At 74.0% G+C, this 56,301-nt stretch carries 47 protein-coding genes and 1 pseudogene (1 of these 48 running past the window's edge); 23 read left to right on the top strand and 25 right to left on the bottom strand.

The window, feature by feature from the left end; translation table 11 throughout:
• Both ACZ4UX_RS04725 and ACZ4UX_RS04720 read right to left on the bottom strand, forming a co-directional pair.
• Positions 1-824, bottom strand: the 5' portion of a protein-coding gene (locus ACZ4UX_RS04725) for a hypothetical protein (RefSeq protein WP_329487120.1). Its footprint begins 31 nt before the window's first position; the window shows 824 of its 855 coding nt (coding positions 1-824); the start codon lies at positions 822-824; the stop codon falls past the left edge of the window.
• Positions 825-1,011: 187 nt separating this feature from the next.
• A complete protein-coding gene (locus ACZ4UX_RS04720; RefSeq protein ID WP_380390241.1) occupies positions 1,012-1,584 on the bottom strand; it encodes a nucleotidyltransferase family protein in 573 nt (190 codons plus the stop codon).
• Between the two features lie 257 nt (positions 1,585-1,841).
• On the opposite strand from ACZ4UX_RS04720, the gene moaA reads away from it, so the two are divergent.
• The 3 genes from moaA (at position 1,842) to ACZ4UX_RS04705 (ending at position 5,457) form a co-directional block, all read left to right on the top strand.
• On the top strand, positions 1,842-2,837 hold the full coding sequence (moaA, locus tag ACZ4UX_RS04715; protein WP_465705578.1) for a GTP 3',8-cyclase MoaA: 996 nt from the start codon (positions 1,842-1,844) through the stop codon (positions 2,835-2,837).
• A 151-nt stretch (positions 2,838-2,988) separates the two neighbouring features.
• Positions 2,989-3,741, top strand: a complete 753-nt coding sequence (locus ACZ4UX_RS04710; protein ID WP_465705576.1) for an HNH endonuclease family protein — start codon at positions 2,989-2,991, stop codon at positions 3,739-3,741.
• Between the two features lie 99 nt (positions 3,742-3,840).
• Positions 3,841-5,457, top strand: coding sequence for an alpha/beta hydrolase (locus ACZ4UX_RS04705; protein ID WP_465705961.1), 1,617 nt, complete (start codon positions 3,841-3,843; stop codon positions 5,455-5,457).
• 93 nt (positions 5,458-5,550) lie between these two features.
• Here the strand turns inward: ACZ4UX_RS04705 and ACZ4UX_RS04700 are convergent, their stop codons facing one another.
• Both ACZ4UX_RS04700 and ACZ4UX_RS04695 read right to left on the bottom strand, forming a co-directional pair.
• Positions 5,551-7,992 carry a glycosyltransferase family 39 protein gene (locus tag ACZ4UX_RS04700; RefSeq protein ID WP_465705575.1) on the bottom strand — a complete coding sequence of 814 codons (2,442 nt, stop codon included), beginning with the start codon at positions 7,990-7,992 and terminating at the stop codon, positions 5,551-5,553.
• A gap of 160 nt (positions 7,993-8,152) precedes the next feature.
• The gene (locus tag ACZ4UX_RS04695) at positions 8,153-9,271 is read right to left on the bottom strand and encodes an alpha/beta hydrolase (protein WP_329487115.1); all 1,119 of its coding nucleotides are present in this window, start codon (positions 9,269-9,271) and stop codon (positions 8,153-8,155) included.
• 168 nt (positions 9,272-9,439) lie between these two features.
• Here ACZ4UX_RS04695 and ACZ4UX_RS04690 point away from each other — a divergent pair, with 168 nt between their 5' ends.
• Both ACZ4UX_RS04690 and ACZ4UX_RS04685 read left to right on the top strand, forming a co-directional pair.
• On the top strand, positions 9,440-10,405 hold the full coding sequence (locus ACZ4UX_RS04690; RefSeq protein ID WP_329487114.1) for a hypothetical protein: 966 nt from the start codon (positions 9,440-9,442) through the stop codon (positions 10,403-10,405).
• Between the two features lie 507 nt (positions 10,406-10,912).
• Positions 10,913-12,457, top strand: coding sequence for a putative Ig domain-containing protein (locus ACZ4UX_RS04685; RefSeq protein WP_465705574.1), 1,545 nt, complete (start codon positions 10,913-10,915; stop codon positions 12,455-12,457).
• 57 nt (positions 12,458-12,514) lie between these two features.
• Here the strand turns inward: ACZ4UX_RS04685 and ACZ4UX_RS04680 are convergent, their stop codons facing one another.
• A complete protein-coding gene (locus ACZ4UX_RS04680; protein WP_465705572.1) occupies positions 12,515-13,018 on the bottom strand; it encodes a hypothetical protein in 504 nt (167 codons plus the stop codon).
• 301 nt (positions 13,019-13,319) lie between these two features.
• On the opposite strand from ACZ4UX_RS04680, the gene ACZ4UX_RS04675 reads away from it, so the two are divergent.
• Positions 13,320-13,904 (top strand): SigE family RNA polymerase sigma factor, encoded by a 585-nt coding sequence (locus tag ACZ4UX_RS04675; protein WP_465705570.1) that lies wholly within the window; start codon positions 13,320-13,322, stop codon positions 13,902-13,904.
• On the top strand, positions 13,894-15,147 hold the full coding sequence (locus tag ACZ4UX_RS04670) for a hypothetical protein (RefSeq protein WP_465705568.1): 1,254 nt from the start codon (positions 13,894-13,896) through the stop codon (positions 15,145-15,147). The genes ACZ4UX_RS04675 and ACZ4UX_RS04670 overlap by 11 nt, the downstream gene beginning before the upstream one ends.
• Before the next feature lie 73 nt (positions 15,148-15,220).
• Here the strand turns inward: ACZ4UX_RS04670 and ACZ4UX_RS04665 are convergent, their stop codons facing one another.
• The 4 genes from ACZ4UX_RS04665 to ACZ4UX_RS04650 form a co-directional block, all read right to left on the bottom strand.
• Positions 15,221-15,574, bottom strand: coding sequence for a hypothetical protein (locus ACZ4UX_RS04665; RefSeq protein ID WP_465705566.1), 354 nt, complete (start codon positions 15,572-15,574; stop codon positions 15,221-15,223).
• Complete coding sequence (locus tag ACZ4UX_RS04660; RefSeq protein ID WP_465705564.1) at positions 15,571-16,044, bottom strand: hypothetical protein; 474 nt, start codon at positions 16,042-16,044, stop codon at positions 15,571-15,573. Before ACZ4UX_RS04660 ends, ACZ4UX_RS04665 begins: the two co-directional genes overlap by 4 nt.
• Positions 16,045-16,083: 39 nt before the next feature.
• Complete coding sequence (locus ACZ4UX_RS04655) at positions 16,084-17,958, bottom strand: CocE/NonD family hydrolase (RefSeq protein WP_465705562.1); 1,875 nt, start codon at positions 17,956-17,958, stop codon at positions 16,084-16,086.
• 177 nt (positions 17,959-18,135) lie between these two features.
• Complete coding sequence (locus ACZ4UX_RS04650; RefSeq protein ID WP_465705560.1) at positions 18,136-19,110, bottom strand: hydrolase; 975 nt, start codon at positions 19,108-19,110, stop codon at positions 18,136-18,138.
• A gap of 280 nt (positions 19,111-19,390) precedes the next feature.
• Between ACZ4UX_RS04650 and nicT the strand changes: the two genes are divergently transcribed.
• Positions 19,391-20,512: a Nickel transporter NicT gene (gene nicT, locus ACZ4UX_RS04645; RefSeq protein ID WP_329492064.1), complete on the top strand. Its 1,122-nt coding sequence runs from the start codon at positions 19,391-19,393 to the stop codon at positions 20,510-20,512.
• A gap of 334 nt (positions 20,513-20,846) precedes the next feature.
• Here the strand turns inward: nicT and ACZ4UX_RS04640 are convergent, their stop codons facing one another.
• On the bottom strand, positions 20,847-21,116 hold the full coding sequence (locus ACZ4UX_RS04640) for a hypothetical protein (RefSeq protein WP_329487110.1): 270 nt from the start codon (positions 21,114-21,116) through the stop codon (positions 20,847-20,849).
• 7 nt (positions 21,117-21,123) lie between these two features.
• Positions 21,124-21,336, bottom strand: a complete 213-nt coding sequence (locus ACZ4UX_RS04635; protein ID WP_380393966.1) for a hypothetical protein — start codon at positions 21,334-21,336, stop codon at positions 21,124-21,126.
• A gap of 473 nt (positions 21,337-21,809) precedes the next feature.
• Here ACZ4UX_RS04635 and ACZ4UX_RS04630 point away from each other — a divergent pair, with 473 nt between their 5' ends.
• Both ACZ4UX_RS04630 and ACZ4UX_RS04625 read left to right on the top strand, forming a co-directional pair.
• Positions 21,810-22,796: a helix-turn-helix transcriptional regulator gene (locus ACZ4UX_RS04630; protein ID WP_329487108.1), complete on the top strand. Its 987-nt coding sequence runs from the start codon at positions 21,810-21,812 to the stop codon at positions 22,794-22,796.
• A 414-nt stretch (positions 22,797-23,210) separates the two neighbouring features.
• Complete coding sequence (locus ACZ4UX_RS04625; protein ID WP_465705557.1) at positions 23,211-25,640, top strand: endonuclease/exonuclease/phosphatase family protein; 2,430 nt, start codon at positions 23,211-23,213, stop codon at positions 25,638-25,640.
• A gap of 76 nt (positions 25,641-25,716) precedes the next feature.
• Here the strand turns inward: ACZ4UX_RS04625 and ACZ4UX_RS04620 are convergent, their stop codons facing one another.
• Positions 25,717-26,661, bottom strand: coding sequence for an SGNH/GDSL hydrolase family protein (locus ACZ4UX_RS04620; protein ID WP_465705555.1), 945 nt, complete (start codon positions 26,659-26,661; stop codon positions 25,717-25,719).
• A gap of 332 nt (positions 26,662-26,993) precedes the next feature.
• On the opposite strand from ACZ4UX_RS04620, the gene ACZ4UX_RS04615 reads away from it, so the two are divergent.
• Together ACZ4UX_RS04615 and ACZ4UX_RS04610 are read left to right on the top strand one after the other, a co-directional pair.
• Positions 26,994-28,649, top strand: a complete 1,656-nt coding sequence (locus ACZ4UX_RS04615) for an FAD-binding dehydrogenase (RefSeq protein ID WP_465705553.1) — start codon at positions 26,994-26,996, stop codon at positions 28,647-28,649.
• A 330-nt stretch (positions 28,650-28,979) separates the two neighbouring features.
• Complete coding sequence (locus ACZ4UX_RS04610; RefSeq protein ID WP_465705551.1) at positions 28,980-30,974, top strand: protein kinase domain-containing protein; 1,995 nt, start codon at positions 28,980-28,982, stop codon at positions 30,972-30,974.
• Positions 30,975-30,997: 23 nt separating this feature from the next.
• Here ACZ4UX_RS04610 and ACZ4UX_RS04605 read toward each other — a convergent pair whose 3' ends face one another.
• The gene (locus tag ACZ4UX_RS04605; RefSeq protein ID WP_329487104.1) at positions 30,998-31,348 is read right to left on the bottom strand and encodes an ArsR/SmtB family transcription factor; all 351 of its coding nucleotides are present in this window, start codon (positions 31,346-31,348) and stop codon (positions 30,998-31,000) included.
• Between the two features lie 89 nt (positions 31,349-31,437).
• Here ACZ4UX_RS04605 and ACZ4UX_RS04600 point away from each other — a divergent pair, with 89 nt between their 5' ends.
• The 4 genes from ACZ4UX_RS04600 to ACZ4UX_RS04585 all read left to right on the top strand — a co-directional run bounded on the left by ACZ4UX_RS04600 (position 31,438) and on the right by ACZ4UX_RS04585 (position 36,152).
• On the top strand, positions 31,438-33,411 hold the full coding sequence (locus ACZ4UX_RS04600; RefSeq protein ID WP_465705549.1) for a heavy metal translocating P-type ATPase: 1,974 nt from the start codon (positions 31,438-31,440) through the stop codon (positions 33,409-33,411).
• A gap of 4 nt (positions 33,412-33,415) precedes the next feature.
• Entirely contained in the window at positions 33,416-33,826 is a 411-nt protein-coding gene (locus tag ACZ4UX_RS04595) for a (2Fe-2S) ferredoxin domain-containing protein (protein WP_329487102.1), read from the top strand.
• Positions 33,827-33,952: 126 nt separating this feature from the next.
• Positions 33,953-34,216 carry a hypothetical protein gene (locus ACZ4UX_RS04590; protein ID WP_329487101.1) on the top strand — a complete coding sequence of 88 codons (264 nt, stop codon included), beginning with the start codon at positions 33,953-33,955 and terminating at the stop codon, positions 34,214-34,216.
• Between the two features lie 268 nt (positions 34,217-34,484).
• Positions 34,485-36,152 carry a purple acid phosphatase family protein gene (locus ACZ4UX_RS04585; RefSeq protein WP_465705547.1) on the top strand — a complete coding sequence of 556 codons (1,668 nt, stop codon included), beginning with the start codon at positions 34,485-34,487 and terminating at the stop codon, positions 36,150-36,152.
• A gap of 152 nt (positions 36,153-36,304) precedes the next feature.
• On the opposite strand, the gene ACZ4UX_RS04580 is transcribed toward ACZ4UX_RS04585, so the two are convergent.
• A complete protein-coding gene (locus tag ACZ4UX_RS04580; protein ID WP_329487099.1) occupies positions 36,305-36,790 on the bottom strand; it encodes a peroxiredoxin in 486 nt (161 codons plus the stop codon).
• A gap of 265 nt (positions 36,791-37,055) precedes the next feature.
• Here ACZ4UX_RS04580 and ACZ4UX_RS04575 point away from each other — a divergent pair, with 265 nt between their 5' ends.
• On the top strand, positions 37,056-38,147 hold the full coding sequence (locus ACZ4UX_RS04575) for a sugar ABC transporter substrate-binding protein (RefSeq protein ID WP_359802251.1): 1,092 nt from the start codon (positions 37,056-37,058) through the stop codon (positions 38,145-38,147).
• 51 nt (positions 38,148-38,198) lie between these two features.
• Here ACZ4UX_RS04575 and ACZ4UX_RS04570 read toward each other — a convergent pair whose 3' ends face one another.
• Together ACZ4UX_RS04570 and ACZ4UX_RS04565 are read right to left on the bottom strand one after the other, a co-directional pair.
• The gene (locus ACZ4UX_RS04570) at positions 38,199-38,531 is read right to left on the bottom strand and encodes a YnfA family protein (protein WP_465705545.1); all 333 of its coding nucleotides are present in this window, start codon (positions 38,529-38,531) and stop codon (positions 38,199-38,201) included.
• Between the two features lie 112 nt (positions 38,532-38,643).
• The gene (locus tag ACZ4UX_RS04565) at positions 38,644-39,858 is read right to left on the bottom strand and encodes a pyridoxal phosphate-dependent aminotransferase (RefSeq protein ID WP_329487096.1); all 1,215 of its coding nucleotides are present in this window, start codon (positions 39,856-39,858) and stop codon (positions 38,644-38,646) included.
• A 96-nt stretch (positions 39,859-39,954) separates the two neighbouring features.
• Between ACZ4UX_RS04565 and ACZ4UX_RS04560 the strand changes: the two are divergent.
• Both ACZ4UX_RS04560 and ACZ4UX_RS04555 read left to right on the top strand, forming a co-directional pair.
• Positions 39,955-40,305, top strand: a pseudogene (locus ACZ4UX_RS04560) (winged helix-turn-helix transcriptional regulator); the annotation flags it as partial.
• Positions 40,306-40,998: 693 nt separating this feature from the next.
• A complete protein-coding gene (locus tag ACZ4UX_RS04555; RefSeq protein ID WP_359834219.1) occupies positions 40,999-41,820 on the top strand; it encodes an SGNH/GDSL hydrolase family protein in 822 nt (273 codons plus the stop codon).
• 100 nt (positions 41,821-41,920) lie between these two features.
• Here ACZ4UX_RS04555 and ACZ4UX_RS04550 read toward each other — a convergent pair whose 3' ends face one another.
• Positions 41,921-42,346: a contact-dependent growth inhibition system immunity protein gene (locus tag ACZ4UX_RS04550; RefSeq protein ID WP_465705542.1), complete on the bottom strand. Its 426-nt coding sequence runs from the start codon at positions 42,344-42,346 to the stop codon at positions 41,921-41,923.
• Between the two features lie 28 nt (positions 42,347-42,374).
• Entirely contained in the window at positions 42,375-44,009 is a 1,635-nt protein-coding gene (locus ACZ4UX_RS04545) for a DUF2079 domain-containing protein (protein ID WP_465705540.1), read from the bottom strand.
• A 287-nt stretch (positions 44,010-44,296) separates the two neighbouring features.
• On the opposite strand from ACZ4UX_RS04545, the gene ACZ4UX_RS04540 reads away from it, so the two are divergent.
• Positions 44,297-45,199 (top strand): pentapeptide repeat-containing protein, encoded by a 903-nt coding sequence (locus ACZ4UX_RS04540; RefSeq protein WP_465705538.1) that lies wholly within the window; start codon positions 44,297-44,299, stop codon positions 45,197-45,199.
• Positions 45,200-45,705: 506 nt separating this feature from the next.
• Here the strand turns inward: ACZ4UX_RS04540 and ACZ4UX_RS04535 are convergent.
• The 6 genes from ACZ4UX_RS04535 to ACZ4UX_RS04510 all read right to left on the bottom strand — a co-directional run bounded on the left by ACZ4UX_RS04535 (position 45,706) and on the right by ACZ4UX_RS04510 (position 51,143).
• Positions 45,706-46,308 (bottom strand): hypothetical protein, encoded by a 603-nt coding sequence (locus ACZ4UX_RS04535; RefSeq protein ID WP_465705536.1) that lies wholly within the window; start codon positions 46,306-46,308, stop codon positions 45,706-45,708.
• Positions 46,305-47,582, bottom strand: coding sequence for a DUF7224 domain-containing protein (locus tag ACZ4UX_RS04530; protein ID WP_465705534.1), 1,278 nt, complete (start codon positions 47,580-47,582; stop codon positions 46,305-46,307). Before ACZ4UX_RS04530 ends, ACZ4UX_RS04535 begins: the two co-directional genes overlap by 4 nt.
• A 1-nt stretch (position 47,583) precedes the next feature.
• Positions 47,584-48,318 (bottom strand): ATP-binding cassette domain-containing protein, encoded by a 735-nt coding sequence (locus ACZ4UX_RS04525; protein WP_465705532.1) that lies wholly within the window; start codon positions 48,316-48,318, stop codon positions 47,584-47,586.
• Between the two features lie 186 nt (positions 48,319-48,504).
• Positions 48,505-48,906, bottom strand: a complete 402-nt coding sequence (locus ACZ4UX_RS04520) for a hypothetical protein (RefSeq protein WP_329487087.1) — start codon at positions 48,904-48,906, stop codon at positions 48,505-48,507.
• Between the two features lie 356 nt (positions 48,907-49,262).
• The gene (locus ACZ4UX_RS04515; protein ID WP_465705530.1) at positions 49,263-49,994 is read right to left on the bottom strand and encodes a tyrosine-protein phosphatase; all 732 of its coding nucleotides are present in this window, start codon (positions 49,992-49,994) and stop codon (positions 49,263-49,265) included.
• A gap of 96 nt (positions 49,995-50,090) precedes the next feature.
• Positions 50,091-51,143: a Scr1 family TA system antitoxin-like transcriptional regulator gene (locus ACZ4UX_RS04510; RefSeq protein WP_465705528.1), complete on the bottom strand. Its 1,053-nt coding sequence runs from the start codon at positions 51,141-51,143 to the stop codon at positions 50,091-50,093.
• A 169-nt stretch (positions 51,144-51,312) separates the two neighbouring features.
• Here ACZ4UX_RS04510 and ACZ4UX_RS04505 point away from each other — a divergent pair, with 169 nt between their 5' ends.
• Positions 51,313-51,744, top strand: coding sequence for an ATP-binding protein (locus tag ACZ4UX_RS04505; RefSeq protein ID WP_465705526.1), 432 nt, complete (start codon positions 51,313-51,315; stop codon positions 51,742-51,744).
• Between the two features lie 10 nt (positions 51,745-51,754).
• Entirely contained in the window at positions 51,755-52,390 is a 636-nt protein-coding gene (locus ACZ4UX_RS04500) for a tetratricopeptide repeat protein (RefSeq protein ID WP_465705524.1), read from the top strand.
• Between the two features lie 25 nt (positions 52,391-52,415).
• Here ACZ4UX_RS04500 and ACZ4UX_RS04495 read toward each other — a convergent pair whose 3' ends face one another.
• On the bottom strand, positions 52,416-53,312 hold the full coding sequence (locus tag ACZ4UX_RS04495) for an aminoglycoside phosphotransferase family protein (protein WP_465705522.1): 897 nt from the start codon (positions 53,310-53,312) through the stop codon (positions 52,416-52,418).
• A gap of 316 nt (positions 53,313-53,628) precedes the next feature.
• Between ACZ4UX_RS04495 and ACZ4UX_RS04490 the strand changes: the two genes are divergently transcribed.
• On the top strand, positions 53,629-56,097 hold the full coding sequence (locus ACZ4UX_RS04490) for a Tex family protein (RefSeq protein ID WP_465705520.1): 2,469 nt from the start codon (positions 53,629-53,631) through the stop codon (positions 56,095-56,097).
• The last annotated feature ends 204 nt before the right edge of the window (positions 56,098-56,301 follow it).

The raw sequence follows: 56,301 nt of genomic DNA, 5'->3' as shown, positions 1-56,301 counted from the left end.
TCGGCGGCGCCGTTGGCGGGCTGGGGCACTCCGGCGAGGTCCAGGCTGAACAGGGCGACCAGCAACTGCTCGCCGCGCACGGTGGCCTGGTGCGAGTAGCCGGCCAGGGTGAACATCGCGGCGGCCATCTCCTCGGCGTGCAGGGTCTGCAGCCAGAGGCACTCCACCGACTTCACGTCGGCCGGCTCGGTCCAGGTGTCCACCTGGGCGACCATCCGGCTGCCGAGCAGGGTGACGCCGTCGCGCTCCTGGGCCTCCGTCAGCTCCAGGTCGTCGAAGCCCAGCCACTCCAGGTAGCGGGCGGCGGTGAACACGGCGTCCTGCGAGGTGCGCACCGGGTGCGGGCGGAACGGCGCGCGCCGCCGCCAGGGGGTGGCCGAGGCACCGGAGCCGCCGGGCGGGGCCGGGACGGGCGCGTTGAGCGGGTGGGCGGGGTGCGGGCGGGAGTTCTGCGGGCCGGCGGTGCCGAGCTGGCCGGTGGTCGCGCTGCCGCCGAGGCGGGTGGTGCGGTCCACCGGCAGCCGCACGGTCGCGCCGCAGTTGCAGGTGAACTCGGGCTGCGGCCACTGGTCGGAGCGGCCGCAGTGCGGGCAGCGCATGTTCAGCCAGGAGTCCTCCCAGGACCGGAACCGCACCTGGACCGGTACGCCGCCGCGCAGCAGCGGCACCTTGAGCGAGGCGCCGCACGGGCAGGGCAGCGACGGCGGCTCGTACAGGTGCTCGCGCCGACAGGCGGGGCAGCGGATCGCCCGGGCGCCACCACCCGCCACCGGCCCGTGCTGTGCGGGGTCGCGTCCGGTGAAGTCGTCGGGCAGTCCGGACATCGCGGGCACCGTCCGTTCGAATCGAGGGGAAGGACGTGTCCCATGCTCCCCGAAACGCGGGGGCCGCGGCGCGGAATGGGGCAATCCTCAGGGACAGATCAGGGGTGTGCGGTCGATCCCTCGTCGGGGAGGAGGAGCCCGCCCCACCCCGTGGGGGGACCGGCCGCCGGTCCGGACCGGGAGAGGATCACCCCGTCGTCCAACGGGCGAGGTCGGCGGGGGTGTCCAGGTCGTCGGGGACGGCGATGTCGGCGCACTCGACGAGCGTGATCCCGTCGGCGTGCGCCGCCAGCAGAGCCCGCGCGCCGGAGTCGCCGGTGGCGCCCGCCGCGGCCTCGGCGAAGTGCCGGGCGCCGATCAGGACGGGGTGCCCGCGCCGCCCCGCGTAGGCCGCCGCCGCCAGCTCGGCGCCGGCCCGGTGGGCGGCGAGCAGCCGGGCCACCGCCGCCGGGGTGACACCGGGGGTGTCCACCAGCATCACCAGGACGGCCGAGGCCTCCGGCGCCAGGGCGGCCAGCCCGGTCCGCAGCGAGGAGCCCATCCCGCCGGCCCAGTCCGGATTGGCCACCAGCCGGCAGCCCGGCAGATGGGCGGTGGAGCGGACCCGGTCCCCGGCCGCGCCCAGCACCACCGTCACCGAGGCGCAACCGCCGGCCCGGACCACCCCCGCCGCGTGCTCGACCAGCGGCCGGCCCCGGTACCGGATCAGCGCCTTCGGCCGGCCGCCGAGCCGCCGCCCGCCCCCGGCGGCCAGCACCAGGGCGGCGACCGGCCGATCACCACCCGTCCGGTCACCGCTCCCCGTCCGGTCACCGCTCCCCGCCCGGTCACCGCTCCCTGTCCGGCCGCTGGTCCCCGTGCTGTCGCGCATGGACCCAGCCTGCCCGTCCGGGGTGCCCCGGCGCAGCCGTAGGAAGCCACAGTTGGACGAACACACAAGGAGAACCCGCAGGTCGGGGCAGCTCCCCGGTGGTTCGGCCGCTGGTTTCCCGGCCCGGCTGGCCCTGTACTGGGCCGATGAACACCGCACCGCGCCCGCTGGCGGACCGCTTCGGCAGGGTCCACACCGACCTGCGGGTCTCCCTCACCGACCGCTGCAACCTGCGCTGCACCTACTGCATGCCGGCCGAGGGCCTGAACTGGCTGCCGAAGGCCGAGGTGCTGAGCGACGACGAGGTGGTCCGGCTGGTGCGGATCGCCGCCGGGCGGCTGGGCATCGGCTCCGTCCGGCTGACCGGGGGCGAGCCGCTGCTGCGCCGCGGCCTGCCGGACCTGGTCCGGCGGATCACCGCCCTCGGCCCCGAGGTCTCGCTGACCACCAACGGCATCGGCCTGGCCCGCACCGCCGACGCGCTGCACCGGGCCGGCCTGCACCGGGTGAACATCAGCCTGGACACCCTGCGCCCCGAGCGGTACGCGGCGATCACCCGCCGGGACCGGCTCGCCGACGTCCTCGCCGGCCTGGCCGCCGCGCAGGCCGCCGGGCTCGCGCCGGTGAAGGTCAACGCGGTGCCGGTGCGCGGGGTCAACGACGACGAGATCCTCGACCTGGTGGAGTTCGCCGCCGAGCACGGCTACCGGATGCGGTTCATCGAGTCCATGCCGCTGGACGCGCAGGGCGCCTGGGACCGGGCGACGATGGTCACCGCCGACGAGATCCTCGCCGTCCTCGGCACCCGGTGGGACCTCGTTCCGGTCGGCCGGCACGGGAACGCGCCGGCCGAGGAGTGGCGGATCGCCGGCACCGACACCGTGGTCGGCGTGATCGCGTCCGTCACCCGCCCGTTCTGTGGCGGCTGCGACCGCGTCCGCCTCACCGCGGACGGCCAGTTGCGCAACTGCCTGTTCGCCACCGAGGAGTCCGACCTGCGGGCACTGCTGCGCGGCGGCGCGGACGACGACCGGATCGAGGCCGCCTGGCGGGCCACCATCGGGCGCAAGGGCCCCGGCCACGCGATCAATTCGGCCGACTTCGTCCAGCCGGACCGGCCGATGTCCGCGATCGGGGGCTGAGCCCGGCGGGAGGGGGCGGGGCGGGGCCCGGACGGGCGCCGGGGTGTGAGCTTCGACATGCTCGAACGCTCCGTGCCGCGCCGCCTTGACGGCCCGTGGGGCGACTGGTCTGCTGGGGCGCCGTCAGCCACCCCCCAGTCCGGGAGTCCCCGTGCCCGCCCGCCGCACCGCTCTGCTCGCCGCCGCCGCCTTCCTGATATCCACGCCGGCGCTGGCCGGTTGCACCGGGGGTGCCGGGAAGCCGGCCACCGAGGCGGCCGGGCCCGCCGGCGCGGGCACCAGCCCGCTGCAGAATCCCGACGGCACCAGGCCCGGCCTGGCGCCGCTGACCACGCCCGAGGAACGGAAGGCCGGCCGCGACATCATCGCCGGGGTCGCCACCGCCGCCGCCGGACCCAAGGACGGCTACAACCGTGACGAGTTCGGCCCGGCCTGGACGGACAACGTCGACGGCGTCCCGGGCGGCCACAACAACTGCGACACCCGCAACGACCTGTTGGCCCGGGACGGCCGCTCGGTCGAGCACAAGGACGGTTCGGCCTGCACCGTCACCGCGATGACCATCGACGACCCGTACACCGGGAAGACCGTCCGGTGGAGCAAGCAGCAGGCCTCGAAGATCCAGATCGACCATGTGATGCCGCTGTCCTACGACTGGCAGATGGGCGCGTCGACGTGGGACAAGGCCAAGCGCGTCCAGATCGCCAACGATCCGCTCAACCTCGTCCCGGCCGACGGCTCGCAGAACGCCTCCAAGGGCGACTCCGGTCCGGCCGCCTGGCTCCCGGCCAACACCGCCGTCCGCTGCTCGTACGCGGTGCGCTTCGCCCAGGTCTCGCTGAAGTACCGACTGCCCGTCACCGAGGCGGACAAGAAGGCCATGCTCCAGCAGTGCGGCGGTTGAGGAAACGTTCCGTCACGCTTTGCCCCCCTTCGCCGTCCGCCGGTCGATCACGATATGACCGGTGTGACGGTCAGGTGATATTCGTGTGCGGTGCATTCGATGATCACCCGGTTCTCCCGGCGCGCCCTGCCCGCGGCCGTCGCCGCCGCCCTCCTGGCCGGCTGCGCCGGCTCGGGCGGGTCCACTGCCACCGACGCGGCCTCCGGCACGCCGTCACCGGCCGCCGCCCCGGCCACGCCCAGCGCGTCGCCGACCACCCCGCTCACGCCGACGCCCAGGCCCACCGGCGCGGCCGACCCGGCACTCAAGCCCTTCTACGGCCAGCAGATCGCCTGGGCGCCCTGCGCCGACGACCCGAAGACCGCCAAGGTCGACGAGTCGGTGCTGCAGTGCGGCTCGCTCAACGTCCCACTGGACTACGCCCATCCGGCCGGCGACCCGCTGGCCGTGGCCGTCGTCCGGGTACCCGTCGCCAGGCAGGACCAGCGGCTCGGCTCCCTGCTGGTCAACCCCGGCGGGCCCGGCGGCTCCGGCGTCGGCATGGTCAAGGCCGCCCCCGCGCAGTTCGACGGCCCGATGCACGACCGCTTCGACGTGGTCGGCTTCGACCCGCGCGGCGTCGGTCTGACCACGCCGCTGAACTGCCTGGACGACAAGGCCCGCGACGAGTGGCTCGCCACCGACACCCCGGGCGACGACCACGGCAAGGTGCTCGCCGACGCCTGCCAGGCCAAGTTCGCCAAGCTGCTGCCGTTCATCGGCACCCGCGACACCGCCCGCGACATGGACGTCCTGCGGGCCGCGCTGGGCGACCAGAAGCTCAACTACTTCGGCATGTCGTACGGCACCTACCTCGGCAGCCTCTACGCCGAGGAGTTCCCCGACCGGGTCGGGCGGCTGGTGCTGGACGGTGCGGTCGACCCGTCCGTGCCGCTGGCCCAGCACAACGTCGTCCAGTACGCGGGGTTCGAGCGCTCGCTGCGGCTCTTCGCCGCGTACTGCGCGAAGCAGGACCAGTGCCCGCTCGGCAAGGACCCGGCCAAGGCGGCCGACAAGCTCGCGGAATTCCTCGACGGTCTCAAGGCGAAGCCGCTCACCACCACGAGCGGGCGCGTCCTCACCGCCAACGCCGCCTGGGCCGGCGTGCTCGACAGCCTCTACGGCGACGAGAAGACCTGGGACGCGCTGCGCAACGACCTCGGGTGGGCCATGGTGCGGAGCAAGGGCGACAACCTGCTCGCCCGCGCGGACGGCGCCTACGGCCGTGACGAGAAGGGCCACTACGGAGTCTCCGCCGACGCCTACACCGCCATCCACTGCGCCGACGGCGCGACCGCCGTCCCGACCGGCGAGGCCCTCCAGGCCGCGTACGCCGACCTGGCGGCGAAGGCCCCGCTGATCACCCGGCACGAGCCGAGCCTGGCGCTGTTCGACCCCGACTGCCGTGCCTGGCCGTTCCGTTCCGCCGAGCAGCCGCACCCGATCGTCTCGAAGAGCGAGGCCCCGATCGTGGTGGTCGGCTCGACCGGCGACGCGGCGACGCCCTACGCCTCGGCCGAGAAGCTCGCCGCCCAGCTCGGCAACGCCGTCCTGCTCACCCGCGAGGGCGAGGGCCACATCGGCTACGGGCGGAGCAAGTGCGTCCGGGCCGCGGTCGACGCCTTCCTGACGGACGGCACCGCGCCGGCCGCCGGAACGCGCTGCCCGACCGACTGATCCGCGCCGAACGACGACGGAGGGGACGCACCGCCCAGCGGCGGCGCGTCCCCTCCGTCGTTCTCCCGTGGCTCCCGGCTCAGGGGGTGCGGCTCAGGGGGCGGGCGTCTGCGTCAGGTCGTAGAAGGTGGTGCCGCCCACCGTCTTCGCGGTGAAGTGGCTCGCCACCCAGGTCTCGATCTGGGCGGTCTGCGACTCCTGGGCGCCGCCGTCGGCACCGGTGGTCGGACCGGCGGTCGCGGCGGGATCGGTGCCGGTGCCGGTGCCGGTCCCGGTGCCCGTGCCGGGGCCGGCCGTCCGGCGGGAGCCGCCGCTGATGAACCAGTGCACCTTGCCCTCCCGGACGTACTGCCGGAAGGCGTCCAGGCCGAGCGACGGGTCGGTGCCGTTGAAGCCGCCGAGGGCCATCACCGGTTCGCCCGAAGCGAGTTGGTAGCTGGCGGCGGTCTGCGAGCCGCCGGTCGCGGCGGCCCAGGTGTAGCGGTCGGCGTCCTGCCGGAGCAGGGCGGCGGCCTCGTCGCTCACGGTGGCGCCGTTCAGCAGCCCGCCGATGCCGCCGGGGGCGCCGCCGGCCATCCCGCCGCCGCCGAAGCCACCCGTGCCGCCGAAGCCGCCGGCTGCGCCGCGTCCGTTGCGGCCGCCGCCCGTCCCGTCGCCGCCCGTCCCGTCGGTGCCCGTGCCGCCCGCGCCGTTCGGGGTCCCGCCGGGCAGCTGCCCGGGCGCGCCGCCCTGACCGGGCGAGCCCTGCTGCCCGTTGAGGAAGAACCGGCCGTCGCCGCCGGGCGGCATCCCGCGCATCCCGCCCGGGCCCATCCCCCGCCCGCCCGCGACCGCCGGACCGGCCGTCACGATCGAGCCGGTGTGCGGCGTGTTCACGGTGTCCACCGCGTACGCCGCCGGACCGCCCAGCGCCGCCGCCAGACCCACCAGCCCGACCGTCGTGGCGAGCCGTGCCGCCAGCCGCCCGGCCAGCAGCAGCGCCGCCCCGGCGGCGAGCCCGCCGACCAGGACCGCCCAGCGCAGCCACGGCAGGAAGTCCGCGCTGCGCCCGAGCAGGACGTACGCCCAGACCGCCGTGACCGCCAGCGTGGCGCCCAGCACCGCGGCGTAGGGCAGCCGGTGCCGGACCCGCCAGAGGCCGTCGACGCCCATGCCGACCAGCGCCGCGACCGCCGGGGCCAGCGCCACCGTGTAGTACTGGTGGAAGATGCCGGACATGAAGCTGAAGGTCAACGCGGTGCAGACCAGCCAGCCGCCCCAGACCAGGAAGGCCGCCCGGGCGGTGTCGGTGCGGGCGTAGCGGCGGGTCGCCCAGAGCCCGAGCAGCAGCAGGATCAGCGCGGCCGGCATCAGCCAGGCGATCTGCCCGCCGATGTCGCCGTCGAACAGCCGGGTGATGCCGGTCTCGCCCCAGCCGCCGCCGCCCATCGCGCGGCCGCCGCCGGGCGGTGCCTCGGCCCCGCCCATCAGCCGGGCGCCACCGCCGCCGACGCTGCCGGTCTCGTCGCCGTTGAGCCGGCCGAAGCCGTTGTAGCCGAAGGTGAGCGAGAGGAAGCTGTTGTCCTGCGAGCCGCCGATGTACGGGCGGGCCGAGGCCGGCACCAGCTCGACCACCGCCACCCACCAGCCGCCCGCCACCACCATGGCCAGGCCGGCGGCCAGCAGTTGCCGCACCCGCCGCCAGAGCCCGGTCGGCGCGACCACCAGGTAGACCAGCGCGAACGCGGGCAGCACGAGGAAGGCCTGGAGCGTCTTGGTGAGGAAGGCCAGCCCGAACATCACCCCGGTGAACACCAGCCACCGGGTGCCGGCCGCCTCGGTGGCCCGCAGCAGGCCGTACGCGGCCAGCGTGAGCAGCAGCACCAGCAGCGCGTCCGGGTTGTTGAACCGGAACATCAGCGCCGCCACCGGGGTCAGCGCCAGCGCACCCCCGGCCAGCAGGCCGCCGAGCGGCGAGAACCGGCGGCGCACCGTCGCGTACAGGGTGGCCACCGTGGCGACCGCCATCAGCGCCTGCGGGGCCAGCACCGACCAGGAGGAGAGGCCGAAGAGGCGGGCGGAGAGCGCCATCGGCCAGAGCGCGAGCGGCGGCTTGTCGACGGTGATGAAGTTCCCGGCGTCCGAGGAGCCGTAGAAGAAGGCCTTCCAGCTCTGGCTGCCCGCCTGGGCGGCCGCCGAGTAGAAGGAGTTGGCCCAGCCGGAGGCGCTCAGGCCCCAGAGGTAGAGGACGGCGGTGGCGGCCAGCAGCGCCAGCAGCGCGGGGCGCACCCAGCGCGGGTCGTCGGCGCGGCCGCGCCAGGAACGGGCCGCCAGGGTGCGCAGCCGGCCGGCCCAGGACGCCGGGCCTTTGGGACCGGCGGCGGGTGGCGGGCACGGCGGGAAGAGCCCCTCGGCCGGCGCGGGGGCGGGAGCCGCTCCGGGGACGGGGGCGGGGCCGGGGAGCCCGGGGGCCGGCTGCGGCACCTCCGGCGGCGGATAGTTCGCGGCCTCCGGCCACGGTTCGCCGGCCGGAGGGGAGAAGCTGGTCGTGGTCATGGACGCTACGCTCGGCCGCCCGGCTGAGAGGACCGTGAGACCGGGCTGTGAGCCGTCTCTAATCCTGCCGGGGGGCCGTGCGGACGGCCGCGTGCGCACGCCCCCGGCGGCCGCAGCGGGTCGGTGCGCGGTGGCCGTGCGGAGGTGTGCGCGGCGGGTGCTACGCGGCCTGGGGCATCGTCAGGTGCTTGCCCAGCCACTCCATCGCCGGCGGGATCTCCCGCGTCCAGGTGTGGAAGTTGTGGCCGCCGGTGTCCAGAGTGATCGTGGAGAGCTTGGTCGGCGCCTTGAACGCCTTCACCATGTCCTGGGTGGCGGCGTAGTTGTTCTCGTCGTGGGCGGTGGCCAGCAGCAGGGAGACCGGCGCGGCCGGCTGGTTCTGCAGCCGCCACAGCAGGTCGTTCTCCTGCTTCAGCCGGCTGTCGCCGCCGAAGAGGTCACCGGTGGTCTCGTCGATCGGCGCGGTGTAGTAGCCGGAGAGGGAGACGGCGGCCCGGTAGGCGTCCGGCTTGCGCAGCGCGAACTTCAGCGCGCAGTAGCCGCCGGTGGAGTTGCCGATCACGGCCCGGTTGGCCGGGTCGGTGCCGATCCGGTAGGTGGTGCCGAGCGCCTTGGGCAGGTCGCTGGTGAAGAAGGTCTCCACCTGCGGGCCGTTCGGGACGTCCACGCACTCGGTGTCCCGGTTGTTGACGAGGGTCGGCCGCATCATCACCAGGATGGTCGGCGGGAGCTTCTTCTGGTCGATCGCCTCCAGCGCGGAGGCCGGGTACTGCATCAGCGAGATCAGCTTCTCGGGGGTGCCGGGGTAGCCGGCCAGGACCAGGGCCATCGGGAACTTCTGCTGCGCGAAGTCGGGCTGGAAGTACTGCGGAGGCAGGTAGACGAACCCGTCGGTGCTCAGGCCGCTGCCCGCTCCTTTGACGGAGACCTTGTGGATCAGGCCGACCCGCTCCGGGTTGGAGCCCTGCTGGGCGTAGAACTTCTGCTCACCGGTGATGGCGACGGAGGCGTTCGGCTGGTGGTCGACCACCGTGCCCGGCCCGCCGTTGGTGCCCAGGAGGTCGGTCCAGGAGCTGTAGAAGCCGAAGTAGCCGTTGGCGATCAGCCCCATCGCGACCAGCACCGAGATCTGGGTGGCGAGGAAGGCGCCGATCCGCCCGAGCCAGGCCTGCCAGCCGCGCCCGCCGAATCTCGGCCAGAGCCACATCGTGGCGGCGAAGACGCCGATCGCGAGGAGGGACGCGATGATCTGGAGGGGGAGTCCCGTAAGCCTGAGCACGTGACCGATCGTAGTTGACGGGCGGTGGCGTCCCGTGCGCCCCTCTCTGCGCCCCGCCTGCGCCTCAACACGCCTCTTGTGCGCCCTGTTGACCGCGTGACAAAGGCTCGGGATCATGTCCGCGGGGAATGCACGGAGCGTGCATGAGAGATCACCGGGGGAGCGGGCATGAAGTCCTTCGTCAAGGTCGGCCTGGCGGCCGGCACAACGCTGCTGCTGGCGGCGTGCTCCAGTGGAGGGTCCGGAGGGGCGGACTCCTTCGGCCTGGGCCCGGGCAAGAGCGCCCCGGCGTCGGCGAGCGCCAGTGCGAGCCCCAGCCCGACCCCCACCCCGACCCCGACGCCGACCAAGCCGCCGTACGGGCCGGTCCTGGTGAGCTACATCGACCCGGTCAGCGCCGCGCTCGGCAAGCTCAACGCCTCCGCCGGTCTGGACGCCTTCGCCACCACGCTCCAGGAGGCGGCCACCGCCGCGTCCTCGGCCGGCAGTGGCCTGGGCCTCGCGGGCGAGCCGGCGGCCGTCAGCACGGCGCGGCGCCAGCTGGTGACGGCGCTCGGCCAGCTCTCCACCGACCTGACCAAGGTCCGCAGCGACATCAAGGCGAAGAACCTCTGTGCCACCACCTCGGCCTTCGCCCAGGTCGGCCTCTCCGAGGGCCTCAAGGCGGTGCCCCCCGCCCTCGCCCAGATGGCCGCCGCCGGGTACCCCACCACCTTCAACGTCCCGCAGACCCCGCAGCTCCAGACCCGGTCGCTGGAGAGCGGCACCATGGTCCGCTCGGGCCGCCTCAAGGGCGAGGGCGTCCTCAACGTCGACAACGGCGGCAGCTCCGACGCGGTGGTCTCGCTCGCCCAGAACGGCAAGTCGATCCACTCGGTCTACGTCGGCAAGGGGAAGAAGGCGTCCATCGAGGGTGTCGAGGACGGCACCTACGACGTCTTCTTCGCCGGCGGCGTCGACTGGGACCCGACGCTGAAGGCGTTCACCCAGAGCTGCGACTTCAGCAAGTTCGACGACAGCATGGCCTTCGAGACCGGTCGCACCTACACCTCGTGGTCCATCACCCTCCAGCCGGCGGTCGGCGGCAACGCCAAGACCAGCGACGTGGACGAGGACACCTTCCCGCAGCCGTAGCGCAAGAAGTACCCGTGGCGGGCCGGGAGCCCGCGGCGCCGTCGGCCGATCCGGCCGGCGGCGTCGTCCTGTGTGGGGTGCCGTCCCGTGTCGCGGGCGACGCGCGCCAGGGCGGCGAGCGGTGCGCCGACGAGGACGGTCAGATCCAGGTGCAGGTGGCGCCGGCGGGGGCGGGCAGGTCCCGGGTGGGCCTCGGAATCTGCGACATCTGACGGTTCACCCGGTGGCGCCGGTCCTACCGCCGCACCGCCGGGCAGGCTCGCGGGCGGCGCCGCGGACATGTGGTGCACATCTCGAACCTGCCTCCCGAGTAGCAGGTTTGGGGCGGGGCGCGTGCTGCGACCTCGGGTGATGGGGCGTAGGGCGGCGAAGGCCGTGGCAGCGGCGCGGAATCGGTGGCGCGAGTTCTGTCGGCATGGTTGACCCGTTGAGGTGGTCATGGCACTTTCGTGCGGCGCGGGCGTCCGCGACCGGTCGTACGCCCCGCAATCCCCCACAAGGAGAAGCATGTTCAAGAGACTTGCCGCCCTCGTCGGCGCAAGCGCCGTCGTCGCGGGTGGGCTGACCCTCGCCGCCGCCCCCGCCCAGGCGGTCCAGGCCGGCGATCTGACGTCCACCATCGCGCTGAGCAACTGCTCGGCCTCGCTGGTCCGTTACCCCTCGTCGGTGGACACCGACCGGGCCCTGATGCTCACCAACGGCCACTGCCTGCCGACGATGCCGTCGGCCGGACAGGTCATCCAGAACCAGAGCGCCAGCCGCAGCGGCACGCTGCTCGGCTCCTCGGGCAACTCGCTCGGCACCGTCCAGGCGGACAAGGTCCTCTACGCGACCATGACCGGCACCGACGTCGCCCTGTACCAGCTGACCGACACCTTCGCGTCCATCACCTCGAAGTTCAGCGCCACGGCGCTGACGATCAGTGACACGCACCCGGCCGACGGCTCGGCGATGTACATACCCTCGTCGTACTGGAAGCAGGTGTGGAACTGCTCGGTCAACGGGTTCGTCGACACCCTGCGCGAGGACGAGTGGACCTGGCACGACTCGCTGCGCTACAGCGCGGGCTGCAACACCACGCACGGCACGTCCGGTTCGCCGATCGTCGACGCCGCCACGAAGAAGATCGTCGGCATCAACAACACCGGCAACGACGACGGCCAGATGTGCACCCTCAACAACCCGTGCGAGGTGGCGGCCGACGGCACCACCAAGGCCACCAAGGGCCAGAGCTACGGCCAGGAGACGTACTGGTTCACCACCTGCCTCGGCACCGGCCGGGTCATCGACCTCAACGTCGGCGGCTGCCTGCTCACCAAGCCGGCCGGCACCAGCGTCTCGGTGACCAACCCGGGCAGCCAGAGCACCGCGCTGAACGGCTCGGTCAACCTGCAGATCGCCGCCTCCGGCGGCACCGCCCCGCTGACCTTCACGGCCACCGGCCTGCCGACCGGCCTGTCGATCAGCTCCAGCGGCAAGATCACCGGCACCGCCACGGCCGCGGGCACCTACAACGTGACCGTGACCGCGAAGGACGCCGCCAACAAGACCGGCACCGCCGCCTTCACCTGGACGGTCTCCGGCGGCGGTGGCGGCACCTGCACCCCGGCGCAGCTGCTCGGCAACGCGGGCTTCGAGACCGGCAGCGCCGCGCCCTGGACGGCGTCCAGCGGTGTCGTGGACAACAGCGCCTCGCAGGCCGCGCACGGCGGTACCTGGAAGTCCTGGCTGAACGGCTACGGCTCCGCCCACTCGGACAGCCTCTCGCAGGCGGTGGCCGTCCCGGCCGGCTGCAAGGCGTCGCTGAGCTTCTACCTGCACATCGACACGGCGGAGACCGGCTCGACGGCGTACGACAAGCTGACCGTCTCGGTGAACGGCACCGCGCTGAAGACCTACTCCAACGTGGACGCGGCGGCCGGCTACCAGCTGCGGACCTTCGACCTCTCGTCCTACGCGGGCCAGACGGTCACCGTGAAGTTCGCGGGCACCGAGGACGCCTCGCTGCAGACCAGCTTCGTGATCGACGACACGGCGCTGCAGACCAGCTGACGCCTGCGCCGTAGTCCCCACGGCCGCCCGGTCCCCGACCGGGCGGCCGTTCGCGGGTCAGAACAGCCGGTGCCCCTTCACCCAGACGCTGCGCTTGCCGTTGGCGCCCACCAGCCGGAACTTGTTGATGCCGGGGTAGGACCAGCCGACCCGGAAGAAGCTCAGCCCGAAGACGAACGCGAGGAAGGCCCACAGGAGCAGGAGCCCGAAGCCGTCCGTCGCGTCCGGGTCGTTCTCGTCCACGGTCTGCCCGCCCAGCTGGACCAGCATCGGAACGACGACCGCCAGCGAGAGCAGCAGCACCGCCCCCACCACCAGGTAGATCCACCGCTTCCGGCGCGCCGTGGGGCGGCTCTCGACCCTGGCGCAGAACGCCCGCCGGCACCGATCGCAGGTGAACGACGCCACCGCGCTGCCCTGTTGAGGGCGCTTGCGGTCCTCGCCCGAGATGATGCCGATGTTCCAGTTGACCCTCGTGGCGGTGAGCCCGGCCTCGACGCTCACCCGGCACCCCAGCGCGATCGAGTACCGCTCCTCGATCGACGGATTCCTGACTCCCATACGTCCCCCCTGCCGCCCGCGCCCGCCGCGGGTGAGCCAGGGTACCGCCCGAAGCCGGTTCCGGGGGGTTGGAATGCAGCCCAAGTTCCTTCATTTCCATGTGTGTTGATGTCACTCGGCTCTGGGGTGGTGAGAGTGGCCTTCCGGAGGTGCCCCCTTCTCTGGTGTCGTCGGGTGCCGGGGTTCACCATGCGGGGATGCGGAGAGGGCTGGTGAGGCCGTGACCGCCGTGATGGGGGACACGAGGCTCGGCCCGCACACCGGTTGCCACATGACGGTGGGTCGGCGACGTTAGAAGGGCATGGACCAAAAACCGAGTGCGGACGCCCCGGTCGACGGGGCGCCGTCCGAGTTCCCGGACTTCGTCGCCTCACGCGGGCGGCAGCTGTTGCGCACCGCCTTCCTGCTGACCGGCGGTGACGCGCACCTGGCCGAGGACCTCGTCCAGGAGGCGCTCGGCCGGATCTTCGTGAAATGGCGCAGGATAGCCCGGCTCGACAACCCGAGCGGCTACGCGCAGACCGTGCTGGTCAACACCTTCCTCTCGCACCGGCGCCGGCGCAGCAGCTCCGAGCGGGTGGTGGACACCGTCCCCGAGATCGCCGTCGACGACCCGGATCCGGCGCTGCGGCTGACGCTGCTGCGGGCGCTCGGGGAGCTGTCCGCCCCGGACCGGGCCGTCCTGGTCCTGCGGTTCTGGGAGGACCGCAGCATCGAGGAGACGGCGGCGGCACTGCGCCTGAGCAGTACGGCCGTGCGCTCCCGGAGCAGTCGGGCGCTCGCCCGGCTGCGCGACAGACTCGGCGACGACTTCGCCGCCGTCCGCCCGGGGCCGGGCGAGCCGGGCTCCACCACCGAGAAGGCGAGGGTCCGCCATGCCAGTTGACGACGAGTTCGAGGACGGGCTCACGGACGCCCTCGGGGCCGACTTCGCCCGCTCGCTGCGCGGCGCGGCCGACCTGGCACCGACGCCGGCGCTGCACGCGCTCACCGCCGGGGCGGAGCGGCGCGGCCGGCGGTGGCGCAACCGGCGGCGGGCGCTGGTGGCCGGTGGCCTGGCGGTGCTGCTCCTGGCTACCGGGGGCTTCCTGGTGGGCGCCGAGGGACCGCACGCGGCCCTGCCCGCGGTGCCGGTGGCACCGATGACCTCGGAGGAGGTGACCCGGCTGGTTTCCGGGCTGCTGCCGCCGGGTTCGGTCCAGGTGATGTACGCGGGAACGCCCGGTGTGGCCGGCGGCAACGGTGACGTCTACCGGACCGACGGGACGTTCCTCTTCGACGACGGCAAGGGGGCCAGCATGATCTCCTACACCGTCGACCGCACCGAGCTGGCCCCCGGGGCGGGCGCCGTCTGCATGGATCCGTTCAGCACGCCGCAGGACTCCTGCGAGCGGACCGACGGTCCCGACGGGTCGGTGCTGGTGATCGACAAGTTCCGGGACCGGACCGACCCGGCCCAACGGGAGTGGCGCGCGACCTGGGCGGCGCCGGACGGCCGCCGGATCCGGATCATCGAGCACAACGGCCAGCCCGCCGCGGCGAATCGGGAGGAACCGCCGCTCGACGCCGAGCAGTTGCGCGCGCTGGTGACCTCGCCGGCCTGGCAGCGGGTCGTCGACGCGCTGCCGGCCCGGGCCAACCCGCCGGTGCCACCCGGCCCGTCGGCCACGCCGACCGGCGACCCGACCCCGTCGGCGGCCGACGTGCTCGCCCGGCTGGTGCCACTGCTGCCGCCGGGTACCACGCAGACCCCGGTGCCGGGCGGGGACAGTGCCAACCTCCTGGTGACCGCCGAGGAGCGGACCAGCCTGCTGACGGTGCACACGGGGCCGCCCGGCGCGCGGGGGCGGGAGGACCGCGCGTTGGCGCTGTCCGGTCCGCCGACCCCGCTGGAGGTCCGCGAGATCCTGGCCGACGGGACGCTGGTGGTGGTCAACCGGTTCGGGAACGGCAAGACCGCCGTCGATCCGGTCCTGCACTGGGCGGCCGCGGTGTACTACCCGGACGGCCGCCAGGTGTTGCTCTACGAGCAGAACGGCGAGAACGGCTACACCGCCCGGCCCGGCACCCCCGCACTGAGCCTCGACCAGCTGAAGGCGATCGTCACCGACCCCGTCTGGCGGTCCTGACCCCGCCCCCGCGCCGCCGCCGCACCGGGGCCGGCGGCGCGGGCCACAGTGGTGGCCGGCCCGGCGGTGGCCCTCAGTCGGTCGCCCTGGGGTGGCCGGAGCCGGCGTACGTGATCCAGGCCGTTCGAGCGGCCACGTCGACGAGGTACCAGATGCGTCCGCCGCCGGTGACTTCGTACTGCCAGCGTTCGAGTTGCTCGCCCTTGAAGTCGCCGCTTCCGAGCGCTCCCTTGAGGCGGTGCTGACGGTGGGGCTGATCGCTGGCCCGTGGGGCCGCGCGGATTCTCTCGAAGGCGCGCCGCAGATTTCCGGGAGCCTGTCGGGACAAGAGCTCCCAGCCCTCGGCCGCCTCGGAGTTGGCGAAGCGGAGATCGTACTCGCCGTCGACCGGGGGCGCTGCCGCCCGGTCGCCGCGCTTGGGGCTCACTCGGTTCCCGCCGGGGTGGGGACGGGGCCGAGGTCGCCCTCCGGCTCGCGGGTGAGGAGGGCGTGCAGGGCGGGATCCGCATAGACCTCCGCGGTGTGGCGCCACTGGGTGAGCAGGAGGGCGATCGGGGCGAGGTTGTCCAGGGCGACCGCGCCGCGCGCGATGTCGACCAGCTCGCCGAGGAGCGTGTCCACGTCCTCATCGGGAAGGAAGGTCACCCAGGGCAGGGCCTCGGGGAGGGCCGCGCGCAGGGCGGTGATGTTCTCCGTCCGCACCAGCCCGGTCAGCAGGCGTGCGGTGAAGTCGACGACGGTGGCGTCCTGCTCCAGCTGGTCGACGCGCATCAGGGCGAGGTCCCCGGCGTCCCGGCGGCGCAGTCTCAGCGCCCGGACCGCGTCGAGTCTGCTGGTGGTGGCGGCGGGCCGGTGGAGCAGCTCGCTGAAGGGCACCTCTTCGTAGGCCGCAGTCATGACATCCACAGTAGCTCGGATGTCCGCCCCGTGGGGTGGTCACGGTGCGGTGCGGGGGATCTGCTGCTGCCACTCGCGGGTGAAGACGATGTCGCCGGCTTCGAGGGCGGTGAGCTGGGTGCGGGTGAGGAAGTGGGTGGGGGTGCAGCGGAGTTCGGTGCGGGTCCGGAGGGTGATGTCCCAGCCGATGGCGGGGCGTTCGAGGCGGACGGCGCGGTCGCTGCGGGCCTGGGCGCTGGTGGGGGCGGCGGTGAGGATCCGGTAGGCGGTGACGGTGTGCTCGTCGCGGACCAGGCCGTCGGGGTGGGTGCGGGTGCCGTCGGTGGCGGGGGAGAGTTCGGTGCGCCACTCGTGGCGGGCGATGTCGTGGACGGTGAGGCGTTCGGGGCGGGCGGTGAGCGGTTCGGTGACGTGGACGGGCGGTGGCAGCGGGAGGGTGGGGGAGGCGAGGACGACGGGAGCGGCGCCGGCGTCGGCGGCGAGGTGGCGCACGGGGAGGGTCAGGGCGCTGTGGGAGGGGTCGAGTCCGAAGCCGGCGGGCTCGGGGTCGGGCCAGAGCCACGGCCAGTAGGTGGAGGAGAGGGCGAGCCGGAGCCGGTGGCCGGGTGGGACGGTGAGCCCGGCGGGGGCGAGCTCGACGGTGATGTCCGGCGCGGGCGGGGTGGCGAGGCGGGCGCCCCGGGTGAGCAGGGTGGAGGTGCCGTCGGGGGCGACGGCGCAGAGGCGGGCGATCACCGGTCCGGCCTCGGCCGGGGGGCGCAGGCGCAGCCGCAGGGACGGGGCGCCGAGCAGTTCGAGCGGTTCGGGCAGCGGCAGCGAGTCGAAGCAGACCGAGCGTCCGTCCTCCTCCCGCTGGTCCGGCGGCCGGTCGGCGGGGCGGCCGAGCGGGACGTACGCGCCGGCGTTGAGGCCGGTGTGCTGCGGGGAGCGGACGTGGACGTAGCGGTCGTCGGAGGCGGTGCCGGCGGTGCGCAGCGGGCCGTCGAGGCCGTAGCGGACGGTGCGGACGTCGGGCGAGGGCCAGGGGTCGTCGGCGGTCCAGCGGTCGCCGGTCCAGCTGCGCAGGGCGGGCGTCCGGAGCGCGCCGGTGTCGGCGCCCCTGAGCCAGTGGTCCCACCAGCGCAGCGTCTCGGACAGGGCGTCGTCCGGCAGGCCGTGCGGCCAGGGGCCGAGCAGGGCGCGGACGGGGACGGCGGCGGTACCGGCGGCGAGCAGGCGCAGGACCGCGGCGCAGGACGGGTCGCCCCAGCCGGCGACGGCGAGGGTGGGGACGGCGGCGGTGGCCGGCGGCTCGCCCCAGCCGGCGGCGAGCCGGGCGGGGAGGTCCGGCTCCAGGGCTTCGAGCCGCTCCCGCCACATCGCCCGCCAGTCGTCGCCGACGTACTGCGGGTCCGGCGGGCGGGCCGCGTCGGCGAGCCGGGCGCCGGCGCGGGTGTGCAGGTCGGCGGCGAGGGCGGCGCCGCCGAGGCGGTGGCCGCCGTCGGGGCAGGCGGTGACCACGGCGTGCACGGCGTCCGGGGCGCGGGCGGCCAGCCGCAGGGCGCCGGTGCCGGCCGCTCCGCTGCCGAGCAGTCCGATCCGGCCGGTGCACCAGGGTTCGGCGGCGAGCCGGCGCAGCAGGTCGGCGCCGTCGGTGAGGTCCTGGTCGCCGGCCCCGTCGTCGGGCCGGCCGCCGGAGTTGCCGTGGCCGCGGGCGTCGACCCGGACGGCGGCGTAGCCGTGGCCGGCGTACCAGGGGTGGCGGCGGGCGTCGTCGGCGGCCGTCCAGTCGGTGAGGCGCCCGCCGGAGTACTCCAGCACCACGGGGACGGGGCCGTCGGTCACCGGGCGCCAGAGCCGCGCGTACAGCTCGGTGCCGTCGGGCAGCGGGACGCGGACGTCCTCGCGGACGGTGCGGTAGGAGTACGAGGGCATGGCCGCTCCCATCGAGTCCCGGTTCGGCGGGGCCCCGGTGGCGGGGGGCCCGCTCGGCGGGCCACGGTGCGGGGCGGGCCGGAGCCCGCCCGCGCCGCAGGCGTCAGCAGTCCGACCCTAGGGGAGGATGCCGGCACTGTCCTGGTGAGCGGGCCCCGGCGGGGCGCGACGGGGGCGTCAGGCCTTGCTGAGCCAGGCGGTGGCGTTGAGGGCGAGGGCGGCGTTGGTGCCGGCCGGGTCGTTCCAGCCGTCGAAGAGGGTGTTGCCGGACTGCCCGGTGCCGTCGTCGGCCGGGGAGCTGTCGCCCCAGATCGCGACCCGGCCGCTGCCGTAGCCGCTGGTCACGAAGAAGGCGCCGGTGGTGCCGCTGTAGCCGGTCCGGTAGAGCAGGCCCTTGACGGAGGGGTTGTCGGCGGGCTTCAGGGTGAAGGTGGTGCCGGAGCGCAGGATCGAGCCGGTGACGGTGCCGAAGGCGCCGTGCAGGACGGGGTCGGCGGGGTCGTTGACGGCGCGCGGGTTGTCGGTGGAGATGTTCTTGACGTCGACGCTGAAGCCGAAGGGGTCGTTGTTGTCCACCCCGTTGTTGGTGAGCAGGTCGTTGATGACGGCGGGGGAGTCCCAGCCGTCGTTGTTGCGGTCGCTCTGGTTGTGGTCGGAGATCAGGAAGAGCCCGCCGCCGTTCTGCACGAAGCGGATCAGGGCGGCCTTCTCGGCGGCGCTGAAGCGGATGTTCGGCTCGGGCACCACGAAGGTGTCGAAGTTGGCGAGGTCGAGCGCGGCCCCGGTGCCGTAGCTGATGGTGGAGCCGGCCGGGAGGGTCTTGAGGCTGTACTGGCCGGTCTTCTGCAGGGCGACGCCCCAGGCGGAGAGCGCGCCCGTCCAGCTCTTCTCGGTGCTGGGGCTGGCGTTCTGGGCCAGCGGGTCGGGCTGGCTGGTGGAGATGATCCAGTCGGCGTTGCCGGCGGTCTCGGCCTTGGTGTTGTCGAACAGCACCCGGTGGGGGGCGGCGGCGGTGGCCGCGGTGGGGGCGGCTGCGGTGCCGGCCGCGGTGCGGGCGGTGGGGGAGGCCGAGGCGGTGGGGGCCAGGCCGGAGAGGCCGGCCGCGAGGAGGGCCGGGGCGACCAGGGCGGCAGCCGTTCTCATGCGGATCATGTGCCGTTCCTCCGTGGGGAGTTGAGGTTTCGGCGCCCGAGTATTCGCGCGTAGATCCGAGTATCCGCGCGCGGGCCGCCCGGTGAAAGCCTCCGGAGGTTACGGGTATTTGTACGGTACATGGCGATCTTTGGGAGGACCGGAGCGCTTCCGGAATGCGCCCTCCGCGCGCCGTCACGTCCCGACCGCCCCGGACCAGTACTTGCGTATGACTTGCAAGTACTTCCTCGCCGAGGGAAAGATGGCCCAGCTCCGCCCGCTCCCCCGAAAGGACGACACGATGTCCAGCCCCGCCGCAGGTGCCACCGCCGTCAGATGGCGCGACCGGCTCACCCGTGAGGAGTGGATCCGCCTGGCCGGCATGGGCGGCTTCATCCTCGCGCTGCACGTGATCGGCTGGTTCACCCTCCTCGCGGTCATCGCACCCGAGCACTACGACGTCGGCGGGCAGGTGTTCGGCGCCGGGATGGGCCTCACCGCCTACACCCTCGGCATGCGGCACGCCTTCGACGCGGACCACATCGCGGCCATCGACAACACCACCCGCAAGCTGATGGGCCAGGGCAAGCGGCCGCTCTCGGTCGGCTTCTGGTTCTCGCTGGGGCACTCCTCGATCGTCTTCGGCCTCTGCGCGCTGCTCGCCTTCGGCATCCAGTCGCTGGCCGGCCAGGTCGAGTCCGACGACTCCACCCTGCACGACACGACCGGCCTGATCGGCGTCTCCGTCTCCGGGACGTTCCTGCTGCTCATCGGCCTGATCAACCTCGGTGCCTTCAACGGCATCCTGAAGGTCTTCCGCAAGATGCGCGAGGGCGAGTTCGACGAGGCCGAGCTGGAGCAGCAGCTCGACAAGCGCGGCTTCATGAACCGCATCCTGGGCCGGGTGACCAGGGCCGTCACCAAGCCCTGGCACATGTACCCGGTCGGCCTGCTGTTCGGCCTCGGCTTCGACACCGCGACCGAGGTCTCGCTGCTGGTCCTGGCGGGCGGCGCGGCCGCGTTCCAGCTGCCCTGGTACGCGCTGCTGGTGCTGCCGGTGCTGTTCGCGGCGGGGATGAGCCTGCTGGACACCATCGACGGCTCGTTCATGAACTTCGCCTACGAGTGGGCGTTCTCGAAGCCGGTCCGCAAGATCTACTACAACCTGACCGTCACCGGCCTCTCCGTCCTGGTCGCGCTGGTCATCGGCTCGATCGAGCTGATCGGGCTGCTCGGCGAGAAGCTGGACATCACCAGCGGGCCGGTCGCCTGGATCGGTGAGCTGGACCTCAACTTCGTCGGCTACGCCATCGTCGGCCTCTTCGTGCTCACCTGGGCGGCGGCGATCGCCTACTGGAAGCTCGGCCGGGTCGAGGAGAAGTGGTCGGCCGGCCTGGCGAGCGCGGCGGAGAAGGCCGAGTAGCGGCGGGGCTCCGCGGGTGGGCGGTCGGCGCCGGCCGCCCGGAGCGCGCGAACGGCGGGCCGGTCCGGGGTTCTCCCCCGGACCGGCCCGCCGTCTCGTCGGTCCGTCTGTCTGTCCGTCTGTGTCCGTCCGCATCGTCCCGGCTCCGCTCGGAGCCTGCCCGGCGCTCGCCCGCGGCCCGCCCGGACCGGCCGGCCGGCGCGCCCCGGGGGACGGCGCGCGGGTGCCGGGCACCCGGTCGGAGCGGCGAGCGCTCGAAATCGGCCAAATTTCCGAGGGATGGGGATCGGTGGAAACCCCTACGGAAGGCCGGAAAGCGGCGCCGGCGGTGCCGTCAGGGCATCGCGGGCGCGAAGCGGCCGGTCGGGCCGGCCGCCAGGGTGCGGTCGAGCAGGGACAGCGCCCGCAGCTCGGCCACGCCCTGGTCCGGCGCGCGGACGTACAGCACCAGTCCCACACCCCCCGGGACGGCGCAGGCGCGCACGTGCTCCAGACCGTCGCCCGGCCCCGCGCACCCCCACACAGCTGCCTGGACGTCGGCGGCCCCCGCCTCGCCCGTCGGCGCGGCGGAGACGTCCAGGAGGGTCAGGTGGACGGGGAACACCGAAGGGTCAGTCCCAGCCGATGCCCGGGTTCCCGGTGGGGGTGGTGTCCCAGCCGATCGCCGCGGGCAACGGGTGGTCCCAGCCGATGCCGGTGTCGGCGGCCACGCCGGCGGTGACGGCGGTGGCGGCGGCCGGCTGGGCGGCGAAGGCGGGCGCGGAGACACCGGCGAGGGAGAGTGCGAGGGCGGCGGCGGCGAGCAGCCGGACGGTCTTGGGCACGGCGGTTCCTGTTCTGAGCACAGTGGTTCAGGGCGCGAAGGGGCAGAGCGCGGGGGAGGTGTGCGAGCGCGGGGCGTTGGAGCGCGGGGGAGGGTGCACGCACGGGGAATCCTCCCCGGTGGCGGCCCCCGGGCGGGAGGGGCGGCGGCGGGCAGCAACAGGCCAGGCAGCAAGCTGCAACCTCCTGGCGAAATTCCCGCGGATGCGCCCACCGGCCGGCCCGCCCCGTCGGCCGGTCCGCCGGCGGGGCCGTGGGCGCGGTGGCGGTACCGCTCGCCAGGGCCGCTGCCGGTGCCCCTCGGGCGACACCCCCGGTACCGTTCCGGCGGGGCTGTCGGCGTGGTTCCCCGCAAGGGACCGGCGTACACCCGAGTCGCTTGACCGGATCATGCCTTGTGACGCCGGTGCCACGGCGCAAGGATCGAGCCGCAGATCGCCCGATAATCCCATTGCGACGAGCAGGGGTCATTGAAGTGCTGGAACTGCTGGGCCTCGACACCACCGCGGAGGCCGTCTACCGCGAGATGCTGGCCGACCCCGAGGGTGGCGTGGTCGAGCTGTGCCAGCGGCTCCGGCTGCCCGAACGCGCCGTCCGGGAGGCACTCGACCGGCTCGCCGACCTCACCCTGCTGCGCGCCTCGCGGGACCGCCCCGGGGCGTTCTGGCCGGTCAGCCCGGAACGCGGACTGGAGCTCCTGCTGCGCCGTCAGGAGGAGGACCTCGCCCGGCGCCAGCAGGAGCTGGCCGTCTCCAAGGCGGCCGTGGCGCGGGCCGTGGCCGAGTACGCGACGCTGCGCGCCAGCACCCTGGTGGACGGCGGCGAGCGGCTGGTCGGCCTGGACGCCATCCAGGCCAAGCTGGAGGTGCTGACGGCCCGGCTGACCTCCGAGTGCCTCGCGGTGATGCCCGGCGGCGCGCAGTCCGCGGCCAGCCTGGCCGCCTCCCGGCCGCTGGACGAGGACGCCCTGGTGCGCGGGGTGAGCCTGCGCACCATCTACCAGGACAGCGTCCGCAACGACCCGGAGACCCTCGGGTACGCGCAGTGGATGACCGGCCTCGGCGGGCGGGTGCGCACCGCGCCGGTGCTGCCGCCCCGGATGCTGGTCTTCGACCGCTCCACCGCCGTGGTGCCGATCGACCCGGAGAACACCCGGCTCGGCGCCCTGTGCACCGAGGAGCCGGGCATCGTCGCCTCGCTGGTCGCGCTCTTCGAGCAGACCTGGGAGACGGCCGTCCCGCTCGGCACCCACCGGGCCGAGGACGCCGGAACGGGCCTGAGCGCCGGTGAGCGGGAGCTGCTGCGGCTGCTCTCCACGGGGCTCACCGACGACGCGGCGGCCAAACGGCTCGGGGTATCGGTACGGACGGTGCGCCGGCAGATGGCCGCGCTGATGGAGCGGCTGGACGCGGGCAGCCGGTTCGAGGCGGGCCTGAAGGCCGCTCAGCGCGGCTGGCTGTAGCGGGGGTCGCGGCCGCGGCGGTCGGGCGGCGGGCGGCCCCCGCCGTGACGGTCCGGCGGGGCGGTCCGGCGGTGCCGGGACAAGCATCCCCTTCCCCGGGAGTGACCGTCAGGGCGGCGGCGGGACCCCGCCGGGCGCCCAACCTGTCGCGCGCGTCACAGCTTCGGGTGTGATCTCGCCGACGGTCTCGATTGTTCACCGCCGAGGTCTTGTCGCGTCATTTTCTACGCGCGTATCTTAAGGCGCTGCGGGGGGCCGTCCAGGATCCCCGGGCCCGCGCCTCTACGCGGGTAGCGCACTCGCGCCCGTCTGACCCACCCTCACGTCCCGGCAGCCCCACGACTGCCGGGCCACTCGTGCCACCCCCGTTGCCGTGCCGCTGCGCGCCACGACGAACCAAGGAGTCCCGTCCAGGTGACCACCTCCCCCGCTTCCCGCCCGCGGTCGCGCCGCACCCTGCTCCGCGCGACCCTCCTTCCGGCCGGCCTGGCCGCCTCGCTGGTGCTCGTCCCGCTGCCGGCCGCGGTGGCCGCGCCCTCGGCCGACGCGGTGATCGCCGAGGTGTACGGCGGCGGTGGCAACTCGGGTGCCACGCTGAAGAACGACTTCATCGAGCTGGCCAACAAGGGCGGCGCCGCCTTCGGCCTGGACGGCTGGAGCGTGCAGTACATATCCGGCACGCCCGGCGCGAACTCCCAGTGGGGCGTCACCCCGCTGACCGGTGCGATCGCCCCCGGCACCCGCTACCTGGTCGCCGAGGCGGCCGGCGCGGCCGGCACGGTCGACCTGCCCACCCCGGACGCGGCCGGCTCGCTGGCCCTGTCGGGCACCAGCGGCACCGTCGCACTGGTCCGCGGCACCGACCCGCTGACCTGCAGGACCGCCGCCGACTGCGCCGCCGACCCGCGCGTGCGGGACCTGGTCGGCTTCGGCACCGCCGTCGTCCACGAGGGCTCGGCCGCCGCCGCCGGTGCCTCCAACACCGCCTCGGTGGCCCGCAAGGCGGGCCTCGCGGACACCGACGACAACGCGGCGGACCTCGCCGCCGGCGCCCCGAGCCCGACCAACAGCAAGGGCGAGGTCGCCGAGGGCTCCACCCCGACCGGCCCGACCGAGCCGGGCACCGTCCGGATCCACGACATCCAGGGCACCACCCGGCTGTCGAGCCGGACCGGCAAGACGGTCGCGGGCGTGCCCGGCATCGTCACCGGCGTGCGCGGCTACGGCTCCAAGGGCTTCTGGATCCAGGACCCGAACCCGGACGCCGACCCGGCCACCAGCGAGGGCGTCTTCGTCTACACCGGCAGCGCCAACCCGACCGTCAAGGTCGGCGACTCGGTGCTGGTCACCGGCAAGGTGACGGAGTACTACCCGAACTTCAACGGCGGCTCGCAGTCGCTCACCCAGCTCACCGGCCCGGCCGTCACCGTGCTCTCCTCGGGCAACCCGCTGCCGGCCGCGGTCGAGGTCGACACCCGCAACATCCCCGGCACCTACACCCCGCAGGCCCCGGCCGGCGGCACCGTCGAGTCCCTGCCGCTCCAGCCGGAGAAGTACACCCTCGACTTCTACGAGTCGCTGGAGGGCATGCGCGTCCAGGTCAAGGACGTCCGGGTGATCCAGGCGACCGACAAGTACAACGAGCTCTGGGTCGCGGCCGACAAGCAGGACCAGAAGAGCCGGCGCGGCGGCGTGCTGTACGAGTCGTACGAGGAGCCGAACGTCGGCCGCCTGATGGTGCAGCAGCAGGCGCCGGCCGCCCAGCAGCCGTTCCCGGTCGCCAACGTCGGCGACGTGCTGACCGGCACCACCGACGGCCCGCTGGACTACAACAGCTTCGGCGGTTACACCCTGGTCGCCGGCACCCTCGGCGCGCGCCAGGACAACCACCTGGCCCGCGAGGTGACCGCGCAGCCGGCCGACCGCGAGCTGACCATCGCCACCTACAACGTGGAGAACCTGGCGCCCGGCAACCCGGACGCCAAGTTCGCCGAGCTGGCCCAGGCCGTGGTCACCAACCTGCGCTCGCCCGACGTCCTCGCCCTGGAGGAGATCCAGGACAACAACGGCGCCAAGAGCGACGGCACGGTGGACGCGAGCCAGACCGTGGCCAAGTTCGTCGCCGCCATCAAGGCGGCCGGCGGTCCGGCGTACGACTGGCGCTCGATCGACCCGGAGGACGGCAAGGACGGCGGCGAGCCCGGCGGCAACATCCGCCAGGTCTTCCTCTTCAACCCGCAGCGGGTCTCCTTCACCGACATCGCCGGCGGCAGCGCCACCGCCGCGGTGGACGTGGCCGGCACCGGCGCGGCCGCCGCGCTGACCGCCTCGCCCGGCCGGATCGCCCCGGCCGACGAGGCCTGGGTGAACAGCCGCAAGCCGCTGGTGGGCCAGTTCTCCTTCCGCGGCAAGAAGGTCTTCGTCATCGCCAACCACTTCAACAGCAAGGGCGGCGACCAGGGCATCGACAGCCGCTTCCAGGCCCCGGCCCGCAGCTCCGAGGTGCAGCGCCTCAAGCAGGCCACGGTCGAGCAGGCCTTCGTCGCCAAGCTGCTGGCCGCCGACAAGGAGGCCAAGGTGGTCTCGCTCGGTGACTTCAACGACTACCAGTTCTCGCCCGCGCTGGCCGCGCTGACCAAGGACGGCGTGCTGCGCGACCTGGTGAACGAGCTGCCGGAGAAGGAGCAGTACTCCTACGTCTACCAGGGCAACTCGCAGGTGCTGGACCACGTCCTGGTCAGCCCCGAGGTCGGGTACGCCAAGTACGACGTGGTGCACATCAACAGCGAGTTCGCCGTCCAGGCGAGCGACCACGACCCGCAGGTGGTCCGCATCAAGCCGTAGGGCCCGCGGCACGACCGAGGGGGCGGCGACCGGAGTCCGGTCGCCGCCCCCTCGGGGTTCCCGCCCGCGCCCGCGGCTACTTCAGGGCGGCGAGCACGGCGTCCGCCATCACCTTCTCGCCGGTGGCGTTGGGGTGGAACGGGACGGCCGGGGAGCCCGGCAGCGCGCCCTCGATCCAGCGGTCGTCCGAGCAGACGTCGTGGCCGACGGTCGGGGTGGCGGTGTCCACGTAGGTGGCGCCGCCCGCGGCGGCGGTGGACCTGAGCATGGCGTTCAACTGACCGAGCACGCCGTACATGTACTCGACGTCCCCCGCCGTGACGGGCTGGCGCAGGAAGCACTCGGAGCCGTCGGCCGGCAGCACGGACGGGTAGCCCACCAGCAGGACCCTGGCGCCGGGGGCCTTGGCGTGGATGCGCTTCAGGGTGTCGGCGATCTGCGGCCGGGCGGCGGCGATCCGGTCGGCCAGGTCGTCGTTGCCGTACTGCCAGGACCAGCTGGACCAGTCCCAGTAGCCGTGGTGGAAGACGTCCTTGCAGGGCGTGCCCAGCGGATTGACCGCCGCGCCGGCGATGCAGACCCCGACCAGTTCGCCGAGCCCGAGGTCGGTGGCGCCGAGGTCGTTGCCGCCGATGCCGAGGGTCACCAGGTCGGTGTCGGCGGTGACGGCGTCCAACTGCGGGTCGTTGACCCGGATGAACGCGTCGTACTGGGGCTGCGTCATCGCCTTCACCTTGGCGGCGGCGCAGGTGACGTCGGTGTAGGCGGTGGCCTTGAGGGCGGCCGCCACCAGGTGGCCGTAGTTGCGGTCGGAGCGCAGGCACAGGCCGGCCGACTGGCCGGGCACCCCGGCGCCGGCCGCGTAGGAGTCGCCGAGGGCGACGTAGTGGCGGGGGGCGGGCGTGGCGGCCTGCGCGCTGGTGGAGGTCAGGGCGAGGGCCGCGCCCAGTGCGGCGGCGGCGAGCAGGGCGGGCTTCCGGGAAGTCCGGGTTGTGCGGCGTTTCCGGGCAGGGCTGAGCACGGGTTCCTCCTGGGGGAGAGAGAACGAGTGGGGGGTCGCGCCAGCCGGGCCACAGCTTTACTACTGACAGGTAAGTTACCGCCAGGTTTCGAATGCGTCCATGCCCGGTGCGGAAATTCCCGAAAACCCGTCAGAAGCATTTCGGAATAACGCTCCACCGTGTATCGGAGGTATTTCCGAAACGCCCCGGAGCGGAATTGCTGCCGCAGCTTGTTACTCACCGGTTGACGCGCCCCGCCGCAGGCCGCAGTATCGGGCGCACGCCGCACCGCCCGAACGCCGCACCGCAGGACCACCGGCCGCACCGCCGGACCACTGATGGAGGAGAGCGCATGGCCCTGGACGCCGATGTCATCGTCATCGGAGCCGGTCTCGCGGGCCTCGCCGCGACCGCCGAACTCGCCGACGCCGGACGCCGGGTGATCCTGCTCGACCAGGAGCCCGCGGCCTCCTTCGGCGGGCAGGCGCACTGGTCCTTCGGCGGTCTCTTCCTGGTCGACTCGCCCGAGCAGCGCCGGATGCGGATCCGCGACTCGCACGCGCTCGCCCTCCAGGACTGGCAGGGCACCGCCGGCTTCGACCGCGCCGAGGACGCCTGGCCGCGCCGCTGGGCCGAGGCCTACGTCGACTTCGCGGCGGGGGAGAAGCGGGCCTGGCTGCGCGCCCAGGGCGTGCGGTTCTTCCCGGTCGTCGGCTGGGCCGAGCGCGGCGGCCTGCTGGCCGACGGACCCGGCAACTCCGTCCCCCGCTTCCACATCACCTGGGGCACCGGGCCCGGCCTGCTCGAACCCTTCGTCCGCCGGGTCCGGGCCGCCGCCGAACGCGGCCTGGTCGACCTGCGGTTCCGCCACCGCGTCACCGGCCTCTCCGCGCACGCCGGGGTCACCGACACCGTCGCCGGCGAGGTGCTGGTGCCCAGCAACGCGGCGCGCGGCGAAGCCAGTTCGCGCGAGGTCGCCGGCCAGTTCGAACTCCGCGCGCAGGCCGTGATCGTCACCTCGGGCGGCATCGGCGGCAACCACGACCTGGTCCGCAAGGCCTGGCCCGCCCGGCTCGGCAGCCCGCCCGAGCGGATGCTCTCCGGCGTCCCCGCCCACGTCGACGGCCTGATGCTCGGCATCACCGGCGAGGCGGGCGGCAACCTGATCAACGGCGACCGGATGTGGCACTACACCGAGGGCATCGAGAACTGGGACCCGATCTGGGCCCGGCACGGCATCCGCATCCTGCCCGGCCCGTCCTCGCTCTGGCTGGACGCCCGCGGCCGTCGGCTGCCCGTCCCGCTCTTCCCCGGCTTCGACACCCTCGGCACCCTCGAACACCTCCGGACCACCGGGCACGACCACACCTGGTTCGTGCTCAGCCAGAAGATCATCGAGAAGGAGTTCACCCTCTCCGGCTCCGAGCAGAACCCCGACCTCACCGGCCGCTCGGTGCGCGGCGTGCTCGGCCGCGCGCTGCCCGGCGCCCCCGGCCCGGTCCGCGCCCATCTGCGGCACGGGCCCGACTTCGTGGTCGCCGGCAACCTGGCGGACCTCGCCCGCGGCATGAACGCCCGCACGCGCGAGGCGCTGATCGACCCGGACGAGCTGCGCCGCACCGTCGAGGCCCGGGACCGGCAGCTCGCCAACCCGTTCGCCAAGGACCTCCAGGTCACCGCCATCCACGGCGCCCGCCGCTACCTGGGCGACAAGCTGATCCGCACGGCCGCGCCGCACCGCATCCTCGACCCGGCGGCCGCCCCGCTGATCGCCGTCCGGCTGAGCATCCTGACCCGCAAGTCGCTCGGCGGGCTGGAGACCGACCTCTCCGCCCGGGTGCTGCGGCCCGGCGGCGAGGTGCTGGAGGGCGTGTACGCGGCGGGCGAGGCGGCCGGCTTCGGCGGCGGCGGGGTGCACGGCTACCGCTCGCTGGAGGGGACCTTCCTCGGGGGCTGCCTCTTCTCCGGCCGCACGGCGGGCCGGGCGGCGGCGGCCGCGACGGCGTAACGGGCGCCGCGGGGGCGGGTCCGTCGCACCTCAACGTGCCAGGACCGCCGTCGAGTTGGCCCGGGAGCGCGCTGCGGCCGGCGTGGAGCCGGGCCGGATCGGTCGGTCCCGGGTGGCCGCTCCGGCGCGCCCGTCACCGGCCGTTCGACGGCCACCACCCGGCCCCGGGCGGGGCCGTGCCGACCCTGCCCGGTAGCGTCTGATGCTTGCCGCGGCCCGAACGGCCGGGTCCGACCGGTACCGGTGGCGCGGCGGGCGGGGGAGAGTAGTGGCAGCACAGGACGTGTTGGTGACGACCCGTTGGGGCGGGGCACTGCGAAGGGGCGGGGCATGAATGGTCGGGGGACCGTACTCGGAGGTCGGTACGCGCTGACCGAGTGGATCGGTGGCGGCGGCATGGGCGCCGTCTGGCGCGCCGACGACCGGGTGCTGGAGCGGCAGGTCGCCGTCAAGGTCCTGCACGCGGGACTGCTGGAGGAGGGGACGTTCGCGTCGCGGTTCCGGCGCGAGGCCCAACTGCTCGCGGCGATCAGCCACCCGGGCATCGTGGAGGTCCACGACTACGGGGAGCAGGGCGGCGACGCCGGGCATGGCGCCGAGGGCGAGCGGATCGCCTACATCGTGATGGAGCTCGTCGAGGGGCGGCCGCTGGACAAGGCCCTCGCCGAGGACGGACCGATGCCGCCCGAGCGGGCGCTGAGCCTGCTCGCCAGGGCGCTCGACGCCTTGCACGCCGCCCACCAGCAGGAGATCGTGCACCGGGACGTCAAGCCGTCCAACCTGATGCTGGGGGACGACGGCCGGGTGACGGTGACGGACTTCGGCATCGCGCGGGCGCTGGTGAGCACCACGCTCACGGCGACCAACGTGGTGGTCGGCACCGCCCTGTACATGGCCCCGGAGCAGGCCGGCGGCGGCGGAGTCACGCCGGCCTCGGACCTCTACTCGCTCGGCGTGGTCTGCTACGAACTGCTGACCGGCACGCCGCCGTTCACCGGCGAGAGCGTGGTCGAGGTGGCGCTCAAGCACGTCCAGCAGCCGGCGCCGGAGCTGCCCGGTGAGTTCGCGCCGGCCGTGCGGGAGTTCGTCGCCCGGGCGCTGGCCAAGCAGCCGGGGGACCGGTTCGCCGACGCCGCCGCGATGGCGGCCGCGGCACGGGAGGCGGTCGGCGACAGGTCGGCGCCGGTAGCTGCGGTGGTGCGTCCCGTCCCGCCCGCCGTGCCCGGGACCCCGGCGGCCGGCGCCCCGGCGGCCGAGGTCGCCCGGGTGGCACGCCGGACCGGCGCCGAGCCCGGTGCGGGCCGGCGGTGGCGCCGCCTCCTGGTGCCCGTCATCATCCCGGTGGTCATCACCGGTGGCGCGGCCACGGTCGTGCTGGTGGAGCGGGGCCCGTTCCACACGCAGACGCAGACGCAACAGCCCGGTGCGCAGCCGGCGGTGTCGGTGTCCGCCGGCCCGCTCACCGACAGCCCGGCGGCGAGCGCGTCGCCGACCGGGGAGCTCCCGGCCACGCCGGCGCCGGGCGCGGAGCCCACGCCGGGCGCTCCGCCGGCCGCGGAGCCCGAGGCCGGCGGAGCGCCCGTGCCGCCCGCCGGCGGCGCGCCGGAGGTCCCGGCGCCGGGCGCGGCACCGAAGCCGGGCGGCGGCTCGGCGGCCGGCGGCACGGGGTCGGCCGGCGGGTCCTCCGGGGGGTCCTCCGGTGGGTCGGGCGGCACCTCGCCGAAGACGGGCGGCAGCGGCAGCGGTGGGGGCGGTGGGGCGGCTCCCGCGCCGAACCAGCCCGCGCCGCAGGCCCCCGCACCCCAACAGCCCGCCCCGTCGGCATCCGCGCCGAACCAGCCGGCGCCCAGCCCCGAGGCTCCCAAGCCGCCGGAGTCCAAGCCGTCGGCGCCGACCGTGCCCGCGGGGTGCGGCGGCAGCCGGTGGGGCGACATCGTCAACGTGGCCGACGGCCAGAAGCTCGGCCTGGCCGCCGCCGGCCCGTCGCCGGGCGGCGCCGTCGTGGCGGGCGGGACGACCGCCTACGGCTGGGTGCGCTCGGACCCGAACCCGGGCGGCTGGTACGAGATCCACGCGTGCGGCCTGAGCGGGCCGGCCCTCGTCCAGGACACCGACTTCTCGAACACGTCGAGTCAGAAGGTGCTGCTCTCACCGGGGTTCAGCTTCATGGCCAACTGGTCGGTGGTCGGCGCGGGCGCCCAGGGCGTCTACTACCTCAAGGACTACATGGGGTCGACCTGCCTGACCGACAACGGCGCGGGCAGGCAGGTCACCATGACCGCCTGCACGCCGGGCAACGCCTACCAGCAGTGGCGGATGCCCTGAGCCGCGGGGCTCCGGAGTGAGCCCTACCGGTCGTCGGTGACGCCGAGGCGCAGGTGGTCGACGTGGTAGACGGCGTGGTCGAGGAGTGCGGCGACGTGGTCGTCGTGGAGGGAGTAGACCACCGAGCGGCCGCGGCGCTCGCCGACGACCAGGCCGAGGTTGCGCAGCAGGCGGAGCTGGTGGGAGCAGGCGGACTGCTCCATGCCGACGGCGTCGGCGAGTTCGGTGGCGGCCCGCGGGCCCTCCCGCAGCTGGGCGAGTATCAGCAGGCGGGAGGGGGTGGCCAGGGCCTGGAGGGTGTTCGCCACCTTGGCCGCGTTCGACGCGTCCAGGCGCATCTGCGGCACGGCGTTCTCGGCGGCTGCGTGTCCCATGGGGGCATCCTACGGGGCGGGGCTCCGGCGGGGCCCGGCCCGCAGGGACGAATGAAAGTGTGTTCATATGTTCCTGTATCGTGGCGGACATGTCCGCCACCGTGCTCACCCGACCGCCGGTCCCCACCGCCCCCGCGACGGCGCCCCCGCGCCGCACCCGGGTGCTCGCGCTGCCCGAGGCACGCTGGGCGGCCGCCGCCACCGCGGCCTTCCTGGCCGCCCTCGCCGTGCGGTTGCTCGACGGCCCCGGATGGGCGTCCGGTGCGCTGTACGCGGCCGCGTACCTGGCCGGCGGCTGGGAGCCCGCCCTGGCCGGGCTGCGGGCGCTGCGCGAGCGGACCCTGGACGTCGACCTGCTGATGGTGGTCGCCGCCCTCGGCGCCGCGGCCATCGGCCAGCCGCTGGACGGCGCCCTGCTGATCGTGATCTTCGCGACCAGCGGCGCCCTGGAGGCGCTGGCCACCGCCCGCACCGCCGACTCCGTCCGGGGCCTGCTCGACCTCGCCCCCGCCACGGCCTGCCGGCTCACCGCCGACGGCCGGGAGGAGACCGTCCCCACCGCCGCACTCGCCGTCGGCGACACCGTGCTGGTCCGCCCCGGCGAGCGGATCGGCGCCGACGGCCGGGTCCTCGACGGCAGCAGCGAGGTCGACCAGGCCACCATCACCGGCGAACCGCTGCCCGCCGCCCGGTCCGTCGGCGACGAGGTGTACGCGGGCACCCTCAACGGCGGCGGCGCGCTGCGGATCCGGGTCGAACGGGACGCCGCCGACTCCGTGATCGCCCGGATCGTCGCCATGGTGCAGGAGGCCTCCGAGACCAAGGCGCCCACCCAGCTCTTCGTCGAGAAGGTCGAACAGCGCTACGCCGCCGCTCTGGTGGCCGCCACCCTGCTGCTCTTCGCCGTCCCGCTCGCCCTCGGCGCGGAGCTGACCGCCACCCTGCTGCGCGCCATGACGTTCATGATCGTCGCCTCGCCGTGCGCCGTGGTGCTGGCCACCATGCCGCCGCTGCTCTCCGCCATCGCCAACGCCGGCCGGCACGGCGTGCTGGTCAAGTCCGCCGTGGTGATGGAGCGGCTCGGCCAGGTGGACACCGTCGCCCTGGACAAGACCGGCACCCTCACCGAGGGCACGCCGAAGGTCGTCGAGCTGCGCCCGCTGGGCGTCACCGAGGCCGAGCTGCTCTCCCTCGCGGCCGCCGCCGAGCACCCCAGCGAGCACCCGCTGGCCCGGGCGGTGGTCGCCGCCGCCCGCGAGCGCGGCCTGGTGCCGCCCGCGGCCACCGACTTCACCGCCACCCCGGGGATCGGCGTGCGGGCCGTGGTCGGCGGCGCGGTGGTCGCGGTGGGCGCCCCCGGTCCGTACCGCGGGCACCCCGCGGTCGCCGAGCTGGAGGCGGCCGGCCGCACCGCTGTCCTGGTGCTGCGCGACGGGGAGCCGGTCGGCGTGCTCGGCCTCGCCGACCGCCCGCGCGAACAGGCCGCGGCCGCCGTCCGGGGCCTGGCCGCGCTCACCGGCCGCCCGCCGGTGCTGCTCACCGGCGACAACCGGCTCGCCGCCGAGCACCTCGCCCGGGAGGTCGGTCTGACCGACGTCCGGGGCGCGCTGCTGCCCCAGGACAAGGTGGCGGCGGTCCGCGAACTGGCCGACGGCGGGCACCGGGTGCTGATGGTCGGGGACGGCGTCAACGACGCCCCCGCGCTGGCCGCCGCGCACAGCGGGGTCGCGATGGGCCGGGCCGGGTCCGACCTCGCCCTGGAGACCGCGGACGCGGTGGTGGTGCGCGACGAACTGACTGCGGTGGCGGCCGTGGTGGCGCTCTCCCGGCGGGCCCGCCGGCTGGTCGTGCAGAACCTGGCGATCGCCGGGGCGTTCATCACCGTCCTGGTGGTCTGGGACCTGGCCGGTACGCTGCCACTGCCGCTCGGTGTCGCCGGGCACGAGGGCTCCACCGTGATCGTCGGCCTCAACGGCCTGCGGCTGCTGCGCGAACGGGCGTGGCTGCGGGCCCTCCACCAGGAAGCCCCGGGCGCCGGGGCCGGGAACCATGAGGAGCGCTGAGCCGATGAGCCGTCGAGACCGCGAGCGCGGTGGCGGGAAGGGGCCCGCGGCCCCGGTGACCGTCACCGTCTGCCGGGGCTGCTGCTGCGGCACCCAGGAGAAGCACCCGGGCGTCGACCACGCGGGCCAGTACGAGCGGCTGCGCGAGGCCGTCGGTGGAGCGGGCAAAGTCCGCGCGGTCAAGTGCCTGGACGCGTGCGCGCACTCCAACGTCGTGGTGGTCGGCCCCTCCAGCGAGGGCCGCGCGGCCGGCGGCCGCCCGGTCTGGCTGGGCTGGGTGCTGGCGGACGACATGGTCGAGGAGATAGCCGAGTGGGTGCACGCCGGCGGCCCGGGCCTGGCCGAGCCGCCCGGGCTGCTCGACCTCCAGCAGGTCACCGTCTCCCGCCGGATCCGCGACGGCCTCCCGGGCTGAGGCGCCGGGGGCCCGGTCCGGCGGCGCGCACCGGGCCCGGTGCGGGTGCCCGGCTCCGGGGCGGTCCGTCCGGCGGGCCGGGGCACTACCATTTACCGGGCGCCCCGGCTTGGAAGGAATCACGACGTGACCACGGTCTGCCGCATCTGCGCGGGCACCGGCCGCACCGCCGGTCTCAGCTGCCGCACCTGCCAGGGCACCGGCACCACCGAGGTCGGCGGCGGTGGCGGCAACTGCTTCCTCTGCGACGGCACCGGTGTCTACGTCCGCTACCGGGTCGACGCGGCCGGCGCCAAGCACGCCTACCGCGACGAGGTCTGCCGGACGTGCGACGGCACCGGCAACCGCGCCCCCTCCACCTGGGACGAGATCGCCCCGCCGCCGCGCTGAGGCCGTCGGCCGGCGGAGCCCTTCGTCTGCTGGGGCCCCGGCCGGTAGCCCAGGGCCCCGGCCGGTCCGCCTGCGCCCCGGCCGGTACGGCGGAGCCGGCGACGGGGGATCAGGACCCGGGCCGGGCCGGATGATCCGGCGGCCTCCGGCCGCCCGGGGCGACTTTGCCGAGACATGGTCGAACATTGGCGTTCGACTGACCGGCACGCCGGGGTGCGTTCACCGCCTGTAGGTGTGCGGTCAACGCTGCGCTGGAAGAGTCCCGCCCATGGATATCCCCCACATGGGCGTGCCCGCGAAGCTCGCCGACCGCATGAGCATGGCCGAGCAGCACGAGTACCTGCGGGCCCGTTTCTCCCGCCGCCGGATGCTGACCGCCGGTGCCGTCGGCGTCGGCGCCCTGGCCGTGGGAGGTTCGCTGGGCAGCGGCGTCGCGACGGCCGCGCCGGCCTCCCCGCAACTGCTGACCGGCGGCACGGCCGACGGCGTCGACGGCTCGCTCGTCGCCCCGATCGGCCGTCACCTCGCGTTCGGCCCCGAGCCGGACACCCAGTTCCGGGTCTCCTGGCAGGTCCCGGCCCCGGTGAAGAAGCCGTTCCTGCGCTACGGCAGGAACCCGTGGGACCTCGGCCACAAGGTCCAGGCCGAGGTGCGCGCCCTGCACACCCCCGCGCTGACCCCGACCGGCCAGCCGGTGGACCAGTACTACCTGCACGTCGCCCTGGAGGACCTCCAGCCCGACACCACGTACTACTACGGCGTCGGCCACCAGGGCTTCGACCCGGCCTCGCAGCAGGCGATCTCCACCCTGAGCACCTTCCGCACCGCGCCCTCGCGCGACCACCGCTGGGGCAAGGTGTACGAGCCGTTCACCTTCACCGCCTTCGGTGACCAGGGCGTCAGCGCGCACGCGGCCGGCAACGACCACGTGATCCTGGCCCAGAACCCGGCCTTCCACCTGCACGCCGGCGACATCTGCTACGCCGACCCGGCCGGCTCCGGCCAGGACGCCGACAAGTCGGTGTACAACGCCCGCACCTGGGACGACTTCCTGGTCCAGACCGAGACGGTCGCCTCGAAGGTCCCGTGGATGGTCTCCTACGGCAACCACGACATGGAGGCCTGGTACTCGCACCACGGGTACGGCGGCGAGGACAACCGCTTCTTCCTGCCGGACAACGGCCCGGACCCGCGGACCGTCCCCGGCGTCTACAGCTTCCGCTACAAGAACGTCGGCGTCATCTCGCTGGACGCCAACGACGTCTCCTACGAGATCCCGGCCAACCTGGGCATCTCGGCCGGCAAGCAGACCGCGTGGCTGCAGCGCACCCTGAAGGACCTCCGCAACGACGAGACCATCGACTTCGTCGTGGTCTTCTTCCACCACTGCGCCTTCTCCACCACCCACCAGCACGCCTCCGAGGGCGGGGTGCGCGAGGCGTGGGTGCCGCTGTTCGAGAAGTACCGGGTGGACCTGGTGATCAACGGTCACAACCACGTCTACGAGCGCACCGACGCGATCCTCGGCAACAAGGTCTCCAAGGCGGTGCCGAGCGGCGCCACCGTCGAGCCGGCCACCGACGGCGTGGTGTACGTGACGGCGGGCGCGGCCGGCCGCAGCCTGTACAGCTTCGACGCCCCGGACACCTACGAGGGCCACGAGAACCGGCTGGACTCGGTGGACACCTACCACTTCGCCAAGGGCGGGGTGAAGGTGACCGAGAAGGTCGAGTGGTCGCGGGTCCGCTACACCGGCTACTCGTTCATCAAGGTCGACGTCACCCCGGCGCACCTGGGGCAGAAGTCGTCGATGAAGGTCACCGCGCTCGCCGAGAACGGCACGCAGGTCGACCACTACACGATCCTGCGCAAGGTCGGCGAGGGCTGGGACGGCACCACCGACGACGACGGCGAGGGCGGCGGCTGGGGCTGGTAGTCCGCCCCGCGCGCCCGGGGGCGCGGAGACCGGCCCCACGGGGCCCGGTGGCCCGGTCGGGAACTCCCGGCCGGGCCACCGGCGTGTCCGGGGTCGGCCGGGGACCGCCGCGTGCGCCGGCTGGGCTTCCCGCCGCCTGCCGGCGGGCCGGTCTAGCCGAGTGCGGCCAGTTGCGCCGCGAGGGTGTCGCTGTGCTGGAAGGTCAGCCCGGCGAGCGCGACGTGCTTCCAGCGGACCGTGCCGTCGCCGTCCAGGACGAACACCGAGCGGCGCAGCCCGAGCCCGGGCACCGCGATGCCGTAGGCGCGGACGACGGTCCGGTCCGGGTCGGCGAGCAGCGGGAAGCCCAGGCGGTGCTTGCGGGCGAACTGCTCGTGGCTGTCCAGTCCCTGCGGGCTGATGCCCCACACGGTGGCGCCCAGGCCGCGGAAGCGGTCCAGGTCGGAGCTGTACGAGCAGAGCTGCTTGGTGCAGACCGCGGTGTCGTCGCCGGGGTAGAAGACCAGGACCAGCGGGCCGCCCTTGGCTTCGGCGAGGCGGTACTCGCGGCGTTCGGCGGTGCCGGCCTGCTCGTCGAACAGCAGGCCGGGCAGGGTGAACTCGGGGGCGAGGGAGCCGATTTCGGGGGGTTTGGCCATCGCTGTGCGGTCCTCACGGGTGGGCGGTGGGGTCGCCGCCCACCCTATGCCCGGGTGGTGGCCCGGCTCGGGATGTTGAAGAGTTGACGCCGGTCTGCGAAGGCTTCGCGACTGTCGTGCGGGAATATCCGACGGATCTTCACTTCATAACGAATCGAGCAGCAAGGTATCGAGTTTCCCTTCAGTTATTGACGGAATCGCCGAGCACGGCTTGACTCCGACCTCTGCCGCAAAGCCGCGGCGCAGTCAGGAGGCAGCACCCACCATGAACAGAACGACCCGTCGCGCGGGCGCGGGCACGGCCACGCTCGCGCTGGCCCTCGCCCTCGCAGCCTGCGGCCAGAGCGACGGAGCGGCACCGCACTCGGACGGCGTCGCCGGCAAGACCATCGGGCTGCTGCTGCCCGAGAAGACCTCCTCGACCCGGTACGAGGCCTTCGACAAGCCGCTGATCGAGGCCACGGTGGAGTCCCTCTGCACCGGCTGCGTCGTCGACTACGCCAACGCCGACGGCGACGAGACCGTCCAGAAGCGGCAGTTCGACGACCTGCTGGCCAAGGGCGTCAAGGTCGTCCTGCTCGACCCGGTGAACGCCAAGGTCACCGCCCCCTGGGTGGAGGCCGCCGCCGCCAAGGGCGTGAAGGTCGTCGCCTACGACCGGCTGGCGGAGGGCAAGGTCGCCGCCTACGTGTCCTTCGACAACCAGCGCACCGGCGAGATCCAGGGCCAGGCCCTGCTCGACGCGCTCGGCCCGAAGGCCGCCGCCGCCACGGTCGTGATGATCAACGGCGCCGAGTCCGACCCCAACGCGGCGATGTTCAAGGCCGGCGCGCACCGGTCGCTCGACGGCCGGGTCAAGAAGATCGGCTACGAGCAGTCCGGCGAGTGGAAGCCGGAGGTGGCCCTGGCGAAGACCAACGAGGCCATCCAGGCCCTCGGCAAGGACGGTTTCCAGGCCGTGTACGCGGCCAACGACGGCATGGCCGCGTCCGTCATCGAGGCGCTCAAGGCGGCCGGGATCAAGAACGTCCCGGTCGGCGGCCAGGACGCCTCCATCGACGCGGTGCGCCGGGTGCTGACCGGCGAGCAGTCCTTCACCGTCTACAAGCCGTACAAGCCCGAGGCGGACGCCGCCGGGAGCATCGCCGTCCAGCTGCTGAAGGGGATGGACATCAACGCGGCGGCCAACGCGGGGGTCGACAGCGGCGGGCAGCGGATCCCCTCGCTGCTGCTCACCCCGATCGTGGTGACCAAGGCGAAGGTGCAGGCCACGGTGGTCGGCGGCGGCCTGTACAAGGCGGCCGACATCTGCACCGCGCCGTTCGCGGACGCCTGCGCGGCGGCCGGCGTCAAGTAGGCGGGGGCGCCGGCGTCCGTCCGCCCCGGTGCCGGGCGGCGGCGCCGCCGCTCAGCGCCGGGGGCCGTACATGATCACGGCGACCCCGGCCAGGCAGACCATCGCCCCGGCCACGTCGTAGCGGGTGGGCCGGAAGCCGTCCACCGCCATGCCCCAGAGCAGCGAGCCGGCCACGAAGACGCCGCCGTACGCGGCCAGCACCCGGCCGAAGTCGCTGTCCGGCTGGAGCGCGGCGAAGAAGCCGTACCCGCCGAGCACCACCACCCCGAGGCCGGCCAGCCACCACGGCCGCTCCTCGCGCACGCTCTGCCAGATCAGCCAGCAGCCGCCGATCTCGGCGAGGGCGGCGAGGGCGAACAGGGCGGCGGAGCGCAGGACCGTCATGGTCGCCAAGCCTACGAGCCGCGGCGGGCGGGGCCCGTGCCCGCGTCGCCGGGGGTGCGGGGGCTCCCGGACCGCCGGCGACCGGGCGTGAGGTCTGCCGGCGACCGGGGCGTCAGGTCTGGCGGTAGGTGGCGAGGAAGCGGCCGATCCGGTTGATCGCCGTCTCCAGGTCGTCGGCCCGGGGGAGGGTGACGAAGCGGAAGTGGTCCGGGCGCGGCCAGTTGAAGCCGGTGCCCTGGACGACGTGGATCTTCTCGCGGAGCAGCAGGTCCAGGACGAACCGCTCGTCGTCGACGATCCGGTGCACCGCCGGGTCCAGCCGGGCGAACGCGTACAGCGCGCCCTTGGGCTTCACACAGCTGACGCCGGGGATCTCGTTCAGCGCCTTGTACGCGACGTCGCGCTGCTCGGTGAGCCGGCCGGCGGGCAGGACGAGGTCGTTGATGGACTGGTGGCCGCCGAGCGCGGCCTGGACGGCGTACTGGGCCGGGACGTTGGGGCAGAGCCGCATGCCGGAGAGCATGGTGAGGCCCTCCAGGTAGTCGGTGGCGTGCTGCTTGGGCCCGGAGACGACCAGCCAGCCACTGCGGAAGCCGGCCACCCGGTAGGACTTGGAGAGGCCGTTGAAGGTGAGCGTCAGCACGTCCTCGGCGAGTGCGGCCAGGCAGTGGTGCTCGGTGTCGTCGTAGAGGATCTTGTCGTAGATCTCGTCGGCCAGCACCATCAGCTGGTGCCGGCGGGCGAGGTCGAGGATGCCCTCCAGCAGCTCCTTCGGATAGACCGCGCCGGTGGGGTTGTTGGGGTTGATGACGACGATGGCCTTGGTGCGGTGGGTGATCTTGGCCGCGATGTCGTCGAGGTCCGGGTACCAGTCCGCCTGCTCGTCGCAGGCGTAGTGGACGGCCTTGCCGCCGGCCAGCCGGACCACGGCCGTCCAGAGCGGGTAGTCGGGCATCGGGACGAGTACCTCGTCGCCGTCGTCGACCAGGGCCGTGACGGCCATCTGGATCAGCTCGGAGACGCCGTTGCCGAGGTAGACGTCGTTGACGGTCACTCCGGCGACGCCGCGCTGCTGGTAGTACTGCACCACCGCGCGACGGGCCGGCAGGATGCCGCGCGAGTCGCTGTAGCCGTGGGCGTTGGGCAGGTTGCGGATGATGTCCTGGAGGATCTCCTCCGGCGCCTCGAAGCCGAACGGCGCCGGGTTGCCGGTGTTCAGCCGCAGCACACTGTGCCCGGCCGCCTCCAGCGCATTGGCCTGGTCGACCACCGGGCCGCGGATCTCGTAGCACACACCCGTCAGCTTGCTGGACTGCCGAAACTCCATCTGAGGCCTCCCGACCGGTCAACCCGCACGTTCTGCTCGCTTTGTTCTACCAAGTAAGCACTTGGAAAGTCCAACCTTTTGGCTATGCTGATCCACATGTCACGCCGAAGCTACGACCAGTACTGCGCCGTCGCCCGCGCCCTGGACGCGGTGGGGGAGCGCTGGAGTCTCCTGATCGTCCGTGAACTCCTCGCCGGCCCGCGCCGCTACACCGACCTGCACGCCGACCTGCCCGGCGTCTCCACCGACATCCTCGCCGCCCGGCTCAAGCAGTTGGAGGGCGAGGGCCTGGTGCTGCGCCGGCGGCTGGAACGGCCGGCCAACGCCACCGTGTACGAGCTCACCGAGCGGGGCGCGACGCTGCGCCGGGTGGTCGACGCCCTGGGCGTCTGGGGCCTCGACCTGCTCGGCGAGCAGCGGCCGACGGACGCGGTGCGGGAGCACTGGGTCACGGGTGCGGGCGGCGCGGGCGGGGCGCAGGCGGACGGCGGGGTGCCCGGGCCGGACGGCGGGCGCGAACTGTCGGCGGACGGCGCGGTGGTGGCGGGCTAGGGTGCGGCGGGAGGCGATCTGCGGGTGCCGTCCCGGCGCACCTCGCGCGGACGTCGCCTTCACCCCTGAAGCCCGTCGACGCCCGCGCTGACGGCTTCCGCCGGCCGCTGACGGAGGGGGCGGGTACGCGACCGGGTACCGGATCCCCGACGACGCGTGGCTGCCGGCCGACCTCCCGGTCCGGCGGAGCCCGGTCACGGACCGGGCTCGCGCAGCTCTCCGCGAGAGCTGCGCGAACCCCTCCGTACCGGCGGCGGATCCGTGACGGCTCCGGCGACCAGCTCCCCCGTTGCTGGTCGTCGCTCCGCGCCGGTGGTCGGGTGACCCGGACGAGTGCGGCCGCGGTGGTGCACGGGCTGCGGCCGGTCCTGCGCTCCGGGTGCCCTCCTCGGCGGGTGGTGCCTGCCGGGCGTCCCCTCCCGGCCCGACCCACTCTGGCGCAGGCCGATAAACGGCCGGTCGGCGTTCGGTTGCCGCCGCCGTTGATTCGGGCCGATCCGGCCCGTTGCCCCGGTCCGGCTGTCGGGCTTGCGCGGTGCCGGGGGTGTCCCCGGCAGCCGGTGGAGGTGCGCGTACGATCGTCGGGCCATGGAGAACACAATGGAGAAGAGCGCGCCCGGCGCGCCCACCGAGCCCACCGGGTACACCAGTTACGTCGCCGTCGGGGACTCCTTCACCGAGGGCATGTGCGACGACCTGCTCCCCGACGGCCACTACCGGGGCTGGGCCGACCGGGTCGCCGACCGGCTCGCCGCCGAGCAGCCGGCCGGCGCCTTCCGGTACGCCAACCTCGCCGTCCGGGGCAAGCTGATCGGCCAGATCCACGACGAGCAACTGGCCACCGCCGCCGCGATGCGCGCCGATCTCGTCACCCTGGCCGGCGGCCTCAACGACGTGCTGCGGCCGCGCTGCGACATCGCCCAGGTCGAGGACCTGCTCGGCCGCTCCGCCACCGCGCTGCGCGCCACCGGCGCCACCGTGGTGCTGTTCACCAGTACCGACCCCACCCGCCGGATGGCGGGCAGCACCCGGTTGCTCCCGGCGATCCTGCGGATGAAGGCCTTCGTGCACGAGCTCGGCCAGGACCGGGGGATCGCGGTGGTCGACCTCTTCTCCGCCCCGTGCTTCGACGACCGCCGCCTCTGGGCCGAGGACCGCCTGCACCTCGGTCCCGAGGGCCACCGCCGGGTCGCCGAGGCCGTCCTGGAGGCGCTCGGCCGTCCCGCCGCCTTCGACTGGCGCGCTCCGCTGCCGGCCGCCGCCCTGCCAGGCCGGGCGGAGAAGCTGGCCGCCGACGCCCGCTGGGCCCGGACCCACCTCGGCCCCTGGATCGGCCGCCGTCTCACCGGCCGCTCCTCGGGCGACGGCCGCCCGCCGAAGCGCGCGGAGCTGCTGCCGTACGAGGGCTGAGCGTTTCCCGGGTGCCCGGGCACCGGGTCGGCCGTCGCCTCACCGGTCGTGGCCCGGCCGCGGGTCGCGGTCGGGCGCCGGAGCGTGCGGGGCGGTCGCGCTACGAGGGCTGAGCGGTGCCCGGCTCGCCGGGCACCGACCGGGCCAGGAAGCGCTCGGCCTCCCGACGGAGCGGTGGGGGCAGCCCGACCGATTCCGCGAGGATCTGCCGGTGCCCGAGTGCGGGCTGACGGCTCCCGACGTCCGGGCTCCTGGTGAGCACGGCGTGGAGCAGGTCGCCCTCGTAGAGGTCGCCCGCCACCATCGGGTCGTCCCGCAGGACGTCCAGCGCCCGTGGCAGGAGCTGCGGCAGGCCCACGTCCTGCCGGATCAGCAGGCGCAGGTCCTCGACGGTCAGCTCGCCGACCGGCTTGCGCCGCAGGGCGTGCGCGGTCGCCACCAGCCGGGTCGCGCCGACCGGGAGGTCCGGCCCACGGCCGCTCTCGCGGTCGGGTTCGCGGTCCGTCGGGGAGAGCTCTCGGTTCACCGGACGACTGTGAGCGGGGTCGGCCCGGTCAGCCCCGGAAGAGGTTGTGGCCGACGTCCGAGGGCACCTCGTCCTGGTACCCCGTGCTGCCCGGGCCGGGCACGTGCTCGCCGGGGACCGGCTCGGAGCTCTCCCGGTGCAGCAGCACCACGCCGTCCTCGGACCAGACCTGCCGGTAGCCGTGTGCCAGCAGCAGCTCGATGCGGGCCGCCTGCTCGCGGTCGGTCTTGAACGGGAACGCGCGCTTGTCGGCGCGGATCAGCACGTACTCGCGCCCGCGCGGGGTGCCGTCCACCAGCACCACGTCGGTGCGGGCGGTCAGCCGGGGGGCGGCCTGGTTGTCGGCCTCGACCGTGACGCCGTCCGGGATCCGCTCGGCGCCCCGGATCAGCGCCGCCTCGCTCGGCTTCGCCTGCCAGTAGGCGGGGACGAACAGGCCGGCCGCCCCGAGCGGCAGCGCGGCCGCGATCGTCACGGCGGCCGCCGCCACCCCGAGGCGGCGGGTGCGCACGCGGTCGTGCCGGCGGCCCAGCACCTCCAGCGCCGCGACCAGCAGGACCGGCCAGAGGAACGCGTCGTAGTGCCGGGCGATCGACCAGTGGTTCGGGTTGCTGGAGAGCACCCGCTCCGCCAGCAGCGGCAGGGCGCAGAGCACCGTCGCGGAGCGCAGCGGCAGAAGGAACAGGGTGCCGAAGATCCAGAGCAGCAGCAGCGGCTTCAGCGGGGCGTCGAAGGCGGCCGACACCAGCAGCGTCGGGTCCGCGAGCACGCTGGAGGCGGCGTCGCCGGCGTCCGTCCCCAGCGAGCCGTAGTTCCAGTAGTAGCCGGGCACCCCGCCCATCGCCGGCACCAGCCAGGCGATCGCCACCACCGAGGCGAGCGGTCCGCCGAGCAGGAAGCCGGTGCCCCAGCGGAGGGTCCGCCGGCGCCGGTCGCGGTCCTCGTCCCGGCGGGCCCGCAGCAGCAGCACCAGCCCGTACGCGCCGACCGCCAGCCCTAGGTCCTCCTTGGTGCAGCAGAGCAGCAGACCGGCCAGCGCCGCCGTGCCGTAGCGGCGGGCCAGCCCGCGCTCCAGCATCAGCAGGGTGAGCGGGACGGCGAAGGCGACCTCGTGGAAGCCGCCGCGCGAGGCCACCAGCAGCGGCCAGCCCAGCCCGTAGGCGAGGCCCGCCAGGTCGGCGGCGCGGCGGGCGGTGCGCGGGTCGGCGTCCGCGAAGCAGCGGTCGGCGACCCGGCGGACCAGCGGGACCCCGGCGGCGAACAGCAGTGCCTGGCCGACGAGCAGCGAGCGCGGGTCGTCCCAGAGCCAGTACAGCGGCGACAGCAGCGCGATCACGGGGGAGAAGTGGTCGCCGAGGAGCGAGAAGTCGGGCGGGAACTCGTGGTGGAAGCTCTTCAGCGACGACACCGGCAGACCGAAGTGCGCGTAGCCGCGCACGCCCTGGTCGAAGATGCCGAGGTCGAAGCCGCCCAGCTGGGCGGTGGTCCACTGCTGGGCACCGATCGCCAGGCAGACGGCGAAGCAGAGCAGGGTGAGGGCGGCGGTACGGGCGCGGGGCGGGAGGCGCAGGGCCGCCGCCGCCTTCGCGGGGGCGGTGTCGCCCGTGGTGCGGGCGTCCTCGCTCTCGGTGTCCGGGTACGGCGTGACGTCGTGCCGGGACATGCCTGATTCCTCCACTGTTCGGTTGCTCCGGTGCCTGCGGTGCCCCCGATTCGTACGGACCTTCGTACAGATCCCGAACCGACACCGGCCGACCACACTAACGGACTGCCGCTCACCGCCCCCCGGTTCCCGGGCCGCCCCGGCCCCGGTGCCGGTGTCGGTACGCTCTACGACGGGCCCCGCGCACTGCGCGCGAGCCCCCGGCAGGCCCGGCAGCCCCTGGCCGCCCCTGCCGCCCCGCGGACCCGGACCGCCCGGGCGCCGCCGTACGGAGGAACACCAGCACAGTGACCGAGCCCACGCCCGCCCCGATCAGCCTGCTGTCCGACTGCGGGAGCTGTTTCGGGCTGTGCTGCGTCGCGCTGCCGTTCGCGGCCGGCGCCGACTTCGCCGTCGACAAGGCGGCCGGCACCCCGTGCCGCAACCTGCAGACCGACTTCGGTTGCGGCATCCACGCCCAGCTGCGCGACCGCGGTTTCCAGGGCTGCACGGTCTACGACTGCTTCGGGGCCGGTCAGCGGGTCTCCCAGGTCACCTTCGGCGGCCGGAGCTGGCGCGAGGCACCGGAGGACACCCGGCGGATGACCGACGTGTTCCCGGTGGTGCGGCAGCTGCACGAACTGCTCTGGTACCTCACCGAGGCGCTCTCCTACGAGCCCGCCCGCCCGCTCCGTGCCGAGCTGCGCCGGGCGCTCGCGGAGACCGACCGGCTCGCGGCCGGCACCCCGGCGGAGATCCTGGCGGTGGACGTGCCCGCCCACCGCCAGGAGGTGAGCGAGCTGCTGCTGAAGGCGAGCGAACTGGTCCGGGCCGCCGTCCCGCGCCGCAAGGAGCACCGGGGCGCGGACCTCTTCGGTGCCCGCCTGCGCGGCGCCGACCTGCGGGGCGCCAACCTGCGCGGGGCGCTGCTCGTCGCGGCCGACCTCTCGGGCGCGGACCTGCGGACGGCCGACCTGATCGGCGCGGACCTGCGGGACGCCAACCTGGCCGGCGCCGACCTCACCGACGCGCTCTTCCTCACCCAGGCCCAGCTCAACGCCGCCCGCGGGGACGCCGCCACCAAGCTGCCCCCCGCCCTCACCCGCCCCACCCACTGGCCCACCACGGCCACCACCCCGGCGGCCGCCGACCGCCGCCCCCCGCGCAAGCCCCGCCCCGGCAGCCCCGGCAGCCGCCCCCGCCGCCGCTGACGGCCAGCCGGGGGGTGAGGGCGCGCGCGGGCACGGGCGCGCAGGAGTCGGCCGGGCCGACTTCCTGTGTCGCCGACCGCCCCACGCCCCACCCCGGCACGGGCACGGGCAAGGAACGTCGAGCGGTCTGACCTCCTGCGCATGCCCCCAGGCCGCTTCGAGTGCCGCACTCGCTGCCACCGGCCGCTCGCACAGCCCGCGCAAGAAGTCGAGCAGGCGGACTTCCTGCGTCGGGCCACTCCGGGAGGTGCCCGGCTCAGTTGTCCTCGGCCCCCGGCCGGCCTCGCCGATCTCCGGCCTGGGTGCGTGGGAAGTCGGGTGGGCCTACTTCCTGTGCGGGGAGCCTGGTTCGGCGCCGGAGCTGGATCGGGGTGGCGGGCGTGCCGTTGCCTCGGTTCCGGGTGCGGGGTGTGGGTGGTCGATGGAGTCGGCTTTCCACGCATGGGTGTGGACTCCGGGGGCCGCGTGCGTGGGAAGTCGGCCCGGCCGACTTCCTGTGCGGGGTGTCAGGTCAGGACGTTCTGGTCTGTCAGGGGGCGGGGGCGCAGGAGGGCGCAGGTGGTGCCGGCCAGGAGGGTGAGGGTGACGGCGGTGAGCGCCTGGGTGGATGCGGCGGGGTGGAGGGGCCAGGCCCAGGGTTGGGGGCGGCCGTCGGGGTGCCAGCCGGCCGCCGCGCAGAGCAGCGGGACGGCGGCGATCGCGGCGGCGGCCGGGCGGTGACCGATCAGCGGGTGCAGCAGCAGCGCCGAACCGAGGTAGCCGGCGATGTTGCGGGCGAGGACGAGGGCGAGGTCGCCCTGGCCGGCCGCGTGGGTGAGCAGGCCCAGCGCCGCGCCCGCCGTCGCGACGGTCAGGACGAGTCCGGTGTCCAGCCCGCGCAGGAAGCGTCCGGCGACGGCCTCCGTCCGCAGGTCGCCCCGGCCGAGGCCGTGCAGCAGGAACACGGCGGGCAGCAGCGTGATGATGTGCCCCACCAGGAAGTGGCCCGCATGCCCGTGCAGTGCGGGCACCGGCAGTTCGCCGTCGCCGATGAGCAGGCCCACCGCGAACGTCCCGGCCAGGGCGGCGACGACGGCGGGTACCGCGCGTGCCTTGCACCACCAGATCACCGGCCACCGCCCGGGGGCAGCGCGGGTGCCGGGGTGTCGCAGTGGCGCAGGGCCTCGGTGGCCGCCCGGTACCAGTCGAGTTGGGCTTCCCGGGGGAGCCGCAGCAGGTGTCCGGCGAGCGCGGCGTCCTCCGCGTCGAACCGACCCCGGGCGGCGGGCGCCGCTCCGTCCGGGGCGGCCTCGGCGGTGAGCCAGGCGGCCACCGGTCCGGCGGCCGCGCCGGCCGGGTAGGGGGCGCCCGCCCGGGCGCAGTCCGGGGTGCGGGGGAGCAGCCCGCCGACCACGCCGGGTGTCACGTCCTGCGCGCGGGCCGTGGTCGGGACGCCCAGCTTGGCCTCGCCTGGCCCCGGCCGGGCCGCCATGGTGAGCGTCGCGGGTACCGGGACGCCCCGCTCGGCCAGGGTGGTGACGACCCGTCGGGCCTCCGTCCGGACCAGGTCCGCACGGGCGGTGCCCAGCTCCGGCCAGAGGCAGATCCGCGGCCGGCCGTGGTCGCAGACCAGCGCGGTGCCGGGCCGGTCCAGTACGGGCTCGGGCCCGAGCCCCCGGGCGAGGTGGGCGGCGAGCGTGACCCCGCCGGCCGTCACCGCCAGCGCGACGGCGAGCGCGGCCGGCGCGCCGCGGTACCGGATCACCAGGACGGCCGCCGCGCACACCGCGCCCGAGAACGCCAGGGCGCTCAGCACGGCCTTCTGGTCGAGGACCTGGTCCACGGCGCAGCAGTCGGAGAGCCCGCCGCCGACCAGGTGCCGCAACCAGTAGGTGGTGGAGGAGGCCGGGTAGGCGTTCAGCACGAAGCTGCTGACCAGGGCCAGCGGCACCGCGACCACCGGTACCAGGACCCGCCCGACGATCGAGCCGACCAGGGTGTTGGCGAGCAGCAGCCCGGCCCAGGCGGCGAACAGGCCGGGCTGCGGCGTGCCGGCCACCGTGCCGCCGGCGACCGCGGCGGCGCAGACGGCCGCGGCCATGCCGAGTCCGCCCGTCACCACCACCGGGAGCAGGACGGGCGCCGTGATCGCCAGCGGCGACCGGACCGGTGAGCGGTCGAAGACCCGCCCCCGGTGCAGTCGGCCGCCCTCCCAGGCCCCGGCGGCCGCGCAGGCCGCGCCGGCGAACGGCAGCGCGATGCTCGCGTGTCCGGTGGCGGAGAGGCCGTAGGCGGGGGTGACCCAGTCGGTGATCTCGTCGCCGAGCGCGACGAGCAGGAAGCCGACCAGGAACGGTAGTGCCCGCGGTCCGGCGGAGGTGCGGAGGACGGTGCGCAGCAGCACGTCAGGCCTCCCGCTCGACCAGGTGCGTGTAGGCGGCCTCGGCACCCTCGCCCCGGCCGGGGGCGAGGGCGTGGAACTCCTCGATGCCGCCCTGGAACCGGACCCGGCCCTGGTCCAGCACCACCACGTGCCGGTAGCTCGTGGCGAGGTCCTCGGTCTGGTGGGTGGAGACGATCACGCTCACCTCGGTGGTCAAGTCCTCGACGAGGGTGCGGAACATGCCGCGCTGCGCCGGGTCGAGCCCGGCGGTCGGCTCGTCCATCAGGATCAGTTCGCTGCGGTGCGCCAGGCAGCCGGCGATGCCCAGCCGGCGCAGCTGCCCGCCGGAGAGCCGGTGGCTGCGCCGGTCGGCGAGCGCGGCCAGCCCGACCCGGTCCAGCGCGCCGGCCGAGGCGTGCCAGGCGTCGGCGCGCGACATGCCCTTCAACCATCCGCTGTACGCGACCTGTTCGCGCACGCTGAGCCCGGGGACCGGGGTGACCTGTTGCGGCAGCCAGGCCACCGCCCGCCGGTAGGCCGCCCGGTCGCCGTGCCCGGTCGGGGTGCGTCCGCGCCAGGAGACCGAGCCCCGGCGCGGGGCGAGTTGGGAGGAGGCCAGGGCCATCAGGGTGGACTTGCCGGCGCCGTTGGGGCCGAGCAGGACGGTGGCCGGATCGTCGATCCGCAGGGCGAAGCCGGCGAAGACTCCGGCTTTCCGGCTGTACTGGAAGTCGACGTGGTGGAACTCAAGGGACATGGCGGGGTCGACGCATTTCGCTCGGTGGGTACGGGGCGATACCGGGGGAGGGGAGGGAGGCGGGTCGGCGGGCGGGGTCTCCACCGCACACCGGCACACCGGCACAACGGGTCGTGGGGAGGCCGGGGAGGCCCGGGAAGTCGGGGAACGCCCGGACTTCCCGGGACTCCGGTGGGCGGGCCGGGCTCAGTACTGGGTGCTCACCGAGTCGACCCAGAGCTTGCCGCCGGCGCGCACGCCCTCCAGCGCGAAGTAGTACTCGCCGGAGCTCTGGTCGCCCCAGACGGAGGTGTCGCACCGGTTCAGCCGGTACCCGTAGGCCCGGTCGGGGCCGACGACGTCCTTGTAGAGCTGGAGGTCGGCGTTCTTGAACTCGTTGGTGTCGGTGGTGCAGCCCTTGAACGACACCGTCGTCACGGCGTCGTCCCGGTCGTAGTCCGTCCACCGGCGGGACTCGGAGCCGGGCCCCCAGTTGCTGATGTGGGACGTCCAGGAGCCCTCGGCGAGGGCCGGCGTCGCGCCGGCGAACCCGAGCAGCGCGCCGGCCACCAGAATGCCGCGTACGAGCGTGCGGTGCTTCGCGTGCATATCCCGTCCGATCTTTTCGGTGACGCCACGGGGGGCGTCATGCAGGCAAAAAGAAGCGAGCGGAGGTTCGACTGCCATCGGCCTTGATCACCCGATCGGACGAGCCGCCGCGGGAACGACCTTAGCGTGCACGAACAGCTGCCAAGAACTATTATTTCCGGCCATTCGGAGGGTGGGGGTGGTGGGGCCAGGGCTTGGCAAGTCGGTGATATGAAGTGCTCGAAGATTTGCTTGGTCGACGGGAAGTCGGCCAAGCAGTTCCGCAGATGTCCTCGGATGAGCGAAAGGTTGTTCCGGTCTGATTTCGTAGGATTGTCATTTGCAAAATGAGGTGGCCAGTTCCCGCCGCCCGTCGGCTATTCGGTGAGCAGCCGGGAGCGCAGTGAGCCGATCAGTTCCTCGTCGACACCGAGTGTGCCGGTGGCATAGGCACGCACCGAGCCGTGGGCGGCGGTGAGGTCGGCGAGCACGTGCCGGATCACGTCCTCCGGCGCGCGCCCGTACCCCGGCCACCGCAGCGTGCGCCCGGGGTTGGCGGCGTGCCAGTCGGCGACGAGGTGCGGCGTGGCCAGTTCGGTGAGGGCGAAGTCGGCCGCGATGTCGACCTCGGGGACGTCGAGCAGGGTGAGGAGCAGCGCGGCGATCAGCCCGGTGCGGTCCTTGCCGGAGGCGCAGTGGAAGACCACCGGGTGGTCCGCGGCTGCGACCAGTTCGATCACCTGGCGGATCTCCGTCACCCCGTCCTCGGTCACCTCGGCGAACCGGTCCGCGAGGTAGCGCCAGGGATCGACGTCCGGGTCGATCTCCGCCTGGTCGTACGGCCGGTGCTCGATCGAGAGGTTGTGGTAGGCCACGCCGTCCATCACGGGTATCCGCCCCTTGGCGGCGATCTCCCACGGGTAACGCAGGTCGATCACGGTGCCGATGCCGAGGTCCCGGAACACCGCGAGGTCCTCGGGCGAGGAGAGCTTGCCCAGCGAGTCCGACCGGTAGAGCCGGCCCCACCGGACCGACAGCCCGTCAGAGGTCGGGTATCCGCCCATGTCACGGAAGTTGTGCAGGGCCTTGAAGGCGATGTGTCGCGTCATGGCCGCACCCTACTCACCGCCGGCCCGGGCGCCGCCCGGCGAGAACGGGCGAATCCCCTCCCCGGCGGGTCGGAGAGGGGATTCGGATGCGGTCGTTCAGCGGCCGGGCGTCGGGAAGGTGTCGGCGCGGACGGCGTCGATGAAGGACTGCCAGGTGGTGGAGGGGAACGAGAGGACGGGGCCCTCGGGGTCCTTGGAGTCGCGGACGAGCAGGGAGGGGTGGCCTTCGGCCACCTCGATGCAGTTGCCGCCGTTGTTCCCGCTGTAGCTGGACTTGCGCCACGAGATGGTGGGGTTGTCAGGCATGACGTTGAGAAGTCCTTCCCTCACACTGCGGATCAGCGCGGCGCTCTCGCGGGGGGAGAGCGCGTCCGCCTGGAGCAGATCATAGGCGCGCTGCCTGCGTTGGACGACTCTCGGATCCTCGATGAAGTGGCCCTGATCCAGGCTCTCGGAGTAGATCCGGGTCTTGCCGTCGGGTGAGGTGACCAGCGAGACGATGGTGGCGAACGGTACTCGTTCGCCGAGGCTGAGGGGCGCGACCTGGAGGACGACGTTGGGGAGCTGTCCGAGCGTCAGCAGGCGTCCGAGCTGTTCGTGCATGACCGCCTCGCCGCCCACGAGCGAGCGGATCGCGGCCTCGGAGTGGACGACCTTGAAGAGCGGGCCGTCCGGCGCGGTCAGGCGATGCTGGCGAGCCAGTCGAGAGGCGATGCGTTCCTCGATCAGGTCGGGGTTGCCCGCGGCGTCGCCCGATGCGAGCAGCGCGCGGGCGTAGGCCTCGGTCTGCAGGAGGCCTGAGATGTGGGCGACCTGGAACTCGCAGATCGTCGAAGCCCGCTCCTCGAACCCCGCGTAGCGCCGGAACCAGTCCGGGTGCTCCACCCGGGCGTACCAGTCGATCTCTCTCCAGAGGTCCATCAGCTGTCCGCCGGTGTCCAGCAGCCGGTCGGCCGCGAGGACGAAGTCCTCCTGCGGGTTGCGGGTGCCCGCCTCGATGCGGGAGATGTGCGGGCGGCTGCACGGGACGAGTGCGGCGAGTTCGCCCTGCGAGATTCCCTTCGCGTCGCGGAATCGCCGCAGGACGGCACCGAACACCGCTCCCGCGCTCGACCGCAGGTTCGGATGGACGGACTTCTGACGAGTCATGGTTCAGGCCCCCTGTGTCAAGACGTTCCCTGGAACCGGCTGATCACTCGTCACCGAATTCGGAACCGTCGATGCTAAGCGTGGAACGGAACGGGCGCCCGCGCTAGTGAGTGCACGAAGCGCCCTGCCCGCGCACGGACCCCCCAATGCATCAGAAGGTGGCATCGGCATGCCCGAATCGCTTGACAGCACCCCTAGGGATCGATTCTGCTCCCTCCCGCGTCATCTCTCCTCCGCGTCCGCCGCGCGGATCGTGCTCCGGGGGTTCCTCGCGGACGTCACGGGCGGCGCATGCTACGCCGAGGCGGCCGAGTTGATCGTGTCCGAGCTGGTCGCGCACACCGTGCTGCGTCCGCGCAGGCCGGAGCACCTGCTGATCGACGTGCTGTTCGAGTACACCGCCCCTGCCGGGCTGCGGATCGAGGTGTACGACACCGGGCTCGCCGACCGGGGGCGGGTGCCGGACGAGCCCCAGGCCGGCCCCGGTCTGCGGCTCGTCCGGGAGCTCTCGTCCGCGTGGGGGCAGGAGTTGAGCGAGGGCGAACTCGCCCACAGCCTGGTCTGGGCGCAGCTCGACCCGCCGTCCGGCGTCACCGCCTAAAGTCCTGTCCATGGACGAACGAATCGAGCACGCGCGACGTCTCTGCGGTCACTCGGTGTTCGGGGGCGAAGCGGATGTCCTGCCGGTCGCCGACCGTGAGCTGGACGCCGTCGAGGCCGACCTCACGTTGATTCGCGGCCAGGTCCTGCACGCTCGCTTCCTGGAGCAGCGAACCTCGGACGAGCGCGAGTTGGAGCTCTTCCAGCACGCGGCCCACCTCTACCGGAGCCTGGGCGACGGGCGGGGCGAGGCCGACGCCCAGTTCTGGATCGGCACCTACCACCAGGTGGTCGAGGGCGACGACGCCGCCGCGCTGCCCGCCCTCCAGCGCTCGCGCGAGCTCGCGACGGCGACCGGCGACCGGCTCACGCTCTCCTACGCCCTGCGCCACCTCGGCATAGCCGAGCACCACGCGGGCCGGCTGCCGGCCGCCCGTGACCTGCTGGACGAGTCGACCCGGCTGCGCCGCGAACTCGCCTTCCCCGAGGGGGTGGCCGCCAACCTGGTCGGTCTCGCGTACATCGCCGCCGCCGAGGGCCGCCCCGCCGATGCGCGGGCCCTGCTCGACGAGGCCGCCGAACTGGCCGCCGGCGCCGGGGCGAAGGCCGTCCTGCACTCGATCGACGAGGCGCGGGCCGAACTCTGACCGTTACGGGCGTCGGCGCGCCGCTTCACACGCTGCGGTCGGCGAGGACCTCGCGGATCACGTGGCGGGCGTTGGCCGCCAGGGCGGGGTTGGTGGTGCGGTAGTAGGGGAGTTGGATCAGGGCGATCGACAGGGCCCAGGCGCGGCCGCGGGCCCAGGTGGCGTCGTCGGCGGCGAGTGCGGCGCGGAAGGCGGGCCGGGCCGCGGCGGGGAGCAGGTTCCAGGCGACGATCTGGTCCACGGTCGGGTCGCCGACGCCCATGACGCCGAAGTCGATGACGGCGCGCAGCCGGCGGTTGCCGAGCAGGAGGTTCCCGGGGGAGAGGTCGCCGTGCATCCAGGCGGGTCTTCCGGCGTGTTCCGGCAGGCGAAGTGCCTTCTCCCACACGGCGGTTGCCGCGTCCGTGTCGATCGATCCGCGGAGCCGGCCGATGGCGGCCCGGGTGGAGGCGTCACGGGAGGCCAGCGGCACGCCCCGGGAGCCCGGTGGGCCGTCCGCCGGGTCGACCGCACGCAGCGCGGTGATGAACCCGGCCAGGTCCTGGGCGAGTTGGATCGGCGCGGTGGTCGCGCCGACCACCGGGTTGGCGCCGTCGATCCAGCGCAGCACCGACCACTCCCACGGGTAGCCGGCGGCGGGCCGGCCGAGTGCCAGCGGGGCGGGGATGGGGAGCGGCAGGTGCGGTGCCAGCTTCGGCAGCCAGCGCTGCTCGCGTTCGACGCTCCCGGCCGCCCACCCCACCCGGGGCAGCCGTACGGCGAGTTCGGGACCGAGCCGGAACATCGCGTTGTCCGTCCCGGAGGAGGCGACCCGTTCGAGCGGCAGCCCGACCCAGTGCGGGAACTGGGCGGCGAGCAACCGCCGTACCAGGGCGGTGTCGATGTCCGGTTCGTCGTCATGCATCCGGGCTGCAGGGCACATGCCCGGCACTGTACTCCCGGGTTCCACGGCCGTTCACCGTATTTCGAACACCGGGGTGGGGCGGTGACGATCAGGTGGGGACGCCGGGTCGTGTGGGGGGCGCTCGGCGGTGCGGTCGCGCGGTGGGCGCCGCCGCGGCGGGCCGGACCGACGTCGTCCGGATCGCCGCCGACGGCCGCCCCTCCCCGACCGTCAACGGCTGAACTCCGCCGCCGCGCCACGCCCGGTCGCTCCGGGGGCGGCCGGGAGGTGTCGCCGGTCAGTGCCAGAATGCGGGGGTACGGGGAAAGCAACTCTGGAGAAGGTGACCGGCTTCGTGAGCACGCCAGACGAACAGGTGGCCCAGCAGGCCCAGCAGGCGATCGAGCGCAAGATCGCCGAGGAGCTGGGTGTCCGCGGCGGGCAGGTGAAGGCGGCCGTCGATCTGCTCGACGGCGGCGCGACCGTGCCGTTCGTGGCCCGCTACCGCAAGGAGGCGACCGGCTCGCTCGACGACACCCAGCTGCGCACCCTGGAGGAGCGGCTGCGCTACCTGCGGGAGCTGGAGGAGCGGCGCACGGCCGTCCTGGAGTCGATCGAGTCCCAGGGCAAGCTCGACGAGGCGCTGCGCGGGCAGATCCTCGCCGCCGACTCCAAGGCCCGCCTGGAGGACATCTACCTCCCGTTCAAGCCGAAGCGTCGGACCAAGGCGCAGATCGCCCGCGAGGCCGGTCTGGAGCCACTCGCGGACACCCTGCTCGCGGACCCGACGCAGGACCCGGCGGCGGTGGCGGACGCCTATCTGAACGAGGCGGTGGCCGACCGGGCCGCCGCGCTGGAGGGCGCCCGGTCCATCCTGGTCGAGCGGTTCGGCGAGGACGCCGACCTGGTGGGCTCGCTGCGCGAGCGGATGTGGACCCGGGGCCGGGTGGTCGCCACCGTCCGTGCGGGCAAGGAGCAGGAAGGCGCCAAGTTCGCCGACTACTTCGACTTCGCCGAGCCGTACACCAAGCTCCCCTCGCACCGGATCCTGGCGATGCTGCGCGGCGAGAAGGAGGAGGTGCTGGACCTCGAACTCTCCCCCCACGACGGCGAGGAGGCCGGTGACCTCCCCGGCGCGAGCGACTACGAGCAGCGGATCGCCGCCCGCTTCGGCATCGCCGACCACGGCCGTCCGGCCGACAAGTGGCTCGGCGACACCGTCCGCTGGGCCTGGCGCACCCGCATCCTGGTGCGGCTCGGCATCGACCTGCGCGGCCGGCTCCGTCAGGAGGCCGAGGACGAGGCGGTGCGCGTCTTCGCCGCCAACCTGCGCGACCTGCTGCTCGCCGCACCGGCGGGCACCCGCGCCACGATGGGCCTGGACCCGGGCTTCCGGACGGGCGTGAAGGTCGCGATCGTGGACGCCACCGGGAAGGTCGTCGCGTACGACACGATCTACCCGCACCAGCCCGCCAACAAGTGGGACGCCGCGCTGGCCACCCTGGCGGCGCTGGCGAAGAAGCACGGCGTGGACCTGGTCGCGATCGGCAACGGCACCGCCTCCCGCGAGACGGACAAGCTCGCCGAGGACCTCATCAAGCGCCACCCGGAGCTGAACCTCACCAAGGCGATGGTCAGCGAGGCCGGCGCCTCGGTCTACTCGGCCTCGGCGTTCGCGTCCCAGGAGCTGCCCGAGCTGGACGTGTCGATCCGCGGCGCGGTCTCCATCGCCCGCCGCCTCCAGGACCCGCTGGCCGAGCTGGTCAAGATCGACCCCAAGTCGATCGGGGTCGGCCAGTACCAGCACGACCTCAGCGAGGTGAAGCTGTCCCGCTCGCTGGACGCGGTGGTCGAGGACTGCGTCAACGCGGTCGGGGTGGACGTCAACACCGCCTCCGCGCCGCTGCTCACCCGGGTCTCCGGGATCACCGGCACGCTCGCGGATAACATCGTCGCGCACCGCGACGCCAACGGTCCGTTCCGGACCCGCAAGGCCCTCAAGGACGTCGCCCGGCTCGGTCCGAAGGCGTTCGAGCAGTGCGCGGGCTTCCTGCGGATCCCGGACGGCGACGACCCGCTGGACGCCTCCGGGGTCCACCCGGAGGCGTACCCGGTGGTGCGCCGGATCCTCGCCGGCACCGGCGGTCAGCTGCGCGAGCTGATCGGCAACAGCACCGCGCTGCGGGGCCTGCGGCCGGGGGACTTCGCCGACGAGACCTTCGGCATCCCGACCGTGACCGACATCCTCGGCGAGCTGGACAAGCCGGGCCGCGACCCGCGCCCGGCCTTCCGCACGGCCACCTTCAAGGAGGGCGTCGACAAGATCGGCGACCTGGAGGTCGGCATGGTGCTGGAGGGCGTGGTCACCAACGTCGCGGCCTTCGGCGCCTTCGTCGACGTGGGCGTGCACCAGGACGGGCTGGTGCACGTCTCGGCGCTGTCGAAGAACTTCGTCAAGGACCCGCGCGAGGTGGTCAAGCCGGGTGACATCGTTACCGTGCGGGTGACCACGGTGGACGTGCCGCGCAAGCGGATCGGGCTGACGCTGCGCCTCGACGACGAGGTCGGCCGGGAGCGTGGGGGCGACCGCGGTGACCGGGGTGACCGGGGCGGCGACCGCGGGGGCGACCGCGGCGGCCGGCAGGCGCGTCCGCCGCGCCAGGACCGGCGGGGCTCGGGCGGTGGCTCGGGTGCGGGCTCCGGCGGCTCCGGTTCGGGCGGCCAGGCCCCGCTGGGCAGCGGGGCGATGGCGGACGCGCTGCGCCGGGCCGGTCTGGCGGGCGGGTCCGGCTCCGAGGGCGGCCGCCGCTCCGGGCGCCGCTGAGGCAGCCGCCCCTGCTGGGGTCGCCGGGGCCCGGTACCGTCGCTCGGACGTGACGCGGGCGGGGGGGGGGGGGGGGGGGGGGGGGGGGGGGGGGGGGAACAAGGAGGGGGGGGGGGGGGGGGGGGGGAGGAGGGGGGGGAGGGGGGGGGGGGAGGAGGGGGTGATGGGGGTGGTTTGTTTTTGGTGGGGGCAATGCTTCCCCTC

The sequence above is a fragment of the Kitasatospora sp. NPDC028961 genome (assembly GCF_055564815.1).
Note: the sequence above shows the minus strand (reverse complement) of the source record. Positions and strands in the feature narration are given on the sequence as shown.

What these genes read in the sequence shown, in the direction of transcription:
- moaA (WP_465705578.1), top strand. Translation starts at nt 1,842, where the DNA reads ATGAACACCGCACCGCGCCCGCTGGCGGACCGCTTCGGCAGGGTCCAC.
- ACZ4UX_RS04705 (WP_465705961.1), top strand. Translation starts at nt 3,841, where the DNA reads ATGATCACCCGGTTCTCCCGGCGCGCCCTGCCCGCGGCCGTCGCCGCC.
- ACZ4UX_RS04700 (WP_465705575.1), bottom strand. Translation starts at nt 7,992, where the DNA reads ATGACCACGACCAGCTTCTCCCCTCCGGCCGGCGAACCGTGGCCGGAG.
- ACZ4UX_RS04690 (WP_329487114.1), top strand. Translation starts at nt 9,440, where the DNA reads ATGAAGTCCTTCGTCAAGGTCGGCCTGGCGGCCGGCACAACGCTGCTG.
- ACZ4UX_RS04685 (WP_465705574.1), top strand. Translation starts at nt 10,913, where the DNA reads ATGTTCAAGAGACTTGCCGCCCTCGTCGGCGCAAGCGCCGTCGTCGCG.
- ACZ4UX_RS04680 (WP_465705572.1), bottom strand. Translation starts at nt 13,018, where the DNA reads ATGGGAGTCAGGAATCCGTCGATCGAGGAGCGGTACTCGATCGCGCTG.
- ACZ4UX_RS04675 (WP_465705570.1), top strand. Translation starts at nt 13,320, where the DNA reads ATGGACCAAAAACCGAGTGCGGACGCCCCGGTCGACGGGGCGCCGTCC.
- ACZ4UX_RS04670 (WP_465705568.1), top strand. Translation starts at nt 13,894, where the DNA reads ATGCCAGTTGACGACGAGTTCGAGGACGGGCTCACGGACGCCCTCGGG.
- ACZ4UX_RS04660 (WP_465705564.1), bottom strand. Translation starts at nt 16,044, where the DNA reads ATGACTGCGGCCTACGAAGAGGTGCCCTTCAGCGAGCTGCTCCACCGG.
- ACZ4UX_RS04655 (WP_465705562.1), bottom strand. Translation starts at nt 17,958, where the DNA reads ATGCCCTCGTACTCCTACCGCACCGTCCGCGAGGACGTCCGCGTCCCG.
- ACZ4UX_RS04650 (WP_465705560.1), bottom strand. Translation starts at nt 19,110, where the DNA reads ATGATCCGCATGAGAACGGCTGCCGCCCTGGTCGCCCCGGCCCTCCTC.
- nicT (WP_329492064.1), top strand. Translation starts at nt 19,391, where the DNA reads ATGTCCAGCCCCGCCGCAGGTGCCACCGCCGTCAGATGGCGCGACCGG.
- ACZ4UX_RS04615 (WP_465705553.1), top strand. Translation starts at nt 26,994, where the DNA reads ATGGCCCTGGACGCCGATGTCATCGTCATCGGAGCCGGTCTCGCGGGC.
- ACZ4UX_RS04610 (WP_465705551.1), top strand. Translation starts at nt 28,980, where the DNA reads ATGAATGGTCGGGGGACCGTACTCGGAGGTCGGTACGCGCTGACCGAG.
- ACZ4UX_RS04605 (WP_329487104.1), bottom strand. Translation starts at nt 31,348, where the DNA reads ATGGGACACGCAGCCGCCGAGAACGCCGTGCCGCAGATGCGCCTGGAC.
- ACZ4UX_RS04600 (WP_465705549.1), top strand. Translation starts at nt 31,438, where the DNA reads ATGTCCGCCACCGTGCTCACCCGACCGCCGGTCCCCACCGCCCCCGCG.
- ACZ4UX_RS04595 (WP_329487102.1), top strand. Translation starts at nt 33,416, where the DNA reads ATGAGCCGTCGAGACCGCGAGCGCGGTGGCGGGAAGGGGCCCGCGGCC.
- ACZ4UX_RS04585 (WP_465705547.1), top strand. Translation starts at nt 34,485, where the DNA reads ATGGATATCCCCCACATGGGCGTGCCCGCGAAGCTCGCCGACCGCATG.
- ACZ4UX_RS04580 (WP_329487099.1), bottom strand. Translation starts at nt 36,790, where the DNA reads ATGGCCAAACCCCCCGAAATCGGCTCCCTCGCCCCCGAGTTCACCCTG.
- ACZ4UX_RS04575 (WP_359802251.1), top strand. Translation starts at nt 37,056, where the DNA reads ATGAACAGAACGACCCGTCGCGCGGGCGCGGGCACGGCCACGCTCGCG.
- ACZ4UX_RS04570 (WP_465705545.1), bottom strand. Translation starts at nt 38,531, where the DNA reads ATGACGGTCCTGCGCTCCGCCGCCCTGTTCGCCCTCGCCGCCCTCGCC.
- ACZ4UX_RS04565 (WP_329487096.1), bottom strand. Translation starts at nt 39,858, where the DNA reads ATGGAGTTTCGGCAGTCCAGCAAGCTGACGGGTGTGTGCTACGAGATC.
- ACZ4UX_RS04555 (WP_359834219.1), top strand. Translation starts at nt 40,999, where the DNA reads ATGGAGAACACAATGGAGAAGAGCGCGCCCGGCGCGCCCACCGAGCCC.
- ACZ4UX_RS04545 (WP_465705540.1), bottom strand. Translation starts at nt 44,009, where the DNA reads ATGTCCCGGCACGACGTCACGCCGTACCCGGACACCGAGAGCGAGGAC.
- ACZ4UX_RS04525 (WP_465705532.1), bottom strand. Translation starts at nt 48,318, where the DNA reads ATGTCCCTTGAGTTCCACCACGTCGACTTCCAGTACAGCCGGAAAGCC.
- ACZ4UX_RS04520 (WP_329487087.1), bottom strand. Translation starts at nt 48,906, where the DNA reads ATGCACGCGAAGCACCGCACGCTCGTACGCGGCATTCTGGTGGCCGGC.
- ACZ4UX_RS04515 (WP_465705530.1), bottom strand. Translation starts at nt 49,994, where the DNA reads ATGACGCGACACATCGCCTTCAAGGCCCTGCACAACTTCCGTGACATG.
- ACZ4UX_RS04510 (WP_465705528.1), bottom strand. Translation starts at nt 51,143, where the DNA reads ATGACTCGTCAGAAGTCCGTCCATCCGAACCTGCGGTCGAGCGCGGGA.
- ACZ4UX_RS04505 (WP_465705526.1), top strand. Translation starts at nt 51,313, where the DNA reads ATGCCCGAATCGCTTGACAGCACCCCTAGGGATCGATTCTGCTCCCTC.
- ACZ4UX_RS04500 (WP_465705524.1), top strand. Translation starts at nt 51,755, where the DNA reads ATGGACGAACGAATCGAGCACGCGCGACGTCTCTGCGGTCACTCGGTG.
- ACZ4UX_RS04495 (WP_465705522.1), bottom strand. Translation starts at nt 53,312, where the DNA reads ATGTGCCCTGCAGCCCGGATGCATGACGACGAACCGGACATCGACACC.